51 protein-coding genes (2 of these 51 only partly in view) are annotated in these 56,466 nt (G+C 67.1%); 33 read left to right on the top strand and 18 right to left on the bottom strand.

The window, feature by feature from the left end:
• Positions 1-62: the end of a hypothetical protein gene (locus CK620_RS10645; RefSeq protein WP_095550270.1), read on the top strand. It extends 442 nt beyond the left edge of the window; 62 of the gene's 504 nt are visible here — the last part of the coding sequence; its start codon lies off the left edge, out of view; its stop codon occupies positions 60-62.
• A 654-nt stretch (positions 63-716) separates the two neighbouring features.
• Here the strand turns inward: CK620_RS10645 and glmS are convergent.
• Positions 717-2,612, bottom strand: coding sequence for a glutamine--fructose-6-phosphate transaminase (isomerizing) (gene glmS / locus CK620_RS10640; protein ID WP_095550269.1), 1,896 nt, complete (start codon positions 2,610-2,612; stop codon positions 717-719).
• A gap of 23 nt (positions 2,613-2,635) precedes the next feature.
• Between glmS and CK620_RS14100 the strand changes: the two genes are divergently transcribed.
• On the top strand, positions 2,636-2,785 hold the full coding sequence (locus CK620_RS14100; RefSeq protein ID WP_179290632.1) for a hypothetical protein: 150 nt from the start codon (positions 2,636-2,638) through the stop codon (positions 2,783-2,785).
• Positions 2,786-2,819: 34 nt separating this feature from the next.
• Positions 2,820-3,383: an Lrp/AsnC family transcriptional regulator gene (locus CK620_RS10635; protein WP_095550268.1), complete on the top strand. Its 564-nt coding sequence runs from the start codon at positions 2,820-2,822 to the stop codon at positions 3,381-3,383.
• Here the strand turns inward: CK620_RS10635 and CK620_RS10630 are convergent.
• On the bottom strand, positions 3,364-4,095 hold the full coding sequence (locus tag CK620_RS10630) for a helix-turn-helix domain-containing protein (protein WP_095550267.1): 732 nt from the start codon (positions 4,093-4,095) through the stop codon (positions 3,364-3,366). The genes CK620_RS10635 and CK620_RS10630 overlap by 20 nt on opposite strands.
• A 209-nt stretch (positions 4,096-4,304) precedes the next feature.
• On the opposite strand from CK620_RS10630, the gene CK620_RS14095 reads away from it, so the two are divergent.
• The 8 genes from CK620_RS14095 to CK620_RS10590 all read left to right on the top strand — a co-directional run bounded on the left by CK620_RS14095 (position 4,305) and on the right by CK620_RS10590 (position 15,395).
• Positions 4,305-5,180 carry a hypothetical protein gene (locus tag CK620_RS14095; protein ID WP_095550266.1) on the top strand — a complete coding sequence of 292 codons (876 nt, stop codon included), beginning with the start codon at positions 4,305-4,307 and terminating at the stop codon, positions 5,178-5,180.
• Positions 5,181-5,246: 66 nt separating this feature from the next.
• Complete coding sequence (locus tag CK620_RS10620) at positions 5,247-7,250, top strand: MFS transporter (RefSeq protein WP_095550265.1); 2,004 nt, start codon at positions 5,247-5,249, stop codon at positions 7,248-7,250.
• Between the two features lie 65 nt (positions 7,251-7,315).
• A complete protein-coding gene (rlmB, locus tag CK620_RS10615) occupies positions 7,316-8,059 on the top strand; it encodes a 23S rRNA (guanosine(2251)-2'-O)-methyltransferase RlmB (RefSeq protein WP_095550264.1) in 744 nt (247 codons plus the stop codon).
• Between the two features lie 127 nt (positions 8,060-8,186).
• A complete protein-coding gene (gene tpx / locus CK620_RS10610; RefSeq protein ID WP_095550263.1) occupies positions 8,187-8,687 on the top strand; it encodes a thiol peroxidase in 501 nt (166 codons plus the stop codon).
• A 184-nt stretch (positions 8,688-8,871) separates the two neighbouring features.
• Positions 8,872-10,275 (top strand): cell envelope integrity protein CreD, encoded by a 1,404-nt coding sequence (gene creD / locus CK620_RS10605; RefSeq protein ID WP_095550349.1) that lies wholly within the window; start codon positions 8,872-8,874, stop codon positions 10,273-10,275.
• A gap of 167 nt (positions 10,276-10,442) precedes the next feature.
• Complete coding sequence (locus CK620_RS10600; protein WP_095550262.1) at positions 10,443-11,531, top strand: PLP-dependent cysteine synthase family protein; 1,089 nt, start codon at positions 10,443-10,445, stop codon at positions 11,529-11,531.
• A 55-nt stretch (positions 11,532-11,586) separates the two neighbouring features.
• Positions 11,587-12,750 carry an iron-containing alcohol dehydrogenase gene (locus CK620_RS10595; protein ID WP_095550261.1) on the top strand — a complete coding sequence of 388 codons (1,164 nt, stop codon included), beginning with the start codon at positions 11,587-11,589 and terminating at the stop codon, positions 12,748-12,750.
• Positions 12,751-12,962: 212 nt separating this feature from the next.
• A complete protein-coding gene (locus CK620_RS10590) occupies positions 12,963-15,395 on the top strand; it encodes a TonB-dependent siderophore receptor (protein WP_179290631.1) in 2,433 nt (810 codons plus the stop codon).
• Positions 15,396-15,559: 164 nt separating this feature from the next.
• On the opposite strand, the gene CK620_RS10585 is transcribed toward CK620_RS10590, so the two are convergent.
• Positions 15,560-15,796, bottom strand: coding sequence for a toxin-antitoxin system HicB family antitoxin (locus CK620_RS10585; RefSeq protein WP_095540546.1), 237 nt, complete (start codon positions 15,794-15,796; stop codon positions 15,560-15,562).
• 212 nt (positions 15,797-16,008) lie between these two features.
• Between CK620_RS10585 and CK620_RS10580 the strand changes: the two genes are divergently transcribed.
• On the top strand, positions 16,009-17,418 hold the full coding sequence (locus CK620_RS10580) for a PepSY-associated TM helix domain-containing protein (RefSeq protein ID WP_238946098.1): 1,410 nt from the start codon (positions 16,009-16,011) through the stop codon (positions 17,416-17,418).
• Here CK620_RS10580 and CK620_RS10575 read toward each other — a convergent pair.
• Entirely contained in the window at positions 17,330-18,997 is a 1,668-nt protein-coding gene (locus tag CK620_RS10575) for a reverse transcriptase family protein (protein WP_095550259.1), read from the bottom strand. The two genes, CK620_RS10580 and CK620_RS10575, sit on opposite strands and share 89 nt — an antisense overlap.
• Before the next feature lie 710 nt (positions 18,998-19,707).
• On the opposite strand from CK620_RS10575, the gene hemA reads away from it, so the two are divergent.
• The 5 genes from hemA (at position 19,708) to uvrA (ending at position 30,174) form a co-directional block, all read left to right on the top strand.
• Positions 19,708-21,036: a glutamyl-tRNA reductase gene (gene hemA / locus CK620_RS10570; protein WP_095550258.1), complete on the top strand. Its 1,329-nt coding sequence runs from the start codon at positions 19,708-19,710 to the stop codon at positions 21,034-21,036.
• 182 nt (positions 21,037-21,218) lie between these two features.
• Positions 21,219-22,310, top strand: a complete 1,092-nt coding sequence (prfA, locus tag CK620_RS10565) for a peptide chain release factor 1 (protein ID WP_095542388.1) — start codon at positions 21,219-21,221, stop codon at positions 22,308-22,310.
• The gene (prmC, locus tag CK620_RS10560; RefSeq protein WP_095550257.1) at positions 22,307-23,152 is read left to right on the top strand and encodes a peptide chain release factor N(5)-glutamine methyltransferase; all 846 of its coding nucleotides are present in this window, start codon (positions 22,307-22,309) and stop codon (positions 23,150-23,152) included. The genes prfA and prmC overlap by 4 nt, the downstream gene beginning before the upstream one ends.
• 492 nt (positions 23,153-23,644) lie before the next feature.
• Complete coding sequence (locus CK620_RS13885; protein ID WP_143326064.1) at positions 23,645-24,070, top strand: hypothetical protein; 426 nt, start codon at positions 23,645-23,647, stop codon at positions 24,068-24,070.
• Positions 24,071-24,204: 134 nt separating this feature from the next.
• Positions 24,205-30,174: an excinuclease ABC subunit UvrA gene (gene uvrA / locus CK620_RS10550; protein WP_095550255.1), complete on the top strand. Its 5,970-nt coding sequence runs from the start codon at positions 24,205-24,207 to the stop codon at positions 30,172-30,174.
• A gap of 6 nt (positions 30,175-30,180) precedes the next feature.
• Here uvrA and CK620_RS10545 read toward each other — a convergent pair whose 3' ends face one another.
• From CK620_RS10545 to CK620_RS10525, 5 genes are all read right to left on the bottom strand, one after another.
• Positions 30,181-30,555, bottom strand: a complete 375-nt coding sequence (locus tag CK620_RS10545; protein WP_143326062.1) for a hypothetical protein — start codon at positions 30,553-30,555, stop codon at positions 30,181-30,183.
• A 22-nt stretch (positions 30,556-30,577) separates the two neighbouring features.
• Entirely contained in the window at positions 30,578-30,892 is a 315-nt protein-coding gene (locus tag CK620_RS10540) for a hypothetical protein (RefSeq protein ID WP_095550253.1), read from the bottom strand.
• 136 nt (positions 30,893-31,028) lie between these two features.
• A complete protein-coding gene (locus CK620_RS10535; RefSeq protein WP_095550347.1) occupies positions 31,029-31,817 on the bottom strand; it encodes an SDR family NAD(P)-dependent oxidoreductase in 789 nt (262 codons plus the stop codon).
• 16 nt (positions 31,818-31,833) lie between these two features.
• Positions 31,834-33,348 carry a tripartite tricarboxylate transporter permease gene (locus CK620_RS10530; RefSeq protein WP_095550252.1) on the bottom strand — a complete coding sequence of 505 codons (1,515 nt, stop codon included), beginning with the start codon at positions 33,346-33,348 and terminating at the stop codon, positions 31,834-31,836.
• An 18-nt stretch (positions 33,349-33,366) separates the two neighbouring features.
• Positions 33,367-33,858 (bottom strand): tripartite tricarboxylate transporter TctB family protein, encoded by a 492-nt coding sequence (locus CK620_RS10525; protein WP_095542394.1) that lies wholly within the window; start codon positions 33,856-33,858, stop codon positions 33,367-33,369.
• Positions 33,859-34,314: 456 nt separating this feature from the next.
• Between CK620_RS10525 and CK620_RS10520 the strand changes: the two genes are divergently transcribed.
• Positions 34,315-35,010 carry a Bax inhibitor-1 family protein gene (locus CK620_RS10520; RefSeq protein ID WP_095542395.1) on the top strand — a complete coding sequence of 232 codons (696 nt, stop codon included), beginning with the start codon at positions 34,315-34,317 and terminating at the stop codon, positions 35,008-35,010.
• Positions 35,011-35,136: 126 nt separating this feature from the next.
• Here the strand turns inward: CK620_RS10520 and CK620_RS10515 are convergent, their stop codons facing one another.
• Positions 35,137-35,655, bottom strand: a complete 519-nt coding sequence (locus CK620_RS10515; protein ID WP_095550251.1) for an FKBP-type peptidyl-prolyl cis-trans isomerase — start codon at positions 35,653-35,655, stop codon at positions 35,137-35,139.
• Positions 35,656-35,768: 113 nt separating this feature from the next.
• Between CK620_RS10515 and CK620_RS10510 the strand changes: the two genes are divergently transcribed.
• Together CK620_RS10510 and CK620_RS10505 are read left to right on the top strand one after the other, a co-directional pair.
• On the top strand, positions 35,769-36,929 hold the full coding sequence (locus CK620_RS10510; protein ID WP_095542429.1) for a JmjC domain-containing protein: 1,161 nt from the start codon (positions 35,769-35,771) through the stop codon (positions 36,927-36,929).
• 189 nt (positions 36,930-37,118) lie between these two features.
• A complete protein-coding gene (locus CK620_RS10505) occupies positions 37,119-37,688 on the top strand; it encodes a hypothetical protein (protein WP_095550250.1) in 570 nt (189 codons plus the stop codon).
• Positions 37,689-37,758: 70 nt separating this feature from the next.
• Here CK620_RS10505 and CK620_RS10500 read toward each other — a convergent pair whose 3' ends face one another.
• Positions 37,759-38,706, bottom strand: a complete 948-nt coding sequence (locus tag CK620_RS10500) for a YbhB/YbcL family Raf kinase inhibitor-like protein (protein WP_095550249.1) — start codon at positions 38,704-38,706, stop codon at positions 37,759-37,761.
• 157 nt (positions 38,707-38,863) lie between these two features.
• Between CK620_RS10500 and CK620_RS10495 the strand changes: the two genes are divergently transcribed.
• The 3 genes from CK620_RS10495 (at position 38,864) to CK620_RS10485 (ending at position 40,229) form a co-directional block, all read left to right on the top strand.
• Entirely contained in the window at positions 38,864-39,343 is a 480-nt protein-coding gene (locus tag CK620_RS10495) for a hypothetical protein (protein ID WP_179290630.1), read from the top strand.
• Between the two features lie 122 nt (positions 39,344-39,465).
• A complete protein-coding gene (locus CK620_RS10490) occupies positions 39,466-39,738 on the top strand; it encodes a type II toxin-antitoxin system TacA family antitoxin (protein ID WP_095550248.1) in 273 nt (90 codons plus the stop codon).
• Positions 39,735-40,229 (top strand): GNAT family N-acetyltransferase, encoded by a 495-nt coding sequence (locus CK620_RS10485; protein ID WP_095550247.1) that lies wholly within the window; start codon positions 39,735-39,737, stop codon positions 40,227-40,229. The genes CK620_RS10490 and CK620_RS10485 overlap by 4 nt, the downstream gene beginning before the upstream one ends.
• A 27-nt stretch (positions 40,230-40,256) precedes the next feature.
• Here the strand turns inward: CK620_RS10485 and CK620_RS10480 are convergent, their stop codons facing one another.
• The 7 genes from CK620_RS10480 to greA form a co-directional block, all read right to left on the bottom strand.
• Entirely contained in the window at positions 40,257-41,159 is a 903-nt protein-coding gene (locus CK620_RS10480) for an MBL fold metallo-hydrolase (RefSeq protein ID WP_238946097.1), read from the bottom strand.
• Positions 41,156-42,295 carry an outer membrane protein assembly factor BamC gene (gene bamC / locus CK620_RS10475; protein ID WP_095550246.1) on the bottom strand — a complete coding sequence of 380 codons (1,140 nt, stop codon included), beginning with the start codon at positions 42,293-42,295 and terminating at the stop codon, positions 41,156-41,158. Before bamC ends, CK620_RS10480 begins: the two co-directional genes overlap by 4 nt.
• Positions 42,296-42,363: 68 nt before the next feature.
• Positions 42,364-43,266: a 4-hydroxy-tetrahydrodipicolinate synthase gene (dapA, locus tag CK620_RS10470; protein WP_095542402.1), complete on the bottom strand. Its 903-nt coding sequence runs from the start codon at positions 43,264-43,266 to the stop codon at positions 42,364-42,366.
• Between the two features lie 115 nt (positions 43,267-43,381).
• Entirely contained in the window at positions 43,382-43,564 is a 183-nt protein-coding gene (locus CK620_RS10465) for a hypothetical protein (RefSeq protein WP_095550245.1), read from the bottom strand.
• Positions 43,564-44,835: an MFS transporter gene (locus tag CK620_RS10460; protein WP_179290629.1), complete on the bottom strand. Its 1,272-nt coding sequence runs from the start codon at positions 44,833-44,835 to the stop codon at positions 43,564-43,566. Before CK620_RS10460 ends, CK620_RS10465 begins: the two co-directional genes overlap by 1 nt.
• Before the next feature lie 70 nt (positions 44,836-44,905).
• A complete protein-coding gene (locus CK620_RS10455; protein WP_095550243.1) occupies positions 44,906-45,355 on the bottom strand; it encodes a DUF4149 domain-containing protein in 450 nt (149 codons plus the stop codon).
• 38 nt (positions 45,356-45,393) lie between these two features.
• Positions 45,394-45,873, bottom strand: coding sequence for a transcription elongation factor GreA (gene greA / locus CK620_RS10450; RefSeq protein ID WP_095538998.1), 480 nt, complete (start codon positions 45,871-45,873; stop codon positions 45,394-45,396).
• 271 nt (positions 45,874-46,144) lie between these two features.
• Between greA and CK620_RS10445 the strand changes: the two genes are divergently transcribed.
• The 10 genes from CK620_RS10445 to CK620_RS10400 form a co-directional block, all read left to right on the top strand.
• Positions 46,145-47,941, top strand: a complete 1,797-nt coding sequence (locus CK620_RS10445; RefSeq protein WP_095550242.1) for an AMP-binding protein — start codon at positions 46,145-46,147, stop codon at positions 47,939-47,941.
• Between the two features lie 85 nt (positions 47,942-48,026).
• Positions 48,027-49,610, top strand: coding sequence for a TolC family protein (locus tag CK620_RS10440; protein ID WP_095550241.1), 1,584 nt, complete (start codon positions 48,027-48,029; stop codon positions 49,608-49,610).
• Between the two features lie 86 nt (positions 49,611-49,696).
• Positions 49,697-50,056 carry a hypothetical protein gene (locus tag CK620_RS10435; protein ID WP_095538378.1) on the top strand — a complete coding sequence of 120 codons (360 nt, stop codon included), beginning with the start codon at positions 49,697-49,699 and terminating at the stop codon, positions 50,054-50,056.
• A 113-nt stretch (positions 50,057-50,169) separates the two neighbouring features.
• Positions 50,170-50,358, top strand: coding sequence for a Trm112 family protein (locus tag CK620_RS10430; RefSeq protein WP_095538377.1), 189 nt, complete (start codon positions 50,170-50,172; stop codon positions 50,356-50,358).
• Positions 50,355-51,185 (top strand): 3-deoxy-manno-octulosonate cytidylyltransferase, encoded by an 831-nt coding sequence (kdsB, locus tag CK620_RS10425; RefSeq protein WP_095550240.1) that lies wholly within the window; start codon positions 50,355-50,357, stop codon positions 51,183-51,185. Before CK620_RS10430 ends, kdsB begins: the two co-directional genes overlap by 4 nt.
• Positions 51,186-51,723: 538 nt before the next feature.
• Positions 51,724-53,397, top strand: coding sequence for a DEAD/DEAH box helicase (locus CK620_RS10420; RefSeq protein WP_095550239.1), 1,674 nt, complete (start codon positions 51,724-51,726; stop codon positions 53,395-53,397).
• A 618-nt stretch (positions 53,398-54,015) separates the two neighbouring features.
• On the top strand, positions 54,016-54,381 hold the full coding sequence (locus CK620_RS10415; RefSeq protein ID WP_095550238.1) for a DUF3649 domain-containing protein: 366 nt from the start codon (positions 54,016-54,018) through the stop codon (positions 54,379-54,381).
• A gap of 116 nt (positions 54,382-54,497) precedes the next feature.
• Positions 54,498-56,132: a PepSY-associated TM helix domain-containing protein gene (locus tag CK620_RS10410; RefSeq protein ID WP_238946096.1), complete on the top strand. Its 1,635-nt coding sequence runs from the start codon at positions 54,498-54,500 to the stop codon at positions 56,130-56,132.
• Positions 56,129-56,413 carry a DUF3325 domain-containing protein gene (locus tag CK620_RS10405; protein ID WP_095550236.1) on the top strand — a complete coding sequence of 95 codons (285 nt, stop codon included), beginning with the start codon at positions 56,129-56,131 and terminating at the stop codon, positions 56,411-56,413. Before CK620_RS10410 ends, CK620_RS10405 begins: the two co-directional genes overlap by 4 nt.
• Positions 56,414-56,455: 42 nt before the next feature.
• Positions 56,456-56,466, top strand: partial view of a YncE family protein gene (locus CK620_RS10400; RefSeq protein WP_095550235.1) — the beginning only. It continues 1,168 nt past the right edge of the window; the window shows 11 of its 1,179 coding nt (coding positions 1-11); its start codon is at positions 56,456-56,458; the stop codon falls past the right edge of the window.

The raw sequence follows: 56,466 nt of genomic DNA, 5'->3' as shown, positions 1-56,466 counted from the left end.
GCCTGATCAGAGAATACGGAAAAGAGTATGTCGAAATATTATTGAACAGCTATACCGCATAAACCAAAAACAACCTTTCACCAAAATCTCAAATCAACACCCCATTGCAAAAGAAAATTGATTTCATAGTCCAATAACCCCCCGGAGATTGGCCATGTTTTTCCTCAGAAACCTAACCCTTCTTCCTTTTCCCATTTTATTATTGACTATTCTTTTAAACTTTTTGACAGATGGAGGATTTCCAAATTTACTAATTTGGGCGCTTTACCTACTCATAGGCTCAAGCTCTATTGGCGGCATATTGGTAAGTCATTATTTCAGATGCAAGTCATGCGGGAAAAGAGCCTTGTTTGTGGATGATGGCGATCTTTTCGGCAAAAGAAATTATTTTGCGTGCCGCTGCATGAATTGCGGCGCTCCGCTGAAAGGTCAATAAGCCGCCCTCTTGTGTCGGCTCAGTCTTTCAAGCCCCGAGTTCCGCCCAGCGAGGGGAAGTCTTCTCCGTCTGTGCCCACCGCAGGCGCAGATGGATGGCCAGGCACAGCGAATGGGCCCAAGAGGCGGTGTTTCTTCCGCCTGCGCCTGGGCGGTTGGGGCCAAGCCCCATCAGCCAGCCAGGCAGGCAGCGGGCAAGGAGGCCTGCCGATGCCCCCTTGGCACACCCCTGCGCATGGAATGTGCCCCACACCCTGCCCCGCTCGGCGCAGGGTCGGCGTTCATTCCACCGTCACGCTCTTGGCCAGGTTGCGCGGTTTGTCCACGTCGGTGCCGCGGCCCAGGGCGGTGTGGTAGGCCAGCAGCTGCAGCGGGATGACGTGCACGATGGGGCTGAGCCGGCCGTAGTGTCCGGGCATGCGGATGACGTGGATGCCTTCGCTGCTGTCGATGTGGGTGCTGGCGTCGGCCAGCACATACAGCACGCCGCCGCGGGCGCGCACTTCCTGCATGTTGCTCTTGAGCTTTTCCAGCAGCTCATCATTGGGGGCCACCACCACCACGGGCATGGCGCTGGTCACCAGCGCCAGCGGGCCGTGCTTGAGCTCGCCGGCCGGGTAGCCCTCGGCGTGGATGTAGCTGATCTCCTTGAGCTTGAGCGCGCCTTCCAGGGCGATTGGGTAGTGCTTGCCGCGCCCGAGAAACAGGGCGTTGTCCATGCGCGTGAAGGCGTGCGCCCAGCTGATGATCTGCGGCTCCAGCGCCAGCACGGCCCGCACGGCGGCCGGGATGTGGCGCAGCTGCTGCAGCTCGGCGGCCAGCTCGGCCTCGTCCATCACGCCCTTGACCTGCGCCAGCGTCAGCGCCAGCAGGTACAGGCCGGCCAGCTGAGTGGTGAAGGCCTTGGTGGAGGCCACGCCGATCTCCACCCCGGCGCGGGTGATGTAGGCCAGGCTGCATTCGCGCACCATGGTGCTGGTGCCCACGTTGCAAATGGTCAGCGTGTGCGGCTGGCCCAGCGACTTGGCGTGGCGCAGCGCTGCCAGGGTGTCGGCGGTCTCGCCCGACTGGCTGATGACCACCACCAGCGCGCGCGGGTTGGGCACCGAGCTGCGGTAGCGGTATTCGCTGGCGATTTCCACCTGCACGGGGATGCGCGCCATGGCCTCGATCCAGTATTTGGCCACCAGCGCGCTGTAGTAGCTGGTGCCGCAGGCCAGGATGAGCAGTGAGTCGATCTCCTTGAAGACGCTTGCGGCGCCATCGCCAAACAGCTCCGGGCCGATGGAGAGCACATCCGTGAGGGTGTCGGCCAGCGCGCGCGGCTGCTCGAAGATTTCCTTTTGCATGTAGTGCTGGTAGGGCCCCAGCTCGGCGGCGGCGGCGAAGGCCTGCACGGTCTGCACCGGGCGCTGCGCCGCATCCAGCGGGCGGCCCTGGGCGTCGGTGATCCAGTAGCGCCCGGCTTGCAGGTCCACCAGATCGCCTTCTTCCAGGTACACGATCTGGTCGCTCACGCCCGAGAGCGCCATGGCATCGCTGGCCAGAAAGTGCGCGGCCGGCTGGCCGGGCACGATGCCCAGCACCAGCGGCGAGCCCGCGCGCGCGCCCACCAGGCGCTGCGGCTCGTCGCGGTGCATCACCGCCAGCGCATAGGCGCCCTGCAGCTGCGCCACGGCCTGGCGCAGCGCCTCGAACAGGTCACCCTCATACAGGCTGTCGATCAGGTGTGCCACGACCTCGGTGTCGGTGTCGCTGCCGAAGCGATAGCCCTTGGCCTCCAGCGCGCGGCGCAGCGCCTCGTAGTTCTCGATGATGCCGTTGTGCACCAGCGCCACGCGCGCGGCCGCCTGCGGCACGGCGGCCGGGTCGATCTGCGGGCCGAAACTGAAATGCGGATGGGCGTTGTCCATCGACGGCGCGCCGTGCGTGGCCCAGCGCGTGTGGGCGATGCCGGTGCCAGCCTGCAAGGCCTGCTCGGCCGCCTGGGCCTGCAACTGCGCCACCCGCGCCGTGCTGCGGCTGCGCTCGATGCCTTGCGCCGAATCGGGCGCAAAACTGGCGCGGTGCACGGCCAGGCCGCAGGAGTCATAGCCCCGGTATTCCAGACGCTGCAGGCCCTGCAGCAGCACGGGCACCACATCCTGCTGCGATACCCCGCCGACGATTCCACACATACGCAACTCTCCCTGTGATTTGGATGCAGACCTTGCTCAAGAATCTGCGCAACGCGCCCGCCGCCCGCAGCGGCGGGCGGCCAGGGCCACACATGGGCGGGATGCTAGCCAAGGCAAAAAGAAATTTGCTTTTGTTTTTGATCTATTTTTCAAGCAAAATTTCACGGATGTGATTTCTCGAAATTTAATTTCATTAAAAGCTTAAAGATGAAGAAAAACATTGACGAAATCGACCTTCAATTGTTGGAGCTACTGCAGCGCGATGCCTCAATCAGCCAACAGGTTCTGGCCGAGCGCGTGGGCATCTCGCCGGCCACTTGCCTGCGGCGCGTGCAGCGCCTGCGCGAGGCGGGCATTCTGGCGGCCCAGGTGGCGCTGGTGGATCCATGGGCGCTGGCGCGCGCCAGCGGCCAGCCGCCGGGGCTGTGCTGCATCGTCGAACTCAGCCTGGATCGGCAGGACGCCCAGGCGCTGGCGGCCTTCGAGCAGCTGCTGCTGCAACACCCCGAGGTGCAGCAATGCTGGCGCGTGAGCGCCGGGCCGGATTTCATCCTGGTGGTGCAAACCCTGGACATGCAGCACTACCAGGCGCTGGCGCACGCGCTGTTCACGCAGCAGGCCAATGTGCGCAACGTCAAGGCCTATTTCGCCACCGCGCAACCCAAGCGCGGCACGGCCATCCCGCTGCCGGGGCGCGCAGCGCCAGCAGCGTCAGAGTCAGCGCCGGCATCAGCGCAAAGGCCGCAACCGCTCAGCGGCGCAAGGCCTTGAAGGCCGAATATTCCCAGCGGCGCAGCGCCAGGATCATGGTGTAGCCCTCGCGCTCGCCGGGCGGCACTTTCTGGTCGCTCAGGTGCTGCTGGGAGAAATCCTGCCCCAGGCGCTGCATGCGCTCGAGCAGGGCGGGCGCGGCCGCGCGGCTGATGCTGCCATGCACCAGGAACAGCCCTTCGTCGTCGTGCGCAAAGGCCCCGCCCAAGTAATCCAGCGCCACATGCTCGCGAAAGAACTGCATCACCGGGCCATTGGGCCGCCACTTGAAAGTCTTGGCCAGCTTGAGGCGGTAGCGGTTCATGGGCCGCAGTTCCAGAATGCCCAGCCGGTCGAGCTGCACCAGGTATTTGACGCACTCGGCCTCGCTGAGGTGGTAGGCGGCCACCATTTGCTCGACCGACCACAGGCTCATGGCGTTGACGGCCACCAGCAGCAGCTTCTTGTCGGCCACCACGGCGCGCTCCTGCTCCACGCTCAACTGCGCCAGCTCGGGCTGCTGATCGACCACGCGCCGCGCCAGCTCGGCAAAGTCCGTGCCCAGCGCACGGCAGATGGCGTCGATGCGCGACAGCGGCATCTCTCCGCGCGAGAGCATGCGCTTGACGCTGGACTCGGCCATCTCCAGCGCCTGGGCCAGATCGGCGTAGGTCATGCGGTTGGCCTTGAGTTCCTGCTTGATGACGCTCACCAGGTCTTGGGTGGTGCTCATGGGCTTGCTCCTCCTCTCATGTGCTGCGGCTGGCCTGTCGATCGGGGCTGCCAGCGGCAAAAGGTATCAATAAAAGATACTTTAAGACATTTAATACGCAATCAAAAGCAAATAACGGCACTTTTTGCCATCCGGTTTCGATACTTCGCGGCGCAGGGTGCATGTCACCCCATCCATTCATGACCTGTCGATTGTTTTGGAGCCACGCCATGCCCGCCAAGAAATCCTTTGTGCTTGCCGCATCCTTTTCCCCCTCGTTTGCCATGGTCGATGGCAGCCATTACACGGCCCGGGCGCGCTCGGCGCAGCAGCTGGCGCGCTGGGCCTTGCTGGCCTTTGCCGCACTGCTGGCGCTGCTGGCGGCGCTGCTGCCGCCGGTGCAGCAACTGGCGCATTACCACGATTTTGCCGATCAGCGCGGCCTGCTTGGCCTGCCCAACGCCATGGACGTGCTGACCAATCTGTGCTTTCTGGCCGCCGCCATTGTCATCGCCCGGGCCATGCGGCAGTACCGCCGCGCCATGCAGCGCGCCCATGTGCGCAGCATGCCGCTGTGGTGGCACCTGTGCGGCCTGGCGGCGCTGGGCTTTGCCGCCACCGCGCTGGGCTCAGGCGTTTACCACTTGCAGCCCAACGATGCCGGCGTGCTGTGGGATCGCCTGGCCATGGGCATCGTATTTGCCGCCATCGTCGGCCTGGCGGTGCGCCAGATCGCCTGCGACGCCAGCGCGCTGCTGGCCACGGCGCTGACCTTTGCCGCCAGCTGCGCCAGCCTGGCCGTCTGGCATGCCACGGGCAATTTCACGCCCTGGAGCGTGCTGCAAGGCGGCGGCATGGTGCTGCTGCTGGCCATTGGTCTGGGCACTCGCCTGGGGCTGCCGCGCAGCGCAGGCATGCCCGCGCTGGGCCTGCTGGCCATCATCGGCTGGTACCTGCTGTGCAAGGTGTGTGAGCTGGGCGATCACGCGCTGTTCGAGGCCAGCGCCGGGCTGATCTCGGGCCACAGCCTCAAGCATGTGCTGGCTGCCGCAGCCGGCTGGCCGATTGCCCGCATGCTGTATAACGCCACTCCCATGCGCCGTTGAGAGCTCGTCCACAGTTTCTGAGTCATGCCTGCTGCCCCCCTTGCAATCTCCCCCACCTGACGCCGCATGAGCCAACACCGCCCTACCCACCCCATCAAGGCCGATGAGGTCAACCAATTCAAGCTGCTGGGCCAGCGGCGCTTTGCGCCGTTTTTCTGGACGCAATTCATCGGCGCAGCCAACGACAACCTGTTCAAGTTCGCCTTCACGGTGCTGGTGACGTACCAGCTGCAGGTGGCCTGGCTCGACCCGCAAATGGCCGGGCTGGTGATCGGCGCAGTATTCATCCTGCCCTATTTGCTGTTTTCGGCCACGGCCGGGCAGCTGGCCGACAAGTACGCCCATGCGCTGCTGATTCGCCGCCTGAAGCTGCTGGAGATTGCCATCATGCTGGTGGCTGCGCTGGCCTTCTGGTTCGAGGCCGTGGCCGTGCTGCTGGCCTGCGTGTTCGCCATGGGCCTGCAATCGACGCTGTTCGGCCCGGTCAAGTACGCCTACCTGCCCCAGCACCTGAACGCGGCCGAGCTCACCGGCGGCAACGGCATGGTGGAGATGGGCACCTTCGTCTCCATCGTGCTGGGCAGCCTGGCCGGCGGCATGCTCATCGACCTGGGCGAGCCCGGGCGCAAGTACGTGGCGCTGGCCAGCCTGGCGCTGGCCGTGCTGGGCTGGGCCAGCAGCCGCGCCATCCCGCAGGCCGCGCCCACCGACCCGGCGCTGCGCATCGACTGGAACCCCGTGCGCGAGACCTGGCAGAACCTGCGCCTGGCCCACGCCCAGGCTGTGGTGTTCCGCTCCGTGCTGGGCATCAGCTGGATGTGGTTCGTCGGCTCAGTGCTGATGAGCCAGTTTCCCGTCATTGCCAAAGAGGTGCTGCACGGCAACGCCCAGGTGGCCTCGCTGCTGTTGACGGTGTTTGCGCTGGGCATCGGCATCGGCTCGCTGCTGTGCGAGGCGCTCTCGCGCAAACAGGTCGAGATCGGCCTGGTGCCCGTGGGCGCCATCGGCATGAGCGTGTTCCTGCTCGATCTGTACTTCGCCACCCGCAACCTGCCGGCGCCGGCCCAGTTGTTGGAGGTGTCGCAGTTCCTGGGCGCGGCGGCCAACTGGCGCGTGCTCATCGACCTGCTGCTGCTGTGCCTGTTCACCGGGCTGTACAGCGTGCCCATGTACGCACTGGTGCAAATGCGCTCACAGCCCACGCACCGCGCGCGCATCATCGCCGCCAACAACATCCTCAACGCGCTGTTCATGATCGCCAGCGCCGTGCTCACCGCCTCACTGCTGCAGCTGGGGCTGACGATGCCGCAGATCTTTCTGGCGCTGGCCATTGGCAATGCCATCGTCGCGGCCTACATCTTCCTGCTGGTGCCCGAGTACCTGCTGCGCTTCATGGCCTGGGTGCTCACCCACCTGATCTACCGCTTTCGCATCCAGGGGCGCGAGCACATCCCCAGCGAAGGCCCGGCCGTGCTGGCCTGCAACCACGTCAGCTTCGTCGATGCCATCTTGCTGCTGGCCGCCAGCCCGCGCCCAATCTATTTCATCATGGACGAGCGCATCTTCCGCAACCGCCTGCTGGGGCTGATCTTCCGCTTCGCCAAGGCCATCCCCATTGCCGCGCAGCGCGACAATCCGCAGGCCTTCGAGGCCGCCTTCGAGCGCGCCGCCCAGGTGCTGCGCGAGGGCGACCTGCTGGGCATCTTCCCCGAAGGGGCCATCACCCGCGACGGCCAGCTGCAGCGCTTCAAGCGCGGCATCCACAAGATCACGGACGATGCCCGCGCCCAGGGCCTGGACGTGCCCATCATCCCCATGGCGCTGTCCAACCTGTGGGGCTCGTTCTTCTCGCGCATCGAAGTGCGAGGCGGCCAGAACGTGGCCATGGTGCGGCCGCTGCGGCGTGGCTGGCTCAACCGCGTGGGCCTGCACGTGGGCCCGGCCATGGACAGCGCCAGCGCCACGCCCGAGCTGCTGCAGGCGCGCGTGCAGCAACTGCTCGACCAAGCCCAACCCGCCAGCAAGAGCGGGCGCAGCGCAGCGCCAGACTTGGGCACAGGCGCGGGATAATCGCCCGCTTTGGCGAGCCCGCCCCACTGCCAGCCCTTTGCAGCCCTGTGCTGCCCCAATCTGCCATGTCCGAGCCCAAAAAAGTCCTGTTCGGCTTTCACGCCGTCACCGTGCGCTTGAAGACCGCGCCCGATTCCATCATCGAGGTGCTGATCGACCCCAGCCGCCGCGATGCGCGCATGCGCCAGTTCATCGCCCGCGCCAAAGAGGCGGGCGTGCGCCTGATCGAAGCCGATGCGCTGCGCATCGCCCGCCTGGCCGGCAGCCACGGCCACCAGGGCGTGGCCGCGCGCGTGCAGGCCCTGGCGCCGGCGCGCGGCCTCGATGAGCTGCTCGACGCATTGACCGAGCCGCCGCTGCTGCTGGTGCTCGACGGCGTGACCGACCCGCACAACCTGGGCGCCTGCCTGCGCGTGGCCGATGGCGCTGGCGCCCATGCCGTCATCGCCCCCAAGGACCACGCCGCCGGCATCAACGCCACCGTCGCCAAGGTCGCCAGCGGCGCGGCCGAGACCATGCCCTATTTCATGGTCACCAACCTGGCGCGCACCCTGGGCGAGCTCAAAGAGCGCGGCATCTGGGTGCTGGGCACCAGCGACGACGCGCCGCAATCGCTCTACCAGCAAGAGCTCACCGGCCCCACGGCCCTGGTGCTGGGCGCCGAAGGCCCGGGCATGCGCCAGCTCACGCGCAAAACCTGCGACGCGCTGCTGCACATCCCCATGCAGGGCGCGGTGGAAAGCCTGAACGTCTCTGTAGCCAGCGCCGTGTGCCTGTACGAAGCGCGCCGCCAGCGCCTGCTCAGGTGAGAGGTTCTGACAGCGCCAAGCGCCCGCACGGCCTGGTGCGACAATGCACGGGCTTTGCCCCTCACCCCCACGCCCTGGCACAGCCAAGGCGGTTTTACCCAGCCCCTCTTCTTTTTTGGAGACCCTCATGACCCAAGTCACCCTCAAAGGCAACCCCGTCGAACTCAAGGGCAGCCTGCCCGCCCCCGGCCAGCAGGCACCAGCCTTCTCGCTGGTCGGCAAGGATCTGGCCGAGCGCAGCCTGGCCGACTTCAAAGGCCAGCGCAAAGTGCTCAACATCTTCCCCAGCATCGACACCCCGACCTGCGCGCAATCGGTGCGCAACTTCAATGAGGAGGCCAGCGCCCTGCCCAACACCGTCGTGCTGTGCATCTCGGCCGATCTGCCCTTTGCCCAGTCGCGCTTTTGCGGCGCAGAAGGCCTGGACAAGGTCGTCATGCTCTCCACCCTGCGCGGCCGCGGCTTCCATGAAGACTACGGCGTGGCCATCGCCAGCGGCCCGCTGGCCGGCCTGACCGCGCGCGCCGTGGTGGTGCTCGACGAAAACGACCGCGTGCTGCACAGCCAACTGGTGGGCGAGATCGCCAACGAGCCCGACTACGCCGCCGCCAAGGCCGCGCTGCAATAAGGCCCCAAGCGCCAGCTCGCACCCCACAGCCACCGCCTTGCCGGTGGCTTTTTTTCGCCCTGGTGATGGGCGCAGCGGGGGATTTTGACGACAGGCGCGGCCACTTCATCTTCGCTTCACCTGGATTTCTCAAGCGCTGAGGACACTTGCGGCCACTGTGCTCATCAACAAGAAAGGCCCTCTCATGCAATACCGGCTCGCAACCAAGATATTCATCATCGGCGCCCTGGTCATCGTGCTGCAAATGGCACTGATGATGATCTATGGCCAGGTGCAGGATCGCCAGCGCCTGCACCGCAACGTGCAAAACGACATCGCCCAATCGGCCGCTGGCGCGCAAACCCTGATCGGCCCAGTGCTGCTGATCGAATACCAGGAAGAGTTCGAGGAACAAGTGCACGACGCCCAGACCGGCCAGACCAGCACCCAGCTGCGCCAGCGGCAGCAACGCCACTTGCTGCCCGCGCAGCAGCTGGACTGGAAAGGCCAGGCCGATGTGCAAACCCGCCATCGCGGCATCTACCACGCCAACCTGTTCCAGTCGAGCTGGAAGCTCAGCGGCCAGTTCACGCTGCCAGCCTGGCTGGGCCACCAGCCCCAGGGCCGCATCCTCTCGGCCCAGGCCTATCTGGTGCTGGGCGTGAGCGACCAGCGCGGCATCACCAACAACCCGCTGCTGCACATCGACGGGCGCCAGCTGCCCTTTCAGGTCGGCAGCCGCGAGGTGCTGGCCACCCCCGCCATCCACGCCAATCTGGGCGAGCTGGACCTGAGCCAAACGCACAGCCTGCCCTTCACACTGGCGTTGCAACTGATGGGCTCGCAGCACCTGTCCATCGCCCCCACGGCCGAGCTGACCAACGTGCACCTGCAATCGAGCTGGCCGCACCCGAGCTTCCAGGGGCGCTTTCTGCCCAACACGCGCGAAGTGCGCAGCGACGGCTACAGCGCCAGCTGGCAAATCTCGCACCTGGCGCGCGACTTCGAGCAAACCCTCAAGGCCGGCAAGGCGGTCGCCAGCACATCGGGCCGCTATGGCCATGACAGCGCAGCGCAAGCCGAAGTGCTGGGCGTGAGCTTCATCGACCCAGTCAACATCTACGTACAGGCCGAGCGCGCCGTCAAATACGGCCTGCTGTTCATCGTGCTGACCTTTGCCGCCTTCTTCCTGATCGAAACCACGCGGCGCATCGCCATCCACCCGCTGCAATACCTGCTGGTCGGGCTGGCGCTGTCGATCTTCTTCCTGCTGCTGGTGGCGCTGTCCGAGCACCTGCCGTTCTGGCTCTCCTACGGCATTGCCGCGCTGGCCTGCGTGAGCCTGATCACGCTGTACCTGGGCGCAGTGCTGCGCAACCGCCTGCATGGCCTGGCCTTTGGCGCCGGCATCACCGCGCTGTACGGCATTCTCTACGGCATCCTGCGCTCCGAGGACAACGCCCTGCTGATGGGCAGCGTGCTGCTGTTCGTCGCACTGGCCGCGCTGATGCTGGGCACACGCCACATCGACTGGTACAGCCTGATTGGCCAAGGCAAGGCCAGCGCGAACCCAGCGCCATCCAGCAGCAAAGTGAACGCGCAGAGCTGATTCCATCGCCGTACCCCAACAGCAGTGCGCAACACCTCTGCGCAGGCCCTGGCAAGCCAGGGCCTGCGCTCGTATTGGCCATAGCGCGCCAACCCGATCATGTGGGAGTCGCGCTCGCTGCTGGACATGGCCGCGCAAGCCGGGCACCGTCAATAGAATCGGCCCCCATGCCACAACACACATCGCCCCCCTCCCCCACCGCAGCCAGCCACAGCGCCTGGCTGCACCAGGCCATCGACCGCATCGAGGCCGATTACCAACGCAGCGCCGACACGCACCTGATCCCGCTGCCGCTGCCGCGCTTTGCCCAGATCGGCATTGATCTGTACCTCAAGGACGAATCCACCCACCCCACCGGCAGCCTCAAGCACCGACTGGCGCGTTCGCTGTTTCTGTACGCGCTGTGCAATGGCTGGATCGGCCCGCAATCGACCATCGTCGAAGCCTCCAGCGGCTCCACCGCTGTCAGCGAAGCGTATTTCGCGCGCCTGCTGGGCTTGCCCTTCGTGGCCGTGATGCCGCGCAGCACCTCGCCCGAGAAGATCGCGCTGATCGAGTTCTACGGCGGGCGCTGCCATTTCGTGCAACAAGCCAGCGAGGTGTATGACGCGGCGCGGCAGATCGCCGCCGACACCGGCGGCCACTACATGGACCAGTTCACCTACGCCGAGCGCGCCACCGACTGGCGCGGCAACAACAACATCGCGCAAAGCATGTTCACGCAGATGCAGCGCGAGCGCCACCCCATCCCGCGCTGGATCGTCGTAGGCGCAGGCACCGGCGGCACCAGCGCCACCATTGGCCGCTACGTGCGCTACCAGCGCTACGCCACCGAGCTGTGCGTGGCCGACCCGGAAGGCTCGGTCTTTGCCGATTACCACCGCTGCGGCGATGCCTGCCTGAGCGCGCCGGGCTCGCGCATCGAAGGCATTGGCCGCCCGCGCGTGGAGCCCAGCTTTGTGCGCACGCTGGTGGACCGCATGGAAGTGGTCAGCGATGCGCAATCCATTGCCGCCATGCACGCGCTGTCGCAGCTGCTGGGGCGGCGCGTGGGCCCGTCCACCGGCACCAACTTCGTGGCCATGCTGCGCCTGGCCCAGCACATGCAGGCCCAGGGCGAGCAAGGCTCCATCCTCTCGCTGCTGTGCGATGCCGGCGAGCGCTACCTGCCCACCTACTACAACCCACAGTGGCTGGCCGGCCACATCCAGACCTGCGAGGCCAGCGCGCGCCAGATTCAAGAGCTGCTCGTCTAGAGCGTGTTCAAGACCTCTACACGGCCCGCAACAACAAGCATCAGGAGACGCCCACATGGCTTTCATCAACTACGTCACGCAAATTCAGTTCGACTTTGGCGCCATCGCCCTGCTGGCCAGCGAGTGCCAGCGCATCGGCATCACCCGTCCGCTGCTGGTCAGCGATGCCGGCGTCAAGGCCGCTGGCATCCTCGACCGCGTATTGGCCCAGCTCAAGGGCATGGACTGCGCCGTGTTCGACGCCACGCCGCCCAACCCCACCGAGGCGGCCGTGCGCGCGGCCGCGCAGCGCTACCGCCAGCAGCGCTGCGACGGGCTGATTGCCGTGGGCGGCGGCTCCTCCATCGACTGCGCCAAAGGTGTGGCCATTGCCGCCACGCACGATGGGCCGCTGACGCGCTACGCCACCATCGAAGGCGGATCGCCGCGCATCAGCGAAGCCGTTGCGCCGCTGATTGCCATCCCCACCACCAGCGGCACCGGCAGCGAAGTGGCGCGCGGCGCCATCCTCATCGTTGACGATGGCCGCAAGCTCGGCTTCCACTCCTGGCACCTGGTGCCGCGTGCGGCCATTTGCGACCCCGAGCTGACGCTGGGCCTGCCCCCTGGGCTGACCGCCGCCACCGGCATGGACGCCATCGCCCATTGCATGGAAACCTTCATGGCAGCCGCCTTCAACCCGCCGGCCGACGGCATCGCGCTCGATGGCCTGGCGCGCGGCTGGGCCCACATCGCCCAGGCCACACAGCACGGGCAGGATCGCCAAGCGCGCCTGAACCTCATGGCCGCCAGCATGCAAGGCGCCATGGCCTTTCAGAAGGGCCTGGGCTGCGTGCACTCGCTCAGCCACAGCCTGGGCGGCATCAATCCGCAACTGCACCACGGCACGCTCAATGCCGTCTTCCTGCCGGCGGTGCTGCGTTTCAACGCCCAGGCCCCCAGCGTGCAGCAGGAGCAGCGCATGCAGCGCATGGCCCAGGCCATGGGCCTGGCCCTGCCCGAGCAGGCCAGTGCCACGCAAGCCGCCGCGCAACTGGCCCAGGCCGTGCAGGCGCGCAACCAAGAGCTGGGCATGCCCAGCGGGCTGGCCGCCATGGGCGTCAAGCAGGGCGACTTCGCACTGATCATCGAGCGCGCCCTGCGCGACCACTGCCACGCCACCAACCCCATCGAAGCCAGCGAGCAGGACTACCGGCAGATGCTGGAAGAGTCCATGTAATAGCCGTTGGTCAGCCAGGGCCGCCCAACGCACGACGGCCCAAGGGCCTGCCCAGCCGCGCCACGAAAAAAAATTTTCTCCATCCATGAGGGATTTGCCGCGCTGCGGTGTTGTATCTCATGGTGGCCCACAGCGCCGCCTTGATGCACGGCCTGCCTGCCGCCCCCTGTGGCATGGCGCGCCGCACCCCAACCCTTTTGATGGAGACTTGCATGCCCCAACCCGCCATCCCCCGTCTAGCCCGTTGCCCACTGGCTGCAGCCGCCGCGCTCTGTCTGGCCGCCTTGCCCCTGCATGGGCATACACAGACGCCAGCGCAAGCGCCCAAGCCCGGCCAAAGCGCGGCGCGCACCTACCAGCTGCCAGCCCAGCCCCTGGTCCAAAGCCTGGCCGCGCTGGCCACCCAGGCCGGGCTGCAACTGGTGGCCGACCCGGCCCGCATCGGCCAGCGTGCAGCCCCGGCCCTTGCGCCCACGGCCGATTTGCCGCAGGCGCTGCGCACGTTGTTGGCCGGCACCGGCCTGCAAGGCCGCGTGCAGGGGCAGACGCTGGTCATCACCCCGGCCCCTGCACAGGCTGCCGCCGCCGCAAGCAGCGCGGGCGATGCCCAGACCCTGCCTGCGGTCACCGTGCAGGCCGCGCCCGAAACCGCCACCGGCCCGGTGCTGGGCTACGCCGCGCGCCGCAGCGCCACGGCCACCAAGACAGACACGCCGCTGGTGGAAACGCCGCAGTCCGTCAGCGTGATCGGCGCCGAGGAGATCGAGGCCAAGGGCATGCGCGAGGTGCTGGACACGCTGAACTACACGCCCGGGGTGTTCACCCGCATGTGGGGCCACGATGGCCGGGGCTACGAATACATGATGCTGCGCGGCTTTGACGACCTGGAGGCCCAGAACTTCCTCGACGGCATCGCGCAAATGGGCTTTCTGGACATTGGCGCGCAAACCGAGGTCTATGGCATGGAGCGCATCGAGGTGCTGCGCGGCCCGGCCTCGGCCACCTTTGGGCGGGCCGACGTGGGCGGCATCGTCCACCGCGTCAGCAAGCGGCCCACGCTGGACGAGCCGGTGCGCGAGGTGCAAGCGCAACTGGGCAATTACCGGCACCGGCAACTGGCCTTCGACTACGGCGGCAAGCTGGGCGAGCAGGCCGCCTACCGCCTGGTGGGGCTGGCGCGCCAGAGCCGCACGCAAGACCGCTACCCCACCGGCGAGTGGGACACGAGCAAGCGCCAATACTTCGCCCCCTCGCTGCTGTGGCAGCCTTCAGCCGCCACGCGCCTGACGCTGCTGGCCTCGGTGCTGCGCCATGACGTGAGTGACGACGTGGGCTACATGGCCGACGGCAACGGCCAGCCCACGCAGGTGCGCGAAGGCGACCCGCGCTACAGCCGCATCCGGCAAAACAGTTGGTCGCTGGGCTATGAGCTGCGTCACGACTTCAACGCCCAATGGGGCCTGCGGCAAAACTTCCGCCACGCCAAGCGCGATGCGGACAAGTACCACATCCGCTCCTCGCTGCAAGACGATGGCCGCACGCTCGCGCGCACGGCCGTACATGGCTTTGGCGACCTGACGCAAACCTCGCTGGACACCTACGTGGAAGGGCGCTTGCAGACCGGCGCGGTGCGCCACCAGCTGATTGCCGGGCTGGACTTCACCCAGGCGCGCGCCACTGAATATGAAAAGACGGGGCCAGCGCCGGATCTGGATCTCTACAACCCGCTGTACCAGCCCGTCACCCCGCCCAGCGTGGTGGATGACATTGCCGGCCCGAACAAGGTGCGCGCGCTGGGGCTGTACGCGCAAAACCAGATGCGCCTGGGCGAACAATGGCTGCTGACGCTTTCGGGCCGGCACGACACGGCCAAGGGGGAAGACGCCTCCAGCTCGCGCGGGCAACGCCAAAGCCGCACCGACCGCGCCTTTACCGGCCGCGCCGCGCTCACCTGGCTGGCCCCCGGCGGCTGGGCGCCTTATGTGAGCTACGGCACCTCCTTTCTGCCCGCCTTTGGCGCTTATGACGCGTTCGATGCCAAGCCCACCACCGGCAAGCAATGGGAGCTGGGCGTCAAATACCAGCCCCCGGGGCAAAGCCTGCTGCTCGCCGCCGCCGTGTACGACCTGCGCAAGCGCAACATCACCGTGAGCAACCCCATCACCAACCGCGATGAGCAGGTGGGCGCCATGCGCTCGCGCGGGCTGGAGCTGGAGGCCAAGGGCCGCCCCCTGCCTGCCTTGCCCGGCCTGCACGCCACTGCCGCCTACAGCTACAACGACGTCAAAGGCCTGGCGGGCAGCACCTGGCGCGTGGAAGCGGGCAAAGCCCCCATCCAGGTGCCCAAACACATGGCTTCGCTGTGGCTGGACTACCGCTTGGCCGAAGGCCGCCTGCGCGGCCTGCACCTGGGCCTGGGCGCGCGCCACGTGGGCCGCCGCTGGGACGACGCGGCCAACACCCGCGCGCAGCCGGGCTACACGCTGGTGGACGCCAGCCTGCGCTACGACCTGGGCGCCAACTGGCGCCTGGCGCTGAACGTGAACAACCTGTTCAACAAGAAGTACTTCACCAGCAATGCCTTTGATGGCTGGTGGCGCGGCGAGCAGCGCAGCGCGACGATCACAGCCACCTACCGCTGGTAAGCCGAGCGCCGACGGCAGACGCCCTGCCCGCTTGCATGCCGGGCAGGCCCGCTTGCGAGGCGCCTGCGAGGTGCTTGCGAGGTGCTTGCGAGGTGCTTGCGAGGTGCTTGCGAGGTGCTTGCGAGGTGCAGGCCGCGCCACCGCCGTGGCGGCGCGGCGCTGGCTCACCGCGCATCGCCCGGCGCGGGCGGGGCATCGGGCACGCGCTCCAGCACGGCCAGAAAATCCTCGCGCCGCCCCTGCGCCGCTTCGGCGCGCAGGTGCTCCAGCGTCAGCCAACTGGCCAGCTTCTCCGCCGTGGCACTGGCTATGAACTGGTTGACGGAAATGCCATCGCGCGCGGCCAGCTCTTTCACTTTACGGTGGATGGAATCGGGCAGGCGAATCGTCAAGGCGGTCATGGGGCGCTCTCCAGAAGGTTCAAGAATTCAGCAGGTGTAAGGGCTTGGATACCGAAGGCCGATGCGCCCCGGAAATCCCGCGTGTTGTGCGTGATGATGTAACGGCTGGCCGAGGCCACGGCGCATTCCAGCACCATGTCGTCGTCGGCATCGCGCCTTCCTCATTTTCTGCCCCATTTCTTTGAACAGACTTTTGTTCCGCTTCTTTTCTTATGCCCCCGCCGCACACCCAAGCCCGCCCCAAACCATCCCGCCTGCTGCGCCCGGCCTTGCTCAAGCTGCACCGATGGGCGGGCTTGGCCTTGGCCGCCTTTCTGGTGCTCACCGGCCTGACCGGGGCCGTGATGGCCTGGACGGACGAGCTGGACGCACTGCTGAACCCGCACATGCTGCGCACGCCCGGCACGCCGGCGCAGGATGCGGCGCAGTTGCTGGCGCTGGCCGCGCAGGTGGAGGCCGCGCAGCCGCAGTGGCGCGTGACCAGCCTGCCGCTGGCGCTGGAGCCGGGGCAGGCGGCCATGCTGCGCGTGGCGGCCAAACCCCATGCAGATGCGGATGCGAGCGCTGGCAAGAACGCACCACTGGGCTTTGACCAGTTGTTCTTGCACCCGGCGAGCGGTCAGATCCTGGGCCAGCGGCAATGGGGCCAGTGGCGCGGCGGCTCATTGGCGCAGGCGCGGCAAGACCTGCTGCCTTTCATCTACAAACTGCACTACAGCCTGCACCTGCCCGGCGTGTGGGGCGCCTGGCTGCTAGGCGGCGTGGCCTTGCTGTGGGCGCTGGACTGCCTGTGGGCGCTGGCGCTGGCCTTCCCCAGCCGCAAGGCCTGGCGCAAGTCCTTCGCGTTTCGCTGGGGCGCGGGCGGGCACAAGCTGACGTTCGATCTGCACCGCTCGGGCAGCGTGTGGCTGTGGCCGCTGCTTCTGGTGCTGGCCATCACCGGCGTGGGCCTGAATCTGCGCACGGAAGTCATGCAACCGCTGGTGGCGTGGTTTTCACCCGTGCCGCCCGATCCTTGGGCGGGCCGCCAGCCCTTGCCCCCAGGGCAAGCGGCCATCGGGCGCGAGCGCGCGCTGCAACTGGCGCTGGCCCAGGCGCGGCAGTTGGGCTGGCTGGGCGATGCGCCGAGCGCAGCCCCCTCATCGCCAGCCTCGTCCGCCACGCCAGTCCCCGCCGCCAAGGCGCTGGGCTTGCAGCCCTGGCGGCTGTACGACTGGCAGGATGAAGACGGGCTGTACGCCGTGGCCTTTGCCGCGCCGGGGCGCGAGCCTTACGGCCCGACGCTCGGGCCGCACTGGGTGTATCTGGATGCGGCCACCGGCGCGCCCGTGGCTACGCGCAGCGCAGCGCGCCGCAGCGCGGGCGAGGTGTTCATGGCGGCGCAGTACCCGCTGCACTCGGGCCGCATCCTGGGCTGGCCGGGCCGCGCGCTGGTCAGCCTACTGGGGCTGGCAGTGGCCGTCATCAGCGTGACGGGGGTGATGATCTGGCTGCGCAAGCGCCGCGCGGGGGGCGAAAAGTGCATAACACGCTCTAAAACGGCACCAGCAGTGACGCCAACAGCAGGGGCAGGAACAGCCACCAGCTGCTGCGGTGCAGCAGGTGATAGGCCAGGTGGATGAGCAGGCCCAACAGCAGCAGCGAGGGTTTGCGCAACATGAACAACAGCACCAGCAGGGCCAGGGTTTGCTCCAGCAGCATGCGCGGGTTGCGCTGGCTGGCGTGCTGCGCCTCTTCGGGCGGCTGCTGGGGTTCAAGCGCGCCTTGGCGCTGCGGCTGCGCGGCCGTGGGCAAAGCGGCCTGGGCTTGCTGCCGGCGCTGTGCCTGGCGCTGTGCCTGGCGTTGCGCTTCGGTGGGTTCAAGCACAGGCGCTGGCGGCTGGGCCGGCTGCCACCAATGCGCCCAGGGGGCCTGGCCCTGGGCGCTGGCGCGGCGAAAGGCGCTGCGCCCCCGGCCCGCTTGCGAGGCCTTGGCGGCGCTCTCCAATTCCAATATCTGTTGAGGTTCTGGCGATGGCTGCGATTGCGCCGGGGCCTGGGCTGCAACGCGCAGGGCCTGCACACGCTGCAGCCAGGGCTGGCCGCGCTGCGGATCGACCATGTGCAGGAAGTGGGCGTAGCCCAGCAGCGCGTCGAGCACGTTGTCGTTGCCGTTCCAGGATTTGCCTTGCGGCCCGTCTTTTTCGACCTGAAAGACGGTGGCGCGAAAACGCTTGAAGGTGCTGCGATCAATCGAGGGCTTGGCGTTGACGACCAAGCCAGTGACTTGCTGACGCCGGGCGCTGCGCATGACGTGCAGCTTGTCCGGGTGCAGGGTAAAGCCCTCGTCGGCGATGATCTGGCGCGCGCGCCACAGCAGCTTGCCCACCAGATGCTGGGCCGGCGCATCGGCCGAGAAGCTCAGGTCGTCGGCATAGCGGGTGTAGGCAAAGCCGAGCTTGGCGGCCATGCCGTGCAGGCGGCGATCCAGCCGGCGGCAGAGGATGTTGGTCAGCGCCGGGCTGCTGGGCGCGCCCTGCGGCAGGTGGCGCGCGCCGGTGGCGATGTGGTAGGTCTGGCCGTCGAGCTGCACAGCCTGCGTGGGACGCTGGGTGCACAGCAGGCCCATGATGCTGGCCAGTTGCTCGCTGTAGCCCAGCGCGCGGAACACGCCCTTGATGCGCGGGTAGGCAATGGAGGGGAAGAAGTCCTGCAAATCCAGGTTGATGACCACGGCCTTGCCCACGTGCGGCTGGGCGTTGCTGCAAATGGAGCGCCCAGGGCGAAAGCCGTGCGCCGCATCGTGCACCGGCACTTTGCTGAGGATGTTGTCCAGCAGCCAGTACTGCAGGCGCTTGAGGCGCGGCATGGGCGCAGAGATGCGGCGCAGGCCGCCGCTTTTCTTGGGCAAGTCAAAACTGCGGTAGTGGCTGACGCGGGCCACGGCGCGGTCGTAGGCGAGAAAACGCAGCTCGGCCACCGAGACGCCCATGAGCTGGGCCAGCTGCTGCGGGTTGGCCGGCTGCGGCAATTGCCAGCGCGCCAAGCGCTCGGGTTGGTTGTCGCTGTGTTGCAGGCCACCGGAGACGCCCTGCCCCAGATACAGCACGCTGTGTTGGCGGCGTTCGTGCCAGCTGCGGGCGCGCTCGTAACGGGCCTGGGCGCGGGCCTGGCGCGTGGCCTCGCGGCGCTGGCGCGCAGCCTGAAGGCGCTGGCGGCGCATCAGGCGCAGCGCCTGCTGCGGATCGTCCCCGCCAGCGCTCAGGCGGGGGCTGGTCGCTGGGCCAAAAGCCCAGGCGTTGCATGTCCTGCAGGATCACTGCCTGCTTGCTGCTGGCTTGGGTGCGCTCTATCAGCTGCGCGCGCGTGAGCTGCTCAGGGGGCAGGTTGGCGGAGTCGTCGGTGGTGCGGATCATGGTGTTTCAGAGCCTGTGACGATGCCGCACGCAGTCAGAAAAAACCAAGAGCTGTGCCTGTAAAGGGGGGCGTACGGGCGTTCTCATCGAAGAAGCCTTCGGACTTGCGCGCTCCACTCGACGCCGATGGGCTACCCTCCGCTGTTTGACTTCAAGGAAGTCAAACGGCAAAAGCGGCGGGTAGCGCCATCGGCACAGTGAAGAGTGCGCCAGTGACGCATGACAGAGCAAACAACGCGGATGGCGATCCACCACCCAGGATGCAAGAGCCTTGCCCGTACGCCCGGCGCCATTCTAGGCGTCTGAATCCGCAGAGGCTCACGACGCTGCGATGGGAGCACCTTTTTTGACCTTGTTCTCGCCCACGGCACAGGCGCAAAGCCAAGCCCCCAGATCGGGGGCCGCGATGGTCAAACAGCACTTGCGGGCGGCAAGGCTGCAGATTCCCGATGGCGCTGCTCAGGCAAGCCCCATCGGGCCCTGCAAGTTTTTGTGACAATTTTTATAATGCGCGGTTATGGCCGTCTGGACGCTTGGGATCAACCACCACACAGCCCCGCTGGATTTGCGGGGCCGCTTTGCCTATGCGCTGGAGCAAATTGGCCCGGCGCTGCATGGGCTGCGCCAGTCGCTGCTGCAAGGCCATGGTCCGCAGCCGGTGGAATCGGCCATTCTCTCGACCTGCAACCGCACCGAGATCTACTGCGCCGCGCCCAGCGCCCTGCCGCAGCCCGATCGGCTGGCGCTGCAGCAGGCCACTCTGGATTGGCTGGCGCGCAGCGGCGGCCTGACCGCGCAGGATCTGGCCCAGTACGCCTACACGCACGACCAGGATCTGGCCGCCCGTCATGCCTTCCGCGTCGCCAGCGGATTGGACTCCATGGTGCTGGGCGAGGCACAAATCCTGGGCCAGATGAAGAGCGCCGTGCGCGCGGCCGAGCAAGCCGGCGCGCTGGGCAGCACGTTGCACCAGCTGTTTCAGCGCAGCTTTGCCGTGGCCAAGGAGGTGCGCAGCAGCACCGCCATCGGCGCGCACTCCATCAGCATGGCCGCGGCCGCCGTGCGCCTGGCCGGCCAACTGTTTGAGGACTTTGCCCGCCTGAAGGTGCTGTTCATTGGCGCGGGCGAGATGATCGAACTGGCCAGCACGCACTTTGCCGCACAGCGCCCGCAGAGCATCGTGATCGCCAACCGCACGCTCGAGCGCGGCGAGAAGCTGGCCGCGCGCCTGGGCGCGCAGACGCTGCGCATCGGCGAGCTGCCCGAGCGCCTGCACGAATTCGACATCATCGTCTCCTGCACCGCCAGCAGCGTGCCCATCATCGGCCTGGGCGCGGTCGAGCGCGCGCTCAAGCGCCGCCGCAACAGCCCCATGTTCATGGTCGATCTGGCCGTGCCGCGCGACATCGAACCTGAAGTGCAAGCCCAGGACAACGTCTACCTCTACACCGTGGACGACCTGGCCAGCGTGGTGCAAAGCGGCAGGGCCCAGCGCGAGGCCGCTGTGGCCCAGGCCGAGGCCATCATCGACAGCGGCGTGCAGCACTTTGCCCGCTGGCTGGAGATGCGCAGCAGCCAAAGCGCCGTGGTGCCGCTGATCCAGCAGCTGCAGCAGCAGGCCCAGAGCTGGAACGCCCAGGAAGTGGCACGCGCGCGCAAGATGCTGGCGCGCGGCGAGGACCTGGACGCCGTGCTGCAGGCGCTGGCGCACAACCTGAGCAAGAAAATGCTGCACGGCGCAGTCAGCGAATTGCGCAACGGCCACGGCGACGCGGACGAACGCCAGCAGACCGCGCACATGGTTTCGCGCCTGTTCCTGCGCGGCGAAGCGCCGCGCCAGCATTAGCGTCGGCCAGCCACACCGCACGCCAGCACGCCTGGCACGGCAGGGGCGTGGTCTCCACACCCACGCTGCCCTGCCTTCACCCGCCAGCCATCGCCCACGCCATCGCGCCATGCTGCGCCCGCTGGCTCCCCCCGCGCCATCGCCCCGGCCGATCGTCCATTCCCTACTTTCCTGCCCGGCCCATGCAAGCCCACCTCCGCCCCCAGCTCGAACGCTACGTGCAACGCCTTGCAGAGCTGGATTTCCTGCTCTCGCGCGAAGACATCCTGGCCGACATGCAGCAATACCGCCGCATCGCCAGCGAGCACGCCGAGGTCACGCAGATCGCCAGCCGCTACAGCCGCTACCAAGCCCACGCCGCCGACCTGCAAACCGCCCAGGAGCTGCTGCAGGACGCGCACAGCGACGCTGACACCCTGGCGCTGGCGCAGGAGGAAATCGCCCACGCCACGCAGCAAATGCAGCAGTTGGAGGCCGAGCTGCAGCGCCTGCTGCTGCCGCGCGACCCGGACGACGCGCGCAATGCCTTCCTGGAAATCCGCGCCGGCACCGGCGGCGACGAATCGGCGCTGTTCGCCGGCGACCTGCTGCGCATGTACACGCGCTATGCCGACAGCCAGGGCTGGAAGTGCGAGCTCATCAGCGCCAGCGACAGCGAGCTGGGCGGCTACAAGGAAGCCGTGCTGCGCATCGAGGGCGAGCGCGTCTATGGGCGGCTGCGCTTCGAATCGGGCGGGCACCGCGTGCAGCGCATCCCCGCCACCGAAACCCAGGGCCGCATCCACACCAGCGCCTGCACCGTGGCCGTGCTGCCCGAGCCGGACGAGGCCGTGGCCGTGCAGCTCAACCCGGCCGAGCTGCGCATCGACACCTTCCGCGCCAGCGGCGCCGGCGGCCAGCACGTCAACAAAACCGACTCGGCCGTGCGCATCACTCACATTCCCACCGGCATGGTGGCCGAATGCCAGGACGACCGCAGCCAGCACCGCAACAAGGCCAAAGCCCTGCAGGTGCTGGCCGCGCGCCTGCAAGAGCAGGAGCGCAGCGCCCAGGCCGCCAAGGATGCCGCGCTGCGTAAGGGCCTGATCGGCAGCGGCGACCGCTCCGACCGCATCCGCACCTACAACTTCCCGCAGGGCCGCCTGACCGACCACCGCATCGGCCTGACGCTCTACAAACTGCCCAGCATCATCGAAGGCGACCTGCAGGAGGTGCTGGACGCATTGCAGGCCGCGCGCGAAGCCGAGCTGCTGGCCCAGCTGCAACCCGAATGAGCGCCCCCGCCACCATCGCCCAGGCCCTGCAACAGGCCGCCGCACAAGGCCTGGCGCGGCTGGACGCCCAGCTGCTGCTGCTGCACGCGCTGGGGCGCCAGGCCAGCCAGCGCGCCTGGCTGCTGGCCCACGACGATCAGCCGCTGAGTGCCGCCCAGGCTGCGCATTGGGCGCAGCTGCTGCAGGCCCGCGCCGACGGCGTACCGCTGGCCTACCTGACCGGCCAACGCGAATTCTTCGGCCTGCCGCTGCACATCACCCCAGCCGTGCTCGACCCGCGCCCGGACACCGAAACCCTGGTCGAATGGGCGCTGCAGCTGCTTCCCCAGCAGGGCCAGCCGCGCCTGCTGGATCTGGGCACGGGCAGCGGCGCCATTGCGCTGGCGCTCAAAAGCCAGCACCCCGATGCCCAGGTCTGGGCCTGCGAGCAAAGCCTGGCCGCATTGCAAGTGGCTCAGAGCAACGCCCAGCGCCTGGGCCTGGCGCTGCACTGGCTGCACGGCCACTGGCTGGAGCCAGCCCGCCAGGCCGGCCTGGGCGATTGGGACATGATCGTCAGCAACCCGCCCTACATCGCCGAGCACGACCCGCACCTGCCCGCGCTGCGCCACGAGCCGCGCCAGGCGCTGACCAGCGGCGCCGACGGGCTGGACGACATCCGCCACATCATCGCCCACGCCCTGCCCGCGCTGGCGCCCGGCGGCTGGCTGCTGCTCGAGCACGGCTGGCAGCAGCATCAGCAGGTCGCCCAGCTGCTGGCCCAGGCAGGCTATGGCGAAGTGGCCCACCGCCAAGACCTGGCTGGCCACATCCGCTGCACCGGCGCACGCCGCTTGCGGTAGAGCCTGTTATGCACCGCAAATGCGCACGGCGCTGCCATGCGCGCAGAGCTCCCATAATGACGGCCCGTCTGGCTTGGCACGAGCGCACTCTCCTGCCGCCGCATCAGCAAAGCCATTCTTGCCACTGCCTCTTGGCTTTGCTCGACTTGGAGCACCGCACCGATGACCTGCGCCATCCGTACTTATTTGGCACTGGGCGCCGCGCTGACTCTGCTGGGCTGCACTGCAGCCCAAGCCCCCGGCCCCGCCCCTGCGCCAACACCCCAGCCTGCACGGGCCGTACCAGTCAAAGAGCTGGCCCCTTGCAGCCCGCATCAAACCCAAGCCGCGTACATCCAGGCCTGCAAGCCCCAAGCTGGGGACAAGGTTGATGCCGCAACACGCGAGGCCACAGTCCAAGCCTTGCATGCCCCTTTGGCGCGCCTTGGCTTGCAACGCCACACATTGGTTTGGAAGGCCTGGGACGCAAACGCCGCGCAGTCTGAGCCCACCGTGCACACGCACACCCAGTTCGAGCCCGGCCCGCGTGAGCGCGTCTACAAAGCGGGCCCTGATGGCCTGGAGCTTCTTCACATTCGCCTCGATGCAGACACGGTATGGAAAAAGACCCAGGATGGCGTCTGGAGGCAAGAGCCACTGCCCAGGCCAGCGCCCAGCGCGGCTTATCTGGCCCAGCACGCCATCTTGGCGGTGCAGCGCAGCACCAGCCGCACCGGCGCGCCGATACTGACAGTGCACAGCAAGAGCGAGCTCGGCCAGCTCCAGTTGGAACAGCGTCTGAGCATCGACACCCAGCGCGGCTTGCTGCTGCACATTGACCAAACCATCCCAGGCTTTTCCAGGCAGACTTTCGAGTTCGACTGGGATACAGCGTTTGAATCCATCACGCCCTCGCTGAAGGGGCTTGAAAACCATTGAAGCCCTGGCACACAAGGCCAATCCATCCACAACCACTTCGCCGAAACTTTGCCCAGCATCTGGCAGAACGCCCGCGATTTCCATTCCAAATTCGCCCTGCCCAGGCCCGCGCACGCCCCTGGCACGCCCCACGTATGCCCCGCTCCGACGCCCCCTCCTCCGACACCCCAAAAACCAGCCCAGCCAGCCCAGCGGCCCCGCAGCCACAGGCCATCCGCATCCGTGGCGCGCGCCAGCACAATTTGCAGAATCTGGATGTGGACATCGCCCCCGGCACGCTGACGGTGGTCACCGGCCCCAGCGGCAGCGGCAAGTCCTCGCTGGTGTTCGACACGCTCTACGCCGAGGGCCAGCGCCGCTATGTGGAGACGTTCTCTGCCTACGCGCGGCAATTCCTCGACCGCATGGACAAGCCCGCGGTGGACCGCATCGAGGGCGTGCCGCCGGCCATCGCCATCGACCAGACCAACCCGGTGCGCAACAGCCGCTCCACCGTGGGCACGATGACCGAGCTCAACGACCACCTGAAGCTGCTGTTTGCGCGCACAGCCCAGCTCTACGACCGGCAAACGGCCCTGCCGGTGCGCCACGACACGCCGCAAAGCGTGTACGCGGCCTTGCAGGCGCGCTTCGGCAAGGAGGGCTGCAAGGGGGATGGCAAAGAGGATGGCCAGGGCGCAGGCGATCCGCGCCTGGTGGTGACCTTTGCCGTGGAGCTGCCCGCCGACACCAGCGAGGAGCAAATGCAGCAGTGGCTGGCCGCCAGCGGCTACACCAAGGTGCAGGCCCAGCGGCTGGTGCAGGTGGAGCAGGCCGCAGCCACTGCAGCCACGGCCAAGGCCGTGAAGAAAACGGGCAAGGCCGCCAAAGCAAGCCCCGCCCCGGCGCAGCGCAAGGTGCTGGATGTGGTGGCCGATCGCTTTCGCCTCTCGCGTGCCGAGCCAGCGCGGGTGGTCGAGGCGCTGGAGACGGCCTTCCAGCGCGGCCACGGGCGGCTGGCGGTGTATGTGCTGCCCGAGGCTGAGGCCGAGGGCGAGGCCGCAGCGCCCGAAATCCTGCACTTCTCCCAGGGCCTACACTGCCCCGAAAGCCAGTTGCGCTATCAGGAGCCCACGCCCTCGATGTTTTCCTTCAACTCCCCGGCCGGGGCCTGCGAGGCCTGCCGGGGCTTTGGCCGCGTGATCGGCGTGGACTGGGGCCTGGTGATCCCCGATGAGCGCTTGAGCTTGCGCCAGGGCGCCATCAAGGCCATCCAAACCCCGGCCTGGAAGGAGATTCAGGACGATTTGCTGCGCCACGCCGAGAGCTGGAGCATCCCGCGCGACACGCCCTGGCGGGACTTGACGCCCGAGCAGCGGCACTGGGTGCTGCACGGCGCGCCGGACTGGAACGGCAAGTGGACGCAGAAGTGGTACGGCATTGCGCGCTTTTTCGAATACCTGGAGAGCAAGGCCTACAAGATGCACATCCGCGTGCTGCTCTCCAAATACCGCAGCTACACCACCTGCCCGGCCTGCGCAGGCGCGCGGCTGAAGACGCAAAGCCTGCTCTGGCGCGTGGGCACCAAGGTGGCGGCGGATGCGGCCCTGCCCGCTGCGCAGCGCTTCATGCCCGCAGGCGTGGGCTGGAGCCGCGCGCAATTGGAGGCCCTGCCCGGCCTGTGCCTGCACGATCTGATGCAGTTGCCGCTGGCGCGGCTGGCGCACTTCATGGCCACCCTGGCGCCGCCCGAGGATGACGACGGCGCCCAAGCCCAGGCCACGCGCATGCTGTTGGCAGAAATCAACGCGCGGCTGCGCTTTCTCAACGAGGTCGGCATTGGCTATCTGACGTTGGATCGGCAAAGCCGCACCTTGAGCGGCGGCGAGGTGCAGCGCATCAACCTGACGACGGCGCTGGGCACCTCGCTGGTCAACACCTTGTTCGTGCTCGACGAGCCCAGCATTGGCCTGCACCCGCGCGACATGCAGCGCATCAACCAGGCCATGCTGCGCTTGCGCGATGCGGGTAACACGCTGGTGGTGGTGGAGCACGACCCGGCGGTGATGCTGGCGGCCGACCGCATCATCGACATGGGGCCGCGCCCAGGCAGCGGCGGCGGGCGCATCGTGTTCGACGGCACGCCTGCCGCGCTGCGCCAGGCCGACACGCTCACCGGCCAATACCTGGGCGGGCGGCTGCGCATCGACAGCCCGGCGCGCCGCGCCGTGCAGCCGGGCACGCCGCGTTTGCTGCTGCAGGGCGCGCGCGCCAACAACCTGCAAGGCATGGATGTGGAGTTCCCCTTGCAGCGCATGGTGTGCGTCACGGGCGTGTCCGGCTCGGGCAAGTCCACGCTGATCCAGGACGTGCTGGCCCCGGCGCTGCTGCGCGCCTTTGGCAAGGCCAGCGAAGCGCCCGGCGCGCACGATGCGCTGCTGGGGGCCGACCACCTGGCCGATGCAGTGTTCGTCGATCAATCGCCCATCGGCAAGACGGCGCGCTCCAACCCGGCCAGCTACGTGGGCGCTTGGGATGCCATCCGCAAGCTCTTTGCCGATGCGCCGCTGGCGCGCCAGCGCGGCTACACGGCGGCCAAGTTCAGCTTCAACAGCGGCGATGGGCGCTGCCCGGTGTGCGGCGGCAGCGGTTTTGAGCATGTGGAGATGCAGTTCCTCTCCGACGTCTATCTGCGCTGCCAGGAGTGCAACGGCAGCCGCTACCGCCCCGAGGTGCTGGAGGTGCAGATCGAGCGCGGCGGCCAGGCGCTGAACGTGGCCGACGTGCTGGCGCTGACGGTGGACGAGGCGCTGGCGTGCTTTACCGCCGATCGCGAGGTGCTGCGCGCCCTGCAACCGCTGGCCGACGTGGGGCTGGAATACCTGCGCCTGGGCCAGAGCGTGCCCACGCTCAGCGGCGGCGAGGCCCAGCGCCTCAAGCTCGCCGGGCACCTGGCCGAAGCCGCGCAGCAGGCCAGCAAAAGCCGCCAGCCGCTGGCGCGCAAGGGGACATTGTTTTTATTTGACGAGCCGACCACCGGCCTGCATTTCGACGACATCGCCAAGCTCATGCGCGCGCTGCGCAAGCTGCTCGATGCCGGGCACTCGCTGATCCTGATCGAGCACAACCTGGACGTGATGCGCGCGGCCGACTGGATCATCGACCTGGGCCCCGAGGCCGGGGAAGCTGGCGGACGCATCGTGGTGCAAGGCGCGCCAGAAGAAGTGGCCCGGCACCCCGATTCGCTGACCGGCGCTGCGCTGCGCGAGTACGAGCAAGTATTGGGCCAGCCGCCCGCAGCCCACGCCACCCACGCCGCGCAGGGCCTGCACGTGGCTGAGCCGCAGGCCGTGTACGGCGCAAAAACGGCTGCGGCCCGGCGTCCGGCCACGATCGACATCGTCCACGCCCGCGAGCACAACCTGAAAAACCTCAGCGTCTCCATCCCGCGCGGGCGCTTCAACGTCATCACCGGCGTGTCCGGCTCGGGCAAATCCACGCTGGCCTTCGACATCCTGTTTGGCGAGGGCCAGCGCCGCTATCTGGAATCGCTCAACGCCTACGCGCGCTCCATCGTGCAGCCGGCCAGCCGCCCGGATGTGGACGCCGTGCACGGCATCCCGCCCACGGTGGCGATCGAGCAGCGGCTCTCGCGCGGCGGGCGCAAATCCACCGTCGGCACGGCCACCGAGGTCTGGCACTACCTGCGCCTGCTGTACGTCAAGCTGGGCGTGCAGCACTGCGTGCACGACGGCGCGGCGGTGCAGCCGCAATCGCTGGACGCCATCGCCGCCCACGTGCTGCGCCAACACCGCGGCCAGCACATCGGCCTGCTGGCGCCGCTGGTGGTGGGCCGCAAAGGCATTTACACCGAGATCGCCGAATGGGCGCGGCTGCGCGGCCACACGCATTTGCGCGTCGATGGCGCGTTTGTGCCCACCGCGCCCTTCCCAAAGCTGGACCGCTACAAGGAACACCACATCGAGCTGCCCGTGTGCAGCCTGGATGCCACGCCCGCCAACGAGGCGCTGCTGCGCGAGCAACTGGCGCTGGCGCTGCAACACGGCAAGGGCGTGGTGCAGGTGCTCAGCGGCATCGGCCAGCCAGATGGCCCCGGCGGCCTGGCTGCCGCGCTGGCGGCCGACCCCAGCGGCCAGGGCACGCGCGGCCTGGGCCAGATCGAAAGCTATTCCACGCTGCGCGCCTGCCCGCAATGCCATACCTCGTACCCCGAGCTGGACCCGCGCCTGTTCTCCTACAACAGCGCGCACGGCTGGTGCCCCGACTGCGTGGGCACGGGCCTGGCGCTGACGCGCGAGCAGCGCCAGGCGCTGGACGACTCCGCCCCGCAGGACGAGCGCGGGCGCGAGCGCAGCTTTGACGAGCCAGACGTGGAAGGCCTGGACGACGCTGCCTGCCCCGCCTGCCAGGGCACGCGCCTGAACGCCACCGCCCGCGCCGTGCGCTTTCACGGCATGGCCATTACCGACCTGGCGCAGCGAACCGTCAGCGAGCTGCGCGCCTGGGTGCAAAGCCTGCAAGCGGGCAGCGCCGCCGACGCACTCAGCCTCCGCGAGGCCGAAATCGCCCGCGACCTGCTGCCCGAGATCCGCTCCCGGCTGGAGTTTCTGGAACAAGTCGGCCTGGGCTATCTCACGCTGGATCGCGGCGCGCCCACGCTCAGCGGCGGCGAGGCCCAGCGCATCCGCCTGGCCGCGCAACTGGGCAGCAACCTGCAAGGCGTGTGCTACGTGCTGGACGAGCCCACCATCGGCCTGCACGCGCGCGACAACCGCATCCTGCTGGGCGCGCTGCAGGCCCTGAGCGACAAGGGCAACACCCTGGTGGTGGTCGAGCACGATGAGGACACCATCCGCAGCGCCGACCACCTCATCGACATCGGACCCGGCGCGGGCGTGCGCGGCGGCAGCATCGTCGCCCAGGGGCGGCCCGATGCCGTGGCGCAGCACCCCGACTCGCTCACCGGCCGCTACCTGCGCCAGGCCATGCGTCACCCGTTTCGCCCGCGCCGCGCCGTGGGCGCGGACAGCCCCGCGCTGCGCCTGCAAGGCGCCAGCCTGCACAACCTGCAAGGCGTCAACGCCTGGGTGCCGCTGGGGCGGCTGGTGGCGATCACTGGCGTATCCGGCTCAGGCAAATCCACGCTGGCGCGCGAAGTGCTGTTGGCCAACGTGGCGCGCCTGGTCGGCCAGCAGGCCAGCAAGGCCGGGCGCGAAGCCCTGCGCGAGCGCGGCGCGGCCGGGCAGTTGCAACACCTGCGCGGCCTGCAAGGCTTCGAGGGCATCGACCGCGTGCTCGAAGTCGATCAAACCCCCATCGGCAAGACGCCGCGCTCCTGCCCGGCCACCTACATCGGCTTTTGGGACACGGTGCGCAAGCTCTTTGCCGACACGCTCGAAGCCAAGGCGCGCGGCTACAGCGTCAGCCGCTTCTCCTTCAACACCGGCGAGGGCCGCTGCCCGGCCTGCGAAGGCCAGGGCATGCGCACCATCGAAATGAGCTTTCTGCCCGATGTGAAAGTGCCCTGCGAGCTCTGCCACGGCGCGCGCTTCAACCCCGAAACCCTGGCCGTGACCTGGCGCGGCAAGCACATCGGCCAGGTGCTGCAAATGGAGGTGGACGAGGCCATCGGCTTCTTCGCCAGCATGCCCGCCATCGCCCATCCGCTGCAACTGCTGCAAGACGTGGGCCTGGGCTACCTCACCCTGGGCCAGCCCAGCCCCACCCTGAGCGGCGGCGAAGCCCAGCGCATCAAGCTCGTCACCGAGCTGGCCAAGGTGCGCGACGACATCACCCGCCGCGGCAACAAGGCCCCGCACACCCTGTACGTGCTGGATGAGCCCACCGTCGGCCTGCACATGGCCGACGTGGAAAAGCTCATCGGCGTGCTGCACCGCCTGGTCGATGGCGGGCACAGCGTGGTCGTCATCGAGCACGATCTGGATCTGATTGCCGAGGCCGACTGGATCATCGACCTGGGCCCCGAAGGCGGCCAGGCCGGCGGCCAGATCGTCGCCGCAGGCACGCCCGAGGACGTGGCCGCCCAAGGCAGCCCGACTGGCCAGGCCCTGGCCCCGGTGCTACAACGGCCAGGCCCGTGCTGAACAGACTCAGACCTGGGCAGCGCGTTGCGCAGCGGCAATCAGCGCCGCATTGATGGCGGCCGCTTTCGATGGAGCGCCACGATCGAGCAAGGTTTGCAAGGCCCGGGCTGCCTCGGCAGAGAGCAGGCCACCGGGAATGCGCATGCTGCCCGCCTGGAGTTTGCGTTGCTCGTATGCGCCCTGATGCTTGCGTGCGGCCGCTTGCAGCTGTTCAGGGGTATGCACCTGGGCGAAATTGCCGCTGCGCGCATCCATCAATCCCTGGCGCAGGCCAGGGATGGGGTGGCCTGCATCGCGCTCGGCGGCGGCAACCAGCGCATCCACATCGAGCTTTTTCAGCGCCTGCATGGCCACCTGCAAGCCGTCACGGTTTTGGCCCATGGTCATACTCCTTGATTGAAAATCAAATGCCCGCTTTTTTCCGTTTGATGCCAATCTCAGCGGCCGAGAGGCTTTCACGCCCTGATTTGGCATAAATCGTCAACAGCACCACCACACCGCTTGCCAGCATTTCAAAATAAATGATGCGTGCGCCACCACTTTTGCCCTTGCCACTGGTAGCCCAGCGCACTTTGCGCATTCCGCCCGTGCCCACGACCAAATCACCGGCCAGCGGATTTTGGGCGATCCAGACATTGAATTGCTCGCGTTCCTCGGCGTAGAGGATCTTCACGACGCGGGCTTGGTATTCGGCAGCTTCAATGACGGTGGGCAGCATGAGGCATTGTTGACATAACGCGCGTTACCGTCAAGGTCCGCTTCGACTTCACTGCCCCAGGTGTACCGATGCACACGGCGACGCATCGGGCGCGGCCAGCAGCGCCTCTTTGCAAAACGAATCGTGAAAGCGGCCTTCAGCCTGCGCCGCCAGCGGCCACTTCGCGGATGTCGGCAATGGGTTGCTGGCCGAAATCGGGGCGCTGCAGGTAGGCCAGGATGCGGCGCGCCGTGTCCTCGGCGCTGCTGAGCTGGCCCTGGCTTTTCAGGGCTGCAAAGCGCGGCAGATCGGGGAAGTCCTGCGCGGCGGCGCTGCGCAGGTGGGTTTGCATGTCGGTGTCGATCACGCCCGGCGCCAGGGCGCAGACCTGCGCGCCCTGCGGCGTGGCGGCCTCTTCCAGCGCCAGGCAGCGGGTGAAGTGGTCCAGCCCGGCCTTGGCGGCGCAGTACGGGGCCTGCGAGGCCATGGGGCGGCGCCCCAGGCCGGAGGAGATGTTGAGGATTTTGCGCTGCCCGGCCCAGCCCTGGGTGGCGGCCAGGAAGGCTGCGCTCAGCAGCATGGGCGCCTCCAGCCCGACGCGCAGCGCCTGCGCCATGGCCGCCGGCTGGCTGCGCCGCAGCGGTGCAATGGGCGGGATCACGCCAGCGTTGTTGATGAGCGTGGCCACGCCAAAAGCCCCCGCCGGCTGGCTGCGCAGCCAATCCTGCAGGCGCTGCGCGGCCTGCTGCGGCTCGCCCAGATCAACGGTCCATTGCTCCAGCCTGGCGCCAGCGCGCTGGGCCTCGGCAACCAGGCCAGCATGGGGCTGGCGCGCCATGGTCAACAGGGTCTGGCCGGGCTGCAGCAGTTGCCGCGCCATGGCCAGGCCCAGGCCGCGCGAGGCGCCGGTGAGGATCGTCAACGAAGCGGGCTGGGCGGTGGGCATGGCGTTCGGCATTGCATCAATCTTCGACGAAGGCCTCCTCGCGCTTGCTGCGGATCGATGGCAGCAGCACGATGATCAGCAGCAGTGCAGCTGCAATCAGCAGGCCGGCGGAGATCGGGCGCGTGACCAGCACGGACCAGTCGCCGCGCGAGAGCAGCAGCGCACGGCGCAGGTACTCCTCCATCATCGGCCCGAGGATGAAGCCCAGCAGCAGCGGCGCGGGCTCGACCGCGAGCTTGTGGAACAGATAGCCGACGAAGCCGAAGATGCCCACCATCCAGATGTCGAACACGTTGTTGTTGGTGGTGTACACGCCCAGCGCACAGAACAGCACGATGGAGGGAAACAGCCAGTTGTAGGGCACGGTCAGCAACTTGATCCAGACGCCGATCATCGGCAGGTTCAGGATGATGAGCATGGCGTTGCCGATCCACATCGAGGCGATCAGGCCCCAGAACAGCTCGGGGTTGCTGGTCATGACCTCGGGGCCGGGCTGGATGTTGTGGATGGTCATGGCGCCAACCATCAGCGCCATCACGGCATTGGGCGGGATGCCCAGCGTCAGCAGCGGGATGAACGAAGCCTGCGAGCCGGCGTTGTTGGCCGACTCAGGCGCTGCCACGCCGCGGATGTTGCCCTGGCCAAAGGGCACCTCGCCGGGCTTGAGCTTGGTTTTCTTCTCCAGCGTGTAGGACGCAAAGGAGGACAGCAGCGCGCCGCCGCCGGGCAGAATGCCCAGCATGGAGCCCAGCATGGTGCCGCGCAGGATGGCCGGCAACATCAGCTTGAAGTCCTCGGCCGTGGGCATCAGGCCGCGCACCTTGGTGGTGATGATGTTGCGGTTCTCTGGCGGGCGCGAGAGGTTGGCGATGATTTCGCCATAGCCGAACACGCCCATGGCGATGACCACGAAGTCGATGCCATCGGTCAGCTCCGGGACGCCCAACGAATAACGGGCCACGCCGGAGTTGATGTCGGTGCCGATCATGCCCAGCAGCAGGCCCAGCACGATCATGGCGATGGCCTTGAGCAGCGAGCCCGAGGCCAGCACCACAGCGCCGATCAGGCCCAGCACCATCAGCGAGAAGTATTCGGCCGGACCGAACATGAAGGCCACCTTGGTCAGCGGCACGGCAAAGGCCGCAATCCACAGCGTGCCAAAGCAGCCGGCGATGAACGAGCCGATGCCCGCGGCGGCCAGCGCCGGGCCGGCGCGGCCCTTCTTGGCCATCTGGTAGCCGTCGATCACGGTCACCACGGCCGCCGATTCACCGGGCAGGTTGACGAGAATGGCCGTGGTCGAGCCGCCGTACTGCGCGCCGTAGTAAATGCCCGCCAGCATGATCAGCGCCGAGACGGGCTCCAGCCCATAGGTGATGGGCAGCAGCATGGCAATCGTCGGCACCGGGCCCAGGCCGGGCAGCACGCCGATCAAGGTGCCCATCAGGCAGCCGATGAAGGCATACAGCAGGTTCTGGGCGGTGAAGGCGACGCTGAAGCCCAGCGCCAGGTGGTCAATCATTTCAGTCATGCATGCACTCCCGCTGGCTCAACCGATGAAGCTGGGCCATACGGGCAGCACCAGCCCCAGGCCTTTGATGAATACAAAGTAGCTGCCCGCCGCCAGCACCGTCGCCAGGATCAGGCTGGTCTTGAATGACGGCTGGTGCGCCGCGCGGCTGGCGATGATGGTCAGCACGTAGATTGCCACCATCAGCCCGAACGAGGGAAAGCCCAGCTTGGGCAGGCCCACCAGGAAAATGCCGAACGCAAAGTTTGCCGCCAGCACGTAAAACAGCGGCTTCCAGGCCCAGCGCCCCACCGGATCGCCATCGGGCGGGCCGTTGCGGCGCAGCACGGAATTGAGCATGATCAGCGCCCCCAGGGCCGCAAGCAAAATGCCCAGCATCAGCGGAAAATAGCCTGGCCCCATGCGCGCAGCCGTGCCAATCGAGTAGGACTTGGCGCCCACTGCGAACGTCACGCCGATGATGGAAAACATCAGGCCCGAGAAAAAGTCTTTCTGGCTTTTGATCAGCACTCCAGATCTCCTTGAACACACTTTCGTGGTGAGTCGGGTTGCAATGGCCACATTGCGAGGGCGGTATTGTGCCTACTTCGAGCCAGCCTGCACTCCAGATCAGCCCCAATTTGTCACAATTGATCGAGCATTGGCAACAAACACACAAGCCGCCAAAGCGGGGCGAGCGCCTGCCGGGCCAGACGTTTGCGCAGCGCGATGAGCAGCCAGCCCCCTGCCACTGTCCTCGCCCATCAATCACTTTAGGCAAACACCCATCAAAACCGCCAAAAACAGCGGCAATGCCTGCAAAAAGCATTCGATCTGCGGGGAAATGCGCTGTCAGAGCGCCCAGCAGCCAGGGCTGCCGCTAGAATCCGCCGCAATCTGCTCGCACCGCCCGCGCACCCCTTGCGCGCCAGCGGATTGTCGCAGCCCACGTTCCATCCCTTGCAGCTTGACAGAAAGGTCATCCGCATGAATCCCTCCTTCAATTCCTACAACGGCAGCGCCCACTACCAGGCGGCCACGCAACAGCGCAACCGCGTCATGCGCAACACCTATTGGCTGCTGGCACTGTCGATGATCCCGACGGTTCTGGGTGCCTACGTTGGCCTGGCCACCAATATGACGGCGGCGCTCTCGGGCGGCCTGGGCGCGATCGTGTTCCTGGCAGGCGCGTTCGGCTTCATGTTCGCCATCGAGAAAACCAAGAACTCAGGCCTGGGCGTGGTGCTGCTGCTGGCCTTTACCTTCTTCATGGGCCTGATGCTCTCGCGCCTGCTGGGCGTGGTGCTGGGCATGAGCAATGGCTCGCAACTGGTGATGACCGCCTTTGCCGGCACCGCAGGCGTGTTCGCCACCATGGCCACTGTGGCCAGCACGACCAAGCGCAGCTTCGACGGCGCAGGCAAGTGGCTGTTCGTCGGCGCCATCGTGCTGCTGATCTCCGGCCTGCTGAACATCTTCGTGTTCCAGTCCACCGCGCTGTATGCCGCCACCTCCACCGTGGCCATCGTTCTGTTCAGCTTCTGGCTGCTGTATGACCTCAAGCGCATCGTCGATGGCGGCGAGGTCAACTACATCTCGGCCACGCTGTCGCTGTACCTGAGCCTCTACAACATCTTCCAAAGCCTGCTGGGCCTGCTGGGCATCTTCGGCGGCGAGGATTGATACCCGCCAGCAAGAAAGCCCGCTGAAACGACAATGCCAGCGCCCCGCAAGGGCCGCTGGCATTTTTTTGCGCCACTGCCACACAAAAAAACGTGCACACAATCGCGCGACAAGCCGTGAATGGAATCAGTGCAGCAAGGGCGGCTCCTGCGGGGCGATGCGGAAAAAGCCCGTGCCAGCCGATTGCAGGCGCTGTTCATCGGCAGTGCTGGGCCGCACGCTGTGCACCTTCAGCGCCAGCTGCAGCGCAATGCCCGCCAGAGGGTGGTTGCCATCGAGCACGACGTGCTCCGGGTACAGCTCGGTCACGGTCAACAGCGCATCGGCCGGGGCATCCGATTGCGCGCCCGGCGGCAGGGCGTTGCCTTCGAGCACCATGCCCTCCTCCAACTCGGCTGGAAACAGCGCGCGCGCTTCCAGATATACCAGAGCCTCGTCGTAGTCGCCAAAGGCGTGCTCGGGCTCCAGATACAGATTCAGCGCTGCGCCGGCCCGTTGGCCCAGCAAAGCCTGCTCGATGCTGGGCAGCAAGTCCTGCCCGCCCACATAGAATTCGACCGGCTCGCGCAGCTCGTCCAGCACTTCGCCCAGGCTGTCCTTGAGTGTCCAGGTCAGCGCCACTACGGTGTTGTTCATGATTTCCATGGCGGGCGATTGTCGCAGTTTTGCCGCCCTTGCCTGCCAGACCTTCCTGAAAGCCTGTTCAAGATCTTGCAGGGATTTTGAACCGCTTCCCCAGTCTCTTTGCCATGTCCCCGATTGCTCTTGATACCCCTCTGGCCCTGCTTGGCGGCCTGACGCCAGCGCGCTTCATGCGCAGCCACTGGCAGCGCAAGCCGCTGCTGATCCGCCAGGCCATCACCTCCTTCACGCCCCCGGTCGATGCCCAGCGGCTGTTCGCCCTGGCCGCCAGCGAGGCCGTGCAGTCGCGTCTGATCACACAGACCGCGCGCGGCTGGGCCCTGCGCCACGGCCCCTTCAGCCGGCGCCAGCTGCCGCCGCAATCGCGTCCGGGCTGGACGTTGCTGGTGCAAGGCGTGGATCTGCACGACGCGCAAGCCCACGCGCTGCAGCAGCAGTTCGCTTTCATCCCGCAGGCCCGACTGGACGACCTGATGATCAGCTACGCCAGTGACGGCGGCGGCGTCGGCCCCCATTTCGACAGCTACGACGTCTTTTTGCTGCAAGCACAAGGGCGGCGGCGCTGGCGCATCGGCAAGCAAAAGGACTTGCGCTTGCAACAAGGCGTGCCACTGCGCCTGCTGGAGCATTTCGAGGCCGAGCAGGAATGGCTGCTCGAACCCGGCGACATGCTGTACTTGCCGCCGCGCTACGCCCACGATGGCATTGCCGAAGGCCCTGGCTGCATGACCTACTCGATCGGCTTTCGCTCACCAGGCCGCCGTGAGCTGGCCGCCACCTTGCTCGAACGCCTGGCCGAACCCGACTGGGATGAGGACACGCCCGCCAGCAGCAACGCCCACGCCGCCGTGCTCTACCGTGATGCAGGGCAACCGGCCACGGCCCAACCCGGCGCCATTCCGCCAGCCATGCAGCAATTTGCGCGTGACGCCATGCTACGACGCTTGCAGCAGCCCCATGCCATCGAGCAATTGCTGGGCGAATACCTCAGCGAACCGCACCCCAGCGTGGTCTTTGAAGGCGACGACGCCCCGCTGCCGCCGGCCCAGGGGCAGGCCGGCATCGCCCTCGGGCGCAAGAGCCGCATGCTCTACGACGAGCGCTTTCTCTACGTCAACGGCGAGAGCTGGCGCATCGGCGGGCGCGACGCCGCGCTGCTGCGTCAACTGGCCGACACGCGCTGGCTGGCGCAGGCGCAATACCAACGCCTCAGCCCTGGCGCCCAGGGCGTTCTGCAGGAATGGGCCGAACAGGGCTGGCTGTTCTTCATGCCTTGAGCGTGCCAAGCGCCTGTGCTCAACATCGTCAATGGCGCACGGCCCAGTTTGGGATGGCTGCAAGGCGCAAATTTGCAGGCGCAGCAGACTGCCCAACCCTGGAGCGCGGCGCAAGGATTTCGAGCACAGGCCTCAGGCCCTGGGCGATACTTGTCCCCAAGCGCAGCATCACGCAGAAAGAGGGAAACCATGCAGCACGAGCAACACCACCGCGCAGCAGCGCCAGCCCAGGCCGCCAACGCCAACGCCGATGCCGCCACCCCAGCCAGCGCCCCCCACACCGAGCGTTACGCCATCAGCGGCATTGCGCAATGGCAGCAAACGCTGGAGAAATTCCTGCGCACGGCCGAGCAGCAGGCCTGCCCGCGCATCATCTGCTGCAGCCCGGACTTCTCCGGCTGGCCGCTGTCCAGCGCCCCGCTGCTGGACGCACTGCAGGATTGGCTGCGCCCACAGCGCCAACTGATCCTGATCGCCAACCAATTCGACACGCTGATCCGCCAGCAACCGCGCTTTGTGGCCTGGCGCACCCGCTGGGATACGGTGGTGCAAGGGCGCAAAGTGGCGCGCCAATTCACGCGCGAAACCCCCAGCTTCGCGCTGGCGGGCAGGCAAAGCATCTGGTTGAGCAACCCCGACTTCTTCACCGGCATCTACGGCAATGATCCGGCCCTGGCCCAGCAAGTGGGCGAGCAGGCTCAGGAATGGCTGGAAAACCGCAGCAGCATCGGCTTTGCCAGCAGGACTTTGGGGCTGTAAGACTAGGGATTATGCACTTTGCGCTCTGACTGGAGCGCAAGGTGCATGACGCGCTTTAATTAAAAAATGCTCAATGTGGACGCCTGCGCAACCAAGATGCGCTCAGGCTGGCCAAGGCCAATCCCAGCAGCAACACGCTCCATTGCCCCAGAGTGGGCACCGGCGTGGCACCGGCAGGCGTAGCAGCTGCCTGGCCTGGCTGGACGCCGTTGCGGGTAACCGCCGGCCCCTCCCCCACAGTGTTGCGCGCGGTCACAGCAAAGTCATAAGCCGTCCCATTGGTCAAACCCGTCACGGTACAGGTCCGCGCCGTAATGCCGGTGCAGCCAGGGTAAGCCGCGCCATCCACTGACACCGTATAGGTATAGCTGCTGGGATTGCCCGTGATCGGCGCTGCCCAAGACAGCACGACCTGGCCATCGCCAGGCGCTGCCTGCAGGTTTTGCGGCATACCAGGCAGGCTTGGCGGCGCCCAGGGCTGGCTGCTGTTGCGCGCCCGCTTGCCCTGCAAAGACGCCTGCTGGTTGGCTGGCACCGCAGCCAGGTCAGAGCTGGAGGGCTCGCCGCTGCCAACGGCCGTGGTCAGCGCGTACACCTTGAACACATAGGTGTGCTCCGCATTCGTCGGCGGACAGGGGCCGCCGTAGCCAGACGTGCCAAATTCGTTCTGGGCGCTGCTGCTGTTGTAGTTGCTCGCAGCGTCATGGGGCAGGGTCAGGCTGGTTTGCGCCGCCGGTACTGGAATGTCCCACACCTTCCAGTGCAGCCATGGAGCGGTTTGGTCGCGCATCTCGATGGCCAGGCGCTGCGTTCCAGCGGGAATGCCCGTGATCTCCAGCGGCGGCGACCAGTTGCTGCCATTGCACTGGCCAGCAAGGTTGTATGTGAATGGATCTGGAATGACGGTGTCGGCAGCAAAGGCTGGCGAAGTCACCGCCAGCTGCGCGTGCACACCGGCACAGCTCAGCAAGGCTGCGCCTGCGATCAGGCGCTTGCAAGAAAAAGACAAAGCGATCATCGGTTCTCCTGAAGGTCGGAATGGAAAAATCAATGTGCTCAATGACTTGCCAAGCGAATGGGAAGGCTTTTGAACTTTGAGCGAAATGTATTTTAACTAGATAATTTTTCTAGTATTACTTAAATTTGCTTTTGCAGCTCTCGCTAACATCGATTCGATGAAGAGCGATGACAAGCGTCAGTCGGAAGAAGCGCAGGCCTTTGCACAAAGGCTGCGTCAGGCATTGGAAGAGGCGGGAATTCCCGCCTCTCCTACTGTGGTCGCTCACGAATTCAATTTGCGCTATTGGGGGCGCAGCATCTCCGTGCATGCCGCGCGCAACTGGTTGATGGGCATTTCCCTGCCCCGGCAGGACAAGCTGCGTGTTCTCGCGGCTTGGCTGCGCGTCACCCCCGAGGCCCTGCTGCTGGGGGCCGAACCAGCGCTTTTGCCCATGCAACGCACTGCGCGCATGCCGACCAAGGCTGCCGTTGGCTATGAACTCGGCCTGGCCGATCAGCGCATGCTCCAGACCTATCTGCGCCTCTCGCGGGAAAGCCAGCACACGGTGCAAAACGTCGTTGCCGCCTGCGAAGCCCTGGACATGGCGCGCGCCGACACAGGCGTGCTTTGCGCATCCAAAACCAGCAAGGCATGAGGCCGTTGTGAGCAGCCCTTTGGCGTTCGCACTGAGCGCACAGGGCACCGCTTCGCATTGACAATAGCTACACGCCAAATCACAATCCGTATAGCCATTGTGTATGCAAAAGAGGGGGAGCCATGCGCGACGCCGCCATCAATCTGCGAGCCTTGCCCGAACAGCGCGACTTGATCGATCACGCGGCCCGGCTGCTGGGTAAGAATCGTTCGGACTTCATGCTCGAAGCGGCCTGCGAACGCGCCCAGGCCGTTGTCCTGGATCAGGTGTTCTTCAGCCTGGATGCCGACCAGTTCCAGCAGTTCATTGACATGCTCGATGCGCCGCCCGAGCCCAATCCAGGGCTGGAGCGCCTCATGGCAGTCCAGGCGCCTTGGCACACAGACTGGGCATGAGCATGGCATTGAGCGCACCGCAACCACTTGCGGCGCACCACATCCTGGGCGAATTTGCCTGCGGCGAGGACAGCCTGGATGCATGGCTCAAACGCAGGGCACTGGCCAATCATTTGAGCGGCGCAAGCCGCTGCTTTGTCGGCACCGATGCGCACGGGCGCGTTTGCGGCTACTACGCCATGGCCGCAGGTGCGGTCTCGCATCAGGCAGCCACCAGTAGCGTGCGTCGCAACATGCCCGACCCGGTGCCCGTGATGGTGCTGGCCAGACTGGCCGTTGACCGGCGTGCCCAGGGTCTGCAGCTCGGTGCGGCTCTGCTGCAGGATGCCGTGCAAAGGGCCATGGTGGTGTCGCAAAACGCGGGCGTGCGCGCCCTGCTCGTCCATGCGCTGCACGAGCGCGCCAAACAGTTCTATCTGCATTACGGCTTTCGGCAATCGCCCCAGCACCCAATGACGCTGATGCTGCGCTTGCATTGCGCCAAGGCGTGATAGGCCCTGCGTGCTCGGAGGCCGCCCTCAAGCTTGCACACCGGCGGGCTCGGCATGGATGCTGGCGGCAGCTTCCTGCTGCGCGCCGCCCGCGTCCAGCTCGATCCAATCGCAGCCCTGCTCCTGGGTGGCAATGTGCAGGGCCACTGGGTGTTCGCCCACGGCCTGGCGCATCCATTGCAGCGTGCGCTGTGGGCAGTTGTTCTGCTGGCTCAGGTGGCCTGCGACCACGTGGCGCAGGCCAGCGTGCAGCACCTGGGCCAACAGCTGCGCGGCCGCAGCGTTGGAGAGGTGGCCGCGCGGCCCGGCGATGCGGCGCTTGAGGAAAGGCGGGTAGCGCGATTGCTGCAGCAGCTCGGGCTCGTGATTGAATTCCAGCAGCAGGGCCTGGCAATGCGCGGCATGGGCCAGCGCATGGGGCGTGACGTGGCCCAGGTCGGTCAGCAGGGCCAGGCGCGCCTGGCCTTGGCGGATGCACAGCTGCAGCGGTTCGCGCGCATCGTGCGGCACGGTAAAGGGCGTGGCCTGCATCGCGCCCCAGGCAATGGGCTGACCATCGCAGGCCACGCGCCACAGGTCGCCGGCATCGGGGCAGCCCGCGCCCTGCCAGGTGCCATAGCTGGACCAGATCGGAATGCCCAGGCTGCGCGCCAGCTCGAAGCTGGGGCCAACATGGTCGGAGTGTTCGTGGGTGACGAAGATGGCCTGGATGTCACGCAGCTGCAAGCCGTCACCTTGCAAGCGGGCGGCAAGCTGGCGCTGCGTCAGCCCGCAGTCGATCAGCACGGTCATGGCCGCGCCCTGGCCATCGCAGCCTTGCACCAGCGTGGCATTGGCGGCGCTGCCGCTGGCCAGGCTGCGAAAGCGCAGTGGCTGGCGCGGGCTGGGCGATGATGGCGATGACGGCAAGGCCGGCGCTGAAAACGTCAACGCAGGTCTTCGTGCAGCAATTGCAGGATGCGCCCAGCCTCGGCCGCGGCCATGGCGGCGCCGGCTTCGCTTTGCACAATGGCGTGCGAGCGCTGGCCCTGGCCTTGCACCAGGATGCGGTAACGCACCGGCGCCGGGACGCTGGACGATTGGCCCAGCATGCGGCCAAAGAAGCCAGGCTTGTCGCGCCGCGCCTCGGGCGAGATGTAGCGCACGAAGTACAGGCCTTGGGAGCGGTCGCGGTCTTCGACGGTGAAGCCGGTGCGATCCAGCGCCGCGCCGACGCGGCGCCAGGCGCGCTCGAAGCCGTCGTCCAGCTGCAGGGCCGGCACGCCGCCGAGCTCGACCAGGCTTGCGCCACCGGCGCTGCCAGCGGTGACGCCGCCCTCTTGCTGGCTTTGCTGGGCGATGGCTTGCGATTGCTCCTCGCTCACGCCCAGCTGCACCATCAGGCGGCGCAGGAATTCGGTCTCCAGCTCTGGATCGGAGGGGCGCGGCTGCCACATGGTGCGCTCCTGCGAACGGTCGGTGAATTCCTCGACCATGCCGCGGTGCGTGATGTAGATGTCCGTGCCACCGTCGTCGCGGCGCTCCATGCGGGTGCGGAATTTGTCGCGCTCGCCGGTTGAATACAGCGAGTCCAGCACTTTGCCCAGGGTGTTGCGGATGAAGTCCTGCGGCAGCTTGGCGCGGTTTTCGGCCCAGTCGGTTTCCATGATGCCCAGCGCCGGCTGGTCCATGGTCAGCACGAAGCCGTTGTCCACCCAGAACTGGCGCACCGGCTCCCACAGCGCATCGGGCGTGCGCGGCACGCTCAGCCAACGCACATTGCCATCGCGGTGGATGCGCACGTCGGCCACGCTGTCGCCGGCAACACGCTCGCCCTGCCCCTGGCGCACCTGGGAGGCCAGCAGCGCATTGGCCGACACAGGGCCGCCAGGCACGGCATAACGCGTATCGGTGGACAGCTGGGTCAAATCCGGCGGCACTTCCAGCGAGGTGCCGCGCTTGGCGCTCTTGTAATCGATCTTGTCGCCCTGCAGCGAAGAGCAAGCCGACAGCAGCAAGGCCACGGCGGCCAGACTGAGCGAGGCGGCCTGCAGAGGCCGGGGGGTCGAAGCGGTCGAACGGGTCATGCGAGTCATGCCAGCAATGGGTTCAGGAAGAGAAAGAGGCGGCAGCAACGCCGCCACGCGAGGGCCACTCAAAGCAGCTGCGCAGCGCGAAGGGCCTCTTGCACGGTGGGCTGCAAGGCCTGGCTCAGCTCGGTCATGGGCAGGCGCAACGTCGGGCCGCACAGGCCCAGGCGGTGCATGGCCCATTTGACGGGAATGGGGTTGGCCTCCAGGAACAACGCCTTGTGCAGCGGCAGCAGCTGGCGCTGCAGCGCATTGGCCTGCTGCACGTCGCCGGCCAGCGCGGCCTTGCACAGGCGGCTCATCAGCGCAGGGGCGACGTTGGCCGTCACGCTGATGTTGCCATGGCCGCCGCACAGCATCAGCGCCACGGCGGTGAGGTCGTCGCCGGAGAACACGGCAAAGCCCTCGGGCACATCGCGGATCAGCCATTGCGCCCGGGCCAGATCACCGGTGGCTTCCTTGATGCCGACAATGCTGGGGATTTGCGCCAGGCGCAGCACGGTCTCATGCTGCAGATCGGCCACCGAGCGCCCTGGCACGTTGTAGAGGAACATGGGCAACTCAGGCGTGGCCTCGGCAATGGCGCGGAAATGCTGGTACTGCCCCTCTTGCGTAGGCTTGTTGTAGTAGGGCACGACCTGCAGCTGGCTGTGCGCGCCGACCTGCTGCGCATAGCGCGCCAGTGAAATGGCCTCGGCCGTGGAGTTGGCGCCGCAGCCGGCCATGATGGGCACGCGCCCGGCCGCATGCTCGACCGCTACGCGGATGACCTCGTGGTGCTCATCGAAAGTCAGCGTCGGCGACTCGCCTGTGGTGCCCACAACACCGATGCAGTCCGTGCCCTGTTCGATGTGCCAGTCGATCAGCTTGCGCAGGCCGGGGTAATCGACGCTGCCATCCTCGTTCAGAGGCGTGATCAGGGCCACGATGCTGCCCGTCAAGAGCACGGATGGGGAAGAAGAAGCCATAGGTCAATTGCTTGTTGGGAGGCGCGCAAAAAAAGAAAGCGCGATTCTAGAGCGTGATGGTCGAACGTGATGGGCGCCGCCGCCTGCCTGGATCAGCGCCTTGGTAACGACCTGTTCAGAAGCAGGCCCACAGCTGCTCGGCCAAATACACCATCAGCCCAGGGCGGGCATACAGCCAGAACGCCAGGGCCAGCAATGCAAGCAGGCCCGCCAGGGTCAGTAAGTGGGAAAGCCGGGGTTTGCGCATGGGCTCTGCTGCAAAGGTTTCAAAAGTCTTGACGGCCAGGCCCTGGGGCATCACGCCCCTGCTGGCGCCGCTTGCAAAGGGCGCGCCACGGGGCGCTCATCGACGGCCAGATTGATCAGCCCGGCGACCACGCCCAGGGCGATGGCAATATACCAAACGATGTCGTAGCTGCCAGTGCGGTCATACAGGTAGCCGCCCAGCCACACGCCCATGAAGCTGCCCACCTGATGGCTGAAGAACACCACGCCGCCCAGCATGGACAGGTGGCGCACGCCGAAGATCTGCGCCACCGTGGCGTTCGTGGGCGGCACCGTCGAGAGCCACAGCAGCCCCATGACGGCCGAGAACAGATACACGCTGGCACTGCTCAGCGGCGCCAGCAAAAACACGCTGATGACCACAGAGCGCGCGAAATAAATAAAGGCCAGGATGTGCCGCCTGGGCATGCTTTGCCCCAGCCAGCCCGACAGGTAGGAGCCAAAGACGTTGAACAGCCCAATCAGCGCCAGCGAATACGTGGCCACATGCACCGGCATGGACAAATCCTTCAGATAGCTGGGCATGTGCACGCCGATGAACACCACCTGAAAGCCGCAGACGAAATACCCCAGCGTCAGCAGCTGAAAGCTGCGCAGCGACAGCGCCTCGCGCAGGGCCTGGGCCACGGTTTGCGGCTCGCCCTGGGCCGCGGGCACAAGCGCCGGCTGGGCTGGCCCACGGCGGCGAAAGCCCGGCTCGCGCAGGCCCAGGGCCAACGGCGCAATCCCCAGCACGGCCACGGCCAGCACCAGCAGGGCCTGTTGCCAGCCCAGCTGCGTGATCAGCCAGCCCTCCAGCGGCAGCATCAGAAACTGGCCGAAGGAGCCAGCCGCAGCCGTCACCCCCATGGCCCAGGAGCGCTTTTCCATCGGGATCTGCCGCCCGATGACGCCATACACCACGGCATAGGTGGTGCAGGCCTGCGCCAAGCCCAGCAGCATGCCCGCAAACAGCGCGAACATCCAGGGGCTGCTGGCATAGGCCATGCCCAGCAGCCCGGCCGCGTAGCACACGGCGCCGGCCAGCAGCACGCGCAAAGCGCCCAGGCGATCGGCCACCATGCCGATGAAGATGCCGAAAAAGCCCCAGGCCAGGTTTTGAATCGCCAAGGCGTTGGAGAAGTCCTGCCGCAACCAACCCATGTCCGTGACGATGGGCAGCTGCCACAGGCCAAAACCGTGGCGCACCCCCATGGACAGGGTCACCACCAGCGCGCCGCACAGCAGCACCTGCTGCATGGGCAGACGGGCTGGAGAGGAAAGTGAATTCAGGCTCGACGACATGGCGCTGCGGTTTTGGTTTCAGGGTTTTGGTTTCAGTCCAGTGCTTTCATCCCTGCAAGACGCGGCCGCATCAGCGACGCCCGCCCAGGCGCCACAGCAGCACGGCCGCGCACAGCCATTGCAGTACGTACAAGGCCGTGGCCAGGTTGTGCCACAACGCCAGGTTCTCGCGCGCGACGATGCGCGGCGCAATGCCAAACTCCACCAGCAGCGCCAGCACCACACCGGCCAGGGCCCAGCCCGTCCAGGCCAGCGGCGCGGGCGCTGCTGCAGCGCCTGCCGTCGCGCCATCACCGCCCCGTGCGGGCTTGAGCAAGAACACCAGCAGCATGCCGCAGGCCACCGACAACCAAGTCATGGCCGTGAACAGCTTGGCCGCCACCTGCCCAGCCTGGGCTGCGGGCAGGTTGGCAAACAGCAGCGGCACGCTGAGAAAGCCCACCACCGACAGCCCGCCCCACCACAGGGCGGCGGCCATCACCGGCAGGCGCTGCAGCAGCACATGGCGCAATGTGGACATGGAACTCCTCCTTGAAGCGGTGTGGCCGGGCCACTCATTCACTGATAGTGCACAGCGACGATTTCGTAGCTTTTCTCGCCGCCTGGGGCATTGACCACGGCCACTTCGCCCTCGGACTTGCCGATCAGCGCGCGGGCAATGGGGCTGGAGACATTGAGCAGGCCTTGCTTGATGTCGGCCTCGTCCTCGCCCACGATCTGGTAGCGCACGCGCTCGCCGCTGTCCTCGTCCTCCAGCTCGACGGTGGCGCCAAACACCACGCGCCCGCCAGCGTCCAGCGCGCTGGGGTCGATGACCTGGGCGGCGGCCAGCTTGCCCTCGATGTCCTTGATGCGTCCCTCGATGAAGCCTTGGCGGTCCTTGGCCGCGTCGTACTCGGCGTTCTCGCTCAGGTCGCCTTGCGCGCGCGCCTCGGCAATGGCGTTGATGACCGCCGGGCGGTCCACCGTCTTGAGCTGGTGCAGCTCTGCCTTGAGCAGTTCAGCGCCGCGCTTGGTGATGGGAAGGGTCGTCGTCATTGGGCAGTTCTCTTTCCAAAAAAATGCACCGCCGGATGTTGCCATCCAGCGGTGTCGTATTCCATCGCAAAAAATGCGCCCACTCTCTGTGCTTTGGGCGGTTGCGGCGATTGTAGCGGCTTGGCTGCGGGCCGGGCGCAAACCGCCATCGGACTGGCCCATCGGCGCACCAAGGCGGCAAATGGGCGACAGCCCGCCCGGGCGCAGCTGCCGGCAAGGCCGCAGAACTCCCGCACAATCGCCCCTTTGCGTGAAATAGAAGGAGACACATATGCCCGCAACCCCTCCCCCCGCCACCATCTACAGCGCCCTGCAAGACGTTGCCCAGCGCATGCCCGAGCGCCCGGCGCTGACTTTCGTGCGCGACGGCAGCGAGCAAGAGCAGGCGCGCGTCGTGTCCTACCGCGAGTTGCTCGCCGGCATCACCCAGGCGGCCAACCTGTTCGTGCAATGCGGCGGGGTGGGCGTTGGCGTGGCCTATCTGCTGCCCTCGGTGGTGGAGACGCACTTCGTGCTCTGGGGCGCGGAGACTGCTGGCTACGCCGTGCCGCTCAACCCCTTTTTGACCGAGGAGCAGATCGAGGAGCTGGTGCGCGGCAGCGGCGCGCGCATTCTGGTCACCGTCGGCGCGCTGGCGCCCGATGTCTGGCAGAAAAGCCTGCACGTGCAGCGCCGCATCCCCGGCCTGCAACTGCTGTGCCTGGGCCCGGCAGGCCCGATGGACGAGGCCGCAGAGGGCGCAGTCATCCAGGACCTGGGCGCGGCGCTGGCGCAGCAGCCCGGCGAGCAGCTGCAGTTCACCCCCGTGGCCGATGCCCAGCAGCCCATCGCCTACTTCCACACCGGCGGCACCACCGGCCTGCCCAAGCTGGTGGCCCACACCCACGAAAACCAGCTCAGCGCCGCGCGCGGCGGCACCGAGCTGCTGGACGTGCGCCCGCAGGACTGCATCACCAACGGCATGCCGCTGTTTCACGTCGGCGGCAGCATCGCCTGCAGCCTGGCCTTCTTCCTGCGCGGCGCCAACGTGCTGATGCTCTCGCCGCTGGGCTTTCGCAACCCGGCCATGGTGCAGAACATCTGGCGCATGGTCGAGCGCTACCAGGTCACGGTGCTGGGGGCCGTGCCCACGGCCATGGCCTCGGTGCTGGCCGTGCCCGTCGATGCGCGCATCGACACGCTGCGCTGCGGCGTCACCGGCGCGGCGCTGTGCCCGGCGGCGGTCTCGCAACGCTTTGCGCAGGTCACCGGCAAGCCCATCTACGAGCTGCTGGGCATGACCGAGACCGGCGGCGTCACCGCCTCGGACGACGCCCGCGTGCCGCCCACGGCCGGCTCCGTGGGCCGCGCCATCGCCGGCAGCCAGATCCGGGTGCGCCAGCGCCTGGCCGACGGGCGCCTGGGCGAGGACTGCGCGCCCGGCGAGGTGGGCGTGCTGTTCGTCACCGGGCCCAACGTCTCGCCCGGCTACCGCGACCCCAGCCAGAACGCCGGCGTGTTCGAGGAAGGCGGGCTCAACACCGGCGACCTGGCCTACCTGGACGAGCAGGGCCGGCTGTTCATCGCCGGGCGCAGCAAAGACTTGATCATCCGCAGCGGCCACAACATCGACCCGGCCATGATCGAGCAGGCCTTCACCAACCACCCGGCCGTGGAAGCGGCCGCCGCCGTTGGCCAGCCCGACCGCTACGCCGGCGAGCTGCCGGTGGTCTTCCTGGTGCTGCGCGAGCCACAGACCGACCTGGCCGCCCTGCAGGATTACGCCCAGCAGCACATCGCCGAGCGCCCGGCCTGGCCCAAGGCCATGTACGTGCTCGACGCCCTGCCCGTGACCGCCGTGGGCAAGCCCTACAAGCCCGCGCTGCGGGCCGAGGCCGCCGTGCGCCTGCTGGAGCCGGCGCTGCGCGAGCTCAGCGGCGATGGCCAATTGCAGGTGCAGGCCAGCGAAGGCGGCAAGCGCGGCCTGGACGTGCGGGTGCGCCTGAGCCAGCCCTCGCCGCAGGCGCAGCAAGCCATCCGCGAAGAGCTCGACGGCTACGCCTTCGCCTGGACGCTGGATGAGGGCTGAGCTGGGCTGACCTGAGGGCTGAGGGCGGCACATGCAGCGTGTACGATGCCGCACCCAATGCCCGCCCCTTTTTGACCGCATGCGTATGCCCTCACCCCTCCCCCTTCTTCACCGCCGACAGCCGCGCCGGCTGGTCGTCTGCGCCCTGGCTGCGGCGCTGTTGGGCGCTGTCCCCAGCCTGCAGGCCCAAAGCCTGCTGGAGATGGTGCAACAGGCCAGCGGCTACGACGCCCAGTGGCGCGCCGCGCTGGCGCACAAGCAGGCTGCCGAGCGCCGCAGCGACCAGGCCCGTGCCGCATTGCTGCCCCAGGTCGGCGTGGGTGCGGAGCTGGCGCGCAGCCACACCCGGGTGCAGCCTTTGGGGCTGCGCCATGACGGCACAACGCGCACCGTCGCGCTGCAGGCCGCCCAGCCCCTGTACCGCCCGGCCGACCGGCTGACGCTGGCACAAAGCAAGCTGGCCATCGAGGACGCAGCCCACCAGCTCGACGCCAGCGCGCAAGACCTGATCGTGCGCGTCGCCCAAGCCTATTTCGACGTGCTGGCCGCGCAGGACACCCTGGCCGTGGTGCGCGCACAAAAAGTCGCCGTGCAAGAGCAGCTCGCCGCCGCGCAGCGCAACTTCGACGTGGGCAACGCCACCATCACCGACACCCGCGAGGCCCAGGCCCGCTTCGACCTGATCCGCGCGCAGGAAATCGCTGCCGAGAACAGCCTGCAAGTGCGCCGCCTGGCGCTGGACCAGACCGTGGGCCAGCACGGCACGCGCCCCTGGCCGCTGAAGCTGCCGGCCGATCTGCTGGCCGCGCTCGCCCCCATTGGCAACGCGGCCAGCCACACGCCCGATGGCAAAGCCAGCAGCGAAGCCAGCCTTGAATCCGACGCTGCCACTGGCACTGCCTCCGACCAACCCGGCAAGGCCATGCCGGCCGCCGGCCTGCAAGACTGGGTGGCCCGCGCCGAGCAATACCAGCCGCAGATCCGCCGCGCGCGCCTGGCGCTGGAGCAAGCCCGGCTGGAGACCGACAAGGCCAAGACCGGCCACCTGCCCACCGTCAACCTCAGCGCGCGCCTGGCCCAGGTACACAACCCCAATGGCACGCCAGCGGCCCCCCACCCCGGCACGCGCAACCAGCAGGCCAGCATTGGCGTGGCGCTGAACATGCCGCTGTTTGCCGGCTTTGCCGTGCAAAACCGCGTCAAGGAGACCCTGGCGCTGCAAGAACAGGCCCGCGCCCAACTCGACCAGGCCCAGCGCCAGACCGTGCAGGCCACGCGCGAGGCCTTCTTCGGCCTGCAATCGGGCCTGAGCCAGGTGCAGGCGCTGCAGGCGGCCGAGGCCTCCAGCCTCAGCGCCCTGGAGGCCAACCAACTGGGCTACCAGGTTGGTGTGCGCATCAACATCGACGTGCTCAACGCCCAGAGCCAGCTCTACCAGACCCGGCGCGAGCTGGCCCAGGCGCGCTACGGCGTGCTGATGGCGCAGCTGCGCCTGGCGCAAGCCAGCGGCACGCTGGGGTTGGATACTGTGCGCCGCATCAACGCCCTGCTGGCGCCCCCGGCAGATGCGCCCGCTGCAGCGCCCCAGCCCGCAGGCAACGCCAGCCCCGATGCCAGCAGCAAAGCCCCGCCCGCCGCCGCGCCACGCCGCGCGGCTGTTGCGCACTGAAACACTTGCCTGGGCACAGCGCCCCAGGCAATGGCGGCGGCGCATTACCATTGCGCTTCGTTCATCCCGTCACGAAAGGAGATCGCATGTCCCTGATCCGCACCTTGGCCTCGGCCTGCTCCATCAGCGCCTGCCTGTTGCTCGCCAGCGCACCGGCCCACGTAGCCGCCCAGTCCGCAGGCATTGCCGTCTGTGACGACGGCAGCCAGGATCGCCAGGCCTGCCGCCGCGAATTCGGCGCCGCCCGCCAGAAGGCGCCGCAAGACCCGAACGAGGACTTCAGCAACAACGCTCTGCAACGCTGCATGGCCCATAAGGATCTGGACGCCCGCCAGGCCTGCGAAGAGCGCGTGCGCGGTCAGCATGCCGAGCACCAGGGCAGCGTGCTCGGCGGCGGTATGCTGTATGAGCACCGCGCCACGCGCGTCGGCCCGGCGCAGCAGTAAGCGCCTGTTCTTGGAAGCAGTTCCAAGAACCTGTTCAAAGGCACGCCCGCAAGGGCGTGCCTTGCATTTCGCCCCGCCATCCCCGACCCCATCCCGTCCCCGAAACCCGCATCATGGATTCCAAACTTCTCGAACTGCTGGTCTGCCCCGTTACCAAGGGCCCGCTGCGCCTGGATCGCGAGCGCAACGAACTGATCTCACGCAGCGCGCGCCTGGCCTACCCCATCCGCGACGGCATCCCCATCCTGCTGGAAAACGAAGCCCGCCCGCTCAGCGATGATGAGCTGGCCGCAGCCGCATGAACAGCATCCCCGCCGCACCGCGCCCGACCACAGCGGCCTTCACCGTGCTGATCCCGGCGCGCATGGCCAGCAACCGCCTGCCCGACAAGCCGCTGGCCGACATCGGCGGCCTGCCCATGGTGGTGCGCGTGGCTCTGCAGGCCAGGCAAAGCCAGGCCCAGGCCGTGATCGTCGCCGCCGATGACCCCCGCATCGCCCAGGCCTGCGCCGCGCACGGCATCGACTGCCTGCCCACCCGCCGCGACCACGCCAGTGGCAGCGACCGCCTGGCCGAGGCCGTGCAGGCCCTGCAGCTGCCCGACGAGGCGCTGGTCGTCAACGTGCAAGGCGATGAGCCCTTCATCCCGCCCGCGCTGATCGACGCCGTGGCCCAGACCCTGGCCCAGTCTGGCCCAGACACCGTGATGGGCACGGCCGCGCACGCCATCGACAACGTGCAGGACTTTCTCAATCCCAACGTCGTCAAACTGGTGCTGGACGCGCGCGGACGCGCGCAGTATTTCAGCCGCGCCCCCATCCCGCACTATCGCGACGCCCAACAGGCCCATTGGTGGGCCGATGCCAACCAGCCCTACAGCCCCGTTGCACGGCTGCACGCGCCGCTGCGCCACATCGGCATCTACAGCTACCGCGCCGGCTTTCTCAAAGCCTTCCCGCAACTGCCCCCCGCCCCCACGGAACAGACCGAGGCGCTGGAGCAGCTGCGCGCGCTCTGGCATGGCCACGCCATTGCCGTACATCTGGCCGAGCAGGCCCCGCCCCCCGGCGTGGATACCCCTGAAGACCTGGAGCGCGCCCGGCGCCACGCCGCAACCAAAGAGCACTGAGACGCTGTTCAAAATCTCGGCGCGGCCAACGAATAACCCTGCACGGCCCTGGGCCGTATCAGCTTCCTGCAGGCTCCAGGCCTGCCCACGCGCATAATGCGCGGCTTCGCTTGGCGCGATCAACCAATCGCTGATTGCGCCAGGCCATCGCATCTTTCTATCTCGGAACCTGTTCCAGATCTCGGCGCGAGCAGGGATTTTGAACAGGCTCTATTGGGTTGGCACCGCAGCGGCAGCGCACACACTGCCGCCTGCCCTGCACTTTTGCACTTCTCTTGCAGACCAAGCCGCCTGCGCGCGCAATCTGCAAGCTCGCCAGAAACAGCCCCCTGACCTGCCCCGCCGCCTGTTGTGCAGCCCTCTGCTGCCATGGCAACGCGGCAGCGTCTGCGTCGTCGGATGGAGAGGTTTTTTCACCCCATCCGCGTGCCTGCACGCCTGTTTGATTTTTTGCAACAGGTTCAAGCCCGCAATCCCAATCGGGCTTGCGTTCGGCATCGGCTGTTTTACCCCAGGCCTTTCCAAGGCCGCTCGACCCATGTCCTCCTCCTATTCTTTGCCCAGCGCCTCTGCGCAGCCCGAGGCCCACACTGCGGCCACCCCGACACCAGCAGCCCCTGCTGCTGACAGCCTCAATCCATTCGCCCAGCTGGGCCTGGACGATGCGCTGGTACAGGCTGTCGCCCAAATGGGCTACACCAGCCCCACGCCCGTACAGCTGCGCGCCATCCCGCTGGCGCTGCCGCGCGCGCCGCAGGCTGGCAGCTCCTTCACCGATCTGATGGTCTCCAGCCAGACCGGCAGCGGCAAGACCGCCGCCTTCTTGCTGCCGGTGCTGCATACCCTGATCCAGGCCCACGCCGCGCGCAAGGCCGCCGCCCAGGCCGCCTTCGATGCACAAGTCGCCCAGGCCCTGGCCCAGGGCCTGCCGCCGCCCAAGAAACCCAAGCGCAAAAACCCGCTGCAGCGCCGCTTCGAGCCCGTGCACCCCGGCGCGCTGGTGCTGTGCCCCACGCGCGAGCTGGCCATGCAGGTGGCGCGCGAAGCCATTGCGCTGTTGCAGTTCTGCCGTGGCGTACGCATTGCCAGCGTCATCGGCGGCCTGCCCTACCCCAAGCAAATCGCCCAGCTGCAAAACGCCGACTTGGTCGTGGCCACGCCAGGCCGCCTGTTGGATTTGCAGCGCAGCGGCCAGCTGCTGCTCGATCAGGTGCAATTCCTGGTCGTCGATGAGGCCGACCGCATGCTCGACCTGGGCTTTGCCGAAGACCTCGAAGCCATCCACCGCCTGACAGAACAGCGCCAGCAAACCATGATGTTCAGCGCCACCTTCGCGCCGCGCATCCAGCAGCTGGGCATGCGCGTCATGCACGACGGCGGCCAGCATGTGCAGCGTCTGGAAATCGCCACCGCGCAGCAAAAACACGTCAACATCGCGCAAAAACTCTTCTGGGCCGACGACGATGCGCACAAGCGCGCCTTGCTTGACACCTGGCTGCGTGACCCGCAGATCGAGCAGGCCATCGTCTTTGCCAGCACCCAGCTCGAATGTGACGCATTGGCCGAGGATCTACAGCAGGCCGGCTTCAGCGCCGTGGCGCTGCACGGCGCGCTGCACCAAGGCCTGCGCAACCGACGCCTGGCGGCGTTGCGCGACGGGCGCGTGCAAATCCTCGTGGCCACCGACGTGGCCGCGCGCGGCATCGACGTGCCAGGCATCAGCCACGTCTTCAACTACGGCCTGCCCATGAAGGCCGAGGACTACACCCACCGCATCGGCCGCACCGGCCGCGCCGGCCGCAACGGCCTGGCCATCAGCTTCGCGCAATGGCGCGACCGCCGCCGCATCCACGACATCGAGCAGTTCACGCGCCAGCCGTTTGTCGTCGATACCCTGCCCGGGCTGGAACCCAGCCAGCGCTTCCCGGCCTGGAACGCTGCACCCCAAGGCCGCGGCAAGCCTGGCGGCAAAGGTGGCGCCCCTGGTCGCAGCGCACGCAACGGCCGCCCAGCCCGCCCTGGCAACAGTGGCATGACTGGCAGTGGCTGGGCTGGCCGCAGCGGCAAGCCGCGCACGCACGGCCACGGCCATGCCAGCGCCCAAACGGCACCAGCCCCCCGCCACCGCAGCGAGCGCAGCGGCGCACGCCATGGCTTGGGCAGCGCCAAGCCCAATCAGCGCCACGCTGGCAAAGTGCGGCAACGTGGCTGATGCCTTCGCCTCAGAGCCTGTTCAAAATCTCGGCGCGAGTGGGCAAGAAGCGGTTTGGGGTGGGCTGCAAGGCGCAAAACGCAGCCATAGCTGGGGCTATGGTGAGGCTTTGCAACGCAGCAGAGCGCCCAAATCCGCTCTCTTGACCGCCGTGCAAAGATTTTGAACAGGCTCTCAGAGCGTGTGATGAACTTTGCCCCCGCAAGAGCGCAAAGCCATGGCGCGCTCCAGGGGGTGCTGAAACCCAGTATTGCGGCACTGTTCTCGGTCAAAACTGCGCAGTTGCTGCGGCTTTTGCCTCGAAAAATGCGCTTCGCAAACCGAATCTCCACAAGTTGCGGAGGCTGCAATTTGTGCAGGCCTACTCCAACACACGACCAACCGGCCTGAAGGCCGGTTTTTCTTTGCGCTCTTGAGGCTTGCGCGCGCCCATTCATCAATGTGAATCAGTCTTGTTTGCAGTTTTGTTGTCTACAATGACAGCCTCATGATCTGAGCTGCGCCGCCCTTGAATGGGGCGGCTTTTTGACAGCCTGTTTCACAACCTGCCCTGGGGGGAGAGGTTGCGCGCGCAGGCTTTGATCTATACAGGCCTGCCTTTCTCCACTGCCCTGCCCGATGCCCCATCGCGCCAACCCCACGCCTGCGCCCACTGTCGCGGCCCTCGCGCTACGGCCCGCCCGCAGCGCCGCGCAGGCGCTGGCCTGGTGGCAGCGTTGGGCTGGGCTGATGGCGCGCGTTGTCGCGGCCATCATTGGCGGCTATGTGCTGGCAGCTCTGGTGTCCATAGCGGCGGCGGCCCTGCCCATGCCCAAGACTGAGGGCGTGATGACTGGCACGCTGTTGAGCTTTTTGGTCTATGCCTGCGCAGTGGTCTGGGTGTTTGCCGCGCGCTCGGCGCTGCGCGCCTGGGGCGGTCTGCTGGCCGCGGCACTGCCGCTGCTGGCGCTGGCCTGGCTGGTGTGGCAGGGGGCGCAGGCATGAGCGCGCACGCTGCCGCACGCCCTGGCGCGCCTGCGGCGCCTGACGCATGCACGGCGGCAAGTCAATCCAAGGCCCGCAAAGCCCCAGCTGCATCGTCTCGCGGGCTGCGGCAAAGCATGGCCGATTTGCATACCTGGGCTGGGCTGCTGGTGGGCTGGGTGCTGTATGCCATGTTCCTCACCGGCTCGGTGAGCTATTTCCGCGAGGAGATTTCGCTGTACCTGCGCCCCGAGCTGCAAGCGCCCGGGGTGGCCGGGGCAACTGCCGCGCCCACGCCAGGGCAGACGGCGCAACTGGTGCTCGATGCCGTGCTGGCGCGCGCGCCGGATACGCCACAAATTGGCATCACCCTGCCCACAGCGCGCAACCCAGGCGCCTCAGCCTACTGGATGCCTGCGAACGGCCAGCGCGGCGACTGGGGCAATGCGGTGTTCGATGCCCATGGCCAATCGCACTCGCTGCGCCAGACCGAAGGCGGCGACTTCTTCTACGGTTTTCACTTCAACCTGCATTACGTGCCCATTCTGTGGGGCCGCTGGATCGCGGGTTTCTGCGCCATGTTCATGCTGGTGGCCATTGTCAGCGGGGTCATCACACACAAGAAAATCTTCGCCGATTTTTTCACCTTCCGATGGGGCAAGGGCCAGCGCAGCTGGCTGGATGCGCACAACGGCCTGTCGGTGCTGGGCCTGCCCTTTCATTTCATGATCACCTACAGCGGCCTGGTGATGCTGATGACGCTGTACATGCCTTGGGGTGAGCAGCTGGCGCTGAACGAGCAGGAGCGCGCCCAGGCCATGCAGAGCTTCAGCGCCTGGCGCCCGCCCGCACCGCCACAGCCCGATGCCGCCACTGTGCCTACGGTACCGCTGGCGCCCTTGGTGGCCCAGGCGCAGCAGCATTGGGCTGGCCAAGGCCAGGATGAGGACCAGACCCAAGGCCTGGCAGGACAAGTGCTGGTGAACAACCCCGGCCAGGCCAACGCCCGCATCATCGTCTCGCGCAGCGCAGCCGGGCGCGTCTCAGACCACCCGCGCTATCTGGTGTTCGACGGCAGCGATGGGCGATTGCTGGAAAGCCACGACAGCGCCGCCCCAGCCGCGCAAACGCGCGGCGTGCTCTACGGCCTGCACATGGGCCGTTTTGCCGATGGCACGCTGCGCTGGCTGTATTTCCTCACCAGCCTGGCAGGCACGGCCATGGTGGGCAGCGGTCTGGTGCTGTGGACCGTCAAGCGCCGCACGCGCCTGCCTGACCCTGCGCGGCCACACATCGGCTTTGCCTTGGTGGAGCGGCTGAACATCGCCGCCATTGCTGGCCTGAGCGTGGCCATGGCCGGCTTCTTCTGGCTCAACCGCCTGCTGCCGCTGGGGCTGGCGCAGCGCGCCCAGTGGGAAATCCACGGCTTTTTCATCGTCTGGGCGCTGGCGCTGCTCTACGCTTGCCTGCGCCCGGCCAAGCGCGCCTGGGTCGAGCTGCTGGCCCTGGCTGCTGCGCTGCTGGCGCTAGTGCCACTGTTGAACGCCTTGCTCACCGAACGCCATCTTCTGCGCAGCCTGGTGCAGGCCGATTGGGTTTTTGCCGGTCTCGAGCTCGCGCTGCTGGCCTTCGCTGCATTGCACGCCCAGTTGGCCTGGCGCACGGCGCGCCACCAGTCAAGGGCCCTGGCGCGCAAGCCGGCGCGCCGCCAACCCAGCCCTGTGGCAAGCCGCGCCGCTGCAAGCGCTGCGCCCCGGAGTGCCCAAGCATGAATCACGCGCTGATTTTTCTCGCCAGCCTGCTGGGCTTTACCTGCTTGGCGATGGCCATGCCGCGCCATCAGCTCGATGCCTTGGGCCATGAGCTGCCCGCCAGTGCCAGCCGCGCCTTGCGCTGCAGTGGCGCGCTGCTGCTCTTGTTGGCGCTGGCGCTGGCCGTGCGCGGCATGGGCTGGGGGCTGGGGCTGGTGAACTACAGCGGCCACAGCGGCATGGCAGCAGGCGTCGTATTCATGGCATTGCTGATTGACCAACGTCTGCGCCCGCCGCGCTGACACCTTTTCTTTGTTTTTCTCCACTACCCAAGGAAACACTCCATGAAACTGTC

The sequence above is a fragment of the Vandammella animalimorsus genome (genome assembly GCF_002285285.1).
GTDB classification, from domain to species: domain Bacteria; phylum Pseudomonadota; class Gammaproteobacteria; order Burkholderiales; family Burkholderiaceae_C; genus Lampropedia; species Lampropedia animalimorsus.
The sequence above is the reverse complement of the archived record's forward strand: the minus strand, read 5'-3'. Positions and strand labels throughout refer to the sequence as shown.

Excerpts from the sequence above, each read along its gene's own strand:
- glmS (WP_095550269.1), bottom strand. The coding sequence starts at position 2,612 with ATGTGTGGAATCGTCGGCGGGGTATCGCAGCAGGATGTGGTGCCCGTG.
- CK620_RS14100 (WP_179290632.1), top strand. The coding sequence starts at position 2,636 with ATGCAGACCTTGCTCAAGAATCTGCGCAACGCGCCCGCCGCCCGCAGC.
- CK620_RS10635 (WP_095550268.1), top strand. The coding sequence starts at position 2,820 with ATGAAGAAAAACATTGACGAAATCGACCTTCAATTGTTGGAGCTACTG.
- CK620_RS10630 (WP_095550267.1), bottom strand. The coding sequence starts at position 4,095 with ATGAGCACCACCCAAGACCTGGTGAGCGTCATCAAGCAGGAACTCAAG.
- CK620_RS14095 (WP_095550266.1), top strand. The coding sequence starts at position 4,305 with ATGCCCGCCAAGAAATCCTTTGTGCTTGCCGCATCCTTTTCCCCCTCG.
- CK620_RS10620 (WP_095550265.1), top strand. The coding sequence starts at position 5,247 with ATGAGCCAACACCGCCCTACCCACCCCATCAAGGCCGATGAGGTCAAC.
- rlmB (WP_095550264.1), top strand. The coding sequence starts at position 7,316 with ATGTCCGAGCCCAAAAAAGTCCTGTTCGGCTTTCACGCCGTCACCGTG.
- tpx (WP_095550263.1), top strand. The coding sequence starts at position 8,187 with ATGACCCAAGTCACCCTCAAAGGCAACCCCGTCGAACTCAAGGGCAGC.
- creD (WP_095550349.1), top strand. The coding sequence starts at position 8,872 with ATGCAATACCGGCTCGCAACCAAGATATTCATCATCGGCGCCCTGGTC.
- CK620_RS10600 (WP_095550262.1), top strand. The coding sequence starts at position 10,443 with ATGCCACAACACACATCGCCCCCCTCCCCCACCGCAGCCAGCCACAGC.
- CK620_RS10595 (WP_095550261.1), top strand. The coding sequence starts at position 11,587 with ATGGCTTTCATCAACTACGTCACGCAAATTCAGTTCGACTTTGGCGCC.
- CK620_RS10590 (WP_179290631.1), top strand. The coding sequence starts at position 12,963 with ATGCCCCAACCCGCCATCCCCCGTCTAGCCCGTTGCCCACTGGCTGCA.
- CK620_RS10585 (WP_095540546.1), bottom strand. The coding sequence starts at position 15,796 with ATGACCGCCTTGACGATTCGCCTGCCCGATTCCATCCACCGTAAAGTG.
- CK620_RS10580 (WP_238946098.1), top strand. The coding sequence starts at position 16,009 with ATGCCCCCGCCGCACACCCAAGCCCGCCCCAAACCATCCCGCCTGCTG.
- CK620_RS10575 (WP_095550259.1), bottom strand. The coding sequence starts at position 18,997 with ATGCGCCGCCAGCGCCTTCAGGCTGCGCGCCAGCGCCGCGAGGCCACG.
- hemA (WP_095550258.1), top strand. The coding sequence starts at position 19,708 with ATGGCCGTCTGGACGCTTGGGATCAACCACCACACAGCCCCGCTGGAT.
- prfA (WP_095542388.1), top strand. The coding sequence starts at position 21,219 with ATGCAAGCCCACCTCCGCCCCCAGCTCGAACGCTACGTGCAACGCCTT.
- prmC (WP_095550257.1), top strand. The coding sequence starts at position 22,307 with ATGAGCGCCCCCGCCACCATCGCCCAGGCCCTGCAACAGGCCGCCGCA.
- uvrA (WP_095550255.1), top strand. The coding sequence starts at position 24,205 with ATGCCCCGCTCCGACGCCCCCTCCTCCGACACCCCAAAAACCAGCCCA.
- CK620_RS10545 (WP_143326062.1), bottom strand. The coding sequence starts at position 30,555 with ATGGGCCAAAACCGTGACGGCTTGCAGGTGGCCATGCAGGCGCTGAAA.
- CK620_RS10540 (WP_095550253.1), bottom strand. The coding sequence starts at position 30,892 with ATGCTGCCCACCGTCATTGAAGCTGCCGAATACCAAGCCCGCGTCGTG.
- CK620_RS10535 (WP_095550347.1), bottom strand. The coding sequence starts at position 31,817 with ATGCCCACCGCCCAGCCCGCTTCGTTGACGATCCTCACCGGCGCCTCG.
- CK620_RS10530 (WP_095550252.1), bottom strand. The coding sequence starts at position 33,348 with ATGACTGAAATGATTGACCACCTGGCGCTGGGCTTCAGCGTCGCCTTC.
- CK620_RS10520 (WP_095542395.1), top strand. The coding sequence starts at position 34,315 with ATGAATCCCTCCTTCAATTCCTACAACGGCAGCGCCCACTACCAGGCG.
- CK620_RS10515 (WP_095550251.1), bottom strand. The coding sequence starts at position 35,655 with ATGGAAATCATGAACAACACCGTAGTGGCGCTGACCTGGACACTCAAG.
- CK620_RS10505 (WP_095550250.1), top strand. The coding sequence starts at position 37,119 with ATGCAGCACGAGCAACACCACCGCGCAGCAGCGCCAGCCCAGGCCGCC.
- CK620_RS10500 (WP_095550249.1), bottom strand. The coding sequence starts at position 38,706 with ATGATCGCTTTGTCTTTTTCTTGCAAGCGCCTGATCGCAGGCGCAGCC.
- CK620_RS10495 (WP_179290630.1), top strand. The coding sequence starts at position 38,864 with ATGAAGAGCGATGACAAGCGTCAGTCGGAAGAAGCGCAGGCCTTTGCA.
- CK620_RS10490 (WP_095550248.1), top strand. The coding sequence starts at position 39,466 with ATGCGCGACGCCGCCATCAATCTGCGAGCCTTGCCCGAACAGCGCGAC.
- CK620_RS10485 (WP_095550247.1), top strand. The coding sequence starts at position 39,735 with ATGAGCATGGCATTGAGCGCACCGCAACCACTTGCGGCGCACCACATC.
- bamC (WP_095550246.1), bottom strand. The coding sequence starts at position 42,295 with ATGACCCGTTCGACCGCTTCGACCCCCCGGCCTCTGCAGGCCGCCTCG.
- dapA (WP_095542402.1), bottom strand. The coding sequence starts at position 43,266 with ATGGCTTCTTCTTCCCCATCCGTGCTCTTGACGGGCAGCATCGTGGCC.
- CK620_RS10465 (WP_095550245.1), bottom strand. The coding sequence starts at position 43,564 with ATGCCCCAGGGCCTGGCCGTCAAGACTTTTGAAACCTTTGCAGCAGAG.
- CK620_RS10460 (WP_179290629.1), bottom strand. The coding sequence starts at position 44,835 with ATGTCGTCGAGCCTGAATTCACTTTCCTCTCCAGCCCGTCTGCCCATG.
- CK620_RS10455 (WP_095550243.1), bottom strand. The coding sequence starts at position 45,355 with ATGTCCACATTGCGCCATGTGCTGCTGCAGCGCCTGCCGGTGATGGCC.
- greA (WP_095538998.1), bottom strand. The coding sequence starts at position 45,873 with ATGACGACGACCCTTCCCATCACCAAGCGCGGCGCTGAACTGCTCAAG.
- CK620_RS10445 (WP_095550242.1), top strand. The coding sequence starts at position 46,145 with ATGCCCGCAACCCCTCCCCCCGCCACCATCTACAGCGCCCTGCAAGAC.
- CK620_RS10440 (WP_095550241.1), top strand. The coding sequence starts at position 48,027 with ATGCCCTCACCCCTCCCCCTTCTTCACCGCCGACAGCCGCGCCGGCTG.
- CK620_RS10435 (WP_095538378.1), top strand. The coding sequence starts at position 49,697 with ATGTCCCTGATCCGCACCTTGGCCTCGGCCTGCTCCATCAGCGCCTGC.
- CK620_RS10430 (WP_095538377.1), top strand. The coding sequence starts at position 50,170 with ATGGATTCCAAACTTCTCGAACTGCTGGTCTGCCCCGTTACCAAGGGC.
- kdsB (WP_095550240.1), top strand. The coding sequence starts at position 50,355 with ATGAACAGCATCCCCGCCGCACCGCGCCCGACCACAGCGGCCTTCACC.
- CK620_RS10420 (WP_095550239.1), top strand. The coding sequence starts at position 51,724 with ATGTCCTCCTCCTATTCTTTGCCCAGCGCCTCTGCGCAGCCCGAGGCC.
- CK620_RS10415 (WP_095550238.1), top strand. The coding sequence starts at position 54,016 with ATGCCCCATCGCGCCAACCCCACGCCTGCGCCCACTGTCGCGGCCCTC.
- CK620_RS10410 (WP_238946096.1), top strand. The coding sequence starts at position 54,498 with ATGGCCGATTTGCATACCTGGGCTGGGCTGCTGGTGGGCTGGGTGCTG.
- CK620_RS10405 (WP_095550236.1), top strand. The coding sequence starts at position 56,129 with ATGAATCACGCGCTGATTTTTCTCGCCAGCCTGCTGGGCTTTACCTGC.